49 protein-coding genes, 1 tRNA gene and 2 rRNA genes are annotated in these 50,147 nt (G+C 61.8%); 26 read left to right on the top strand and 26 right to left on the bottom strand.

All coding sequences use genetic code 11. From position 1 onward, the window contains the following. The 8 genes from C515_RS0112305 to rsmI all read right to left on the bottom strand — a co-directional run. A partial coding sequence (locus C515_RS0112305; RefSeq protein WP_028455783.1) for a PriCT-2 domain-containing protein occupies positions 1-680 on the bottom strand: 680 nt, incomplete at its 3' end. Further along, a complete protein-coding gene (locus C515_RS0112300; protein WP_028455782.1) occupies positions 677-1,054 on the bottom strand; it encodes a hypothetical protein in 378 nt (125 codons plus the stop codon). The genes C515_RS0112300 and C515_RS0112305, both read right to left, overlap by 4 nt. A 306-nt stretch (positions 1,055-1,360) precedes the next feature. Continuing rightward, the gene (locus C515_RS20860) at positions 1,361-1,660 is read right to left on the bottom strand and encodes a helix-turn-helix domain-containing protein (RefSeq protein WP_028455781.1); all 300 of its coding nucleotides are present in this window, start codon (positions 1,658-1,660) and stop codon (positions 1,361-1,363) included. Positions 1,661-1,674: 14 nt separating this feature from the next. Next, positions 1,675-1,962, bottom strand: a complete 288-nt coding sequence (locus C515_RS20855; RefSeq protein ID WP_043649322.1) for a helix-turn-helix transcriptional regulator — start codon at positions 1,960-1,962, stop codon at positions 1,675-1,677. A 97-nt stretch (positions 1,963-2,059) separates the two neighbouring features. Continuing rightward, positions 2,060-2,773 (bottom strand): hypothetical protein, encoded by a 714-nt coding sequence (locus C515_RS0112285; RefSeq protein WP_028455780.1) that lies wholly within the window; start codon positions 2,771-2,773, stop codon positions 2,060-2,062. Between the two features lie 97 nt (positions 2,774-2,870). Then, complete coding sequence (locus C515_RS0112280; protein ID WP_158380817.1) at positions 2,871-4,244, bottom strand: tyrosine-type recombinase/integrase; 1,374 nt, start codon at positions 4,242-4,244, stop codon at positions 2,871-2,873. 152 nt (positions 4,245-4,396) lie between these two features. Then, positions 4,397-4,480, bottom strand: a tRNA-Leu gene (locus tag C515_RS0112275). A gap of 47 nt (positions 4,481-4,527) precedes the next feature. Then, entirely contained in the window at positions 4,528-5,355 is an 828-nt protein-coding gene (gene rsmI, locus C515_RS0112270) for a 16S rRNA (cytidine(1402)-2'-O)-methyltransferase (RefSeq protein WP_081686930.1), read from the bottom strand. Between the two features lie 36 nt (positions 5,356-5,391). On the opposite strand from rsmI, the gene C515_RS0112265 reads away from it, so the two are divergent. Genes C515_RS0112265 through C515_RS20850 form a run of 4 tightly spaced genes read left to right on the top strand, consistent with a single transcriptional unit; the run spans position 5,392 to position 8,031 of the window. After that, positions 5,392-6,504 carry a penicillin-binding protein activator gene (locus C515_RS0112265; RefSeq protein ID WP_028455777.1) on the top strand — a complete coding sequence of 371 codons (1,113 nt, stop codon included), beginning with the start codon at positions 5,392-5,394 and terminating at the stop codon, positions 6,502-6,504. After that, positions 6,501-6,845 carry a YraN family protein gene (locus tag C515_RS0112260; RefSeq protein WP_028455776.1) on the top strand — a complete coding sequence of 115 codons (345 nt, stop codon included), beginning with the start codon at positions 6,501-6,503 and terminating at the stop codon, positions 6,843-6,845. Before C515_RS0112265 ends, C515_RS0112260 begins: the two co-directional genes overlap by 4 nt. Before the next feature lie 5 nt (positions 6,846-6,850). Further along, a complete protein-coding gene (locus C515_RS0112255; RefSeq protein ID WP_028455775.1) occupies positions 6,851-7,444 on the top strand; it encodes a phosphoheptose isomerase in 594 nt (197 codons plus the stop codon). Then, positions 7,444-8,031, top strand: a complete 588-nt coding sequence (locus C515_RS20850) for a BON domain-containing protein (protein WP_043649319.1) — start codon at positions 7,444-7,446, stop codon at positions 8,029-8,031. Before C515_RS0112255 ends, C515_RS20850 begins: the two co-directional genes overlap by 1 nt. A gap of 270 nt (positions 8,032-8,301) precedes the next feature. Here C515_RS20850 and C515_RS0112245 read toward each other — a convergent pair whose 3' ends face one another. From C515_RS0112245 to glgB, 6 genes are all read right to left on the bottom strand, one after another. After that, on the bottom strand, positions 8,302-10,758 hold the full coding sequence (locus tag C515_RS0112245; RefSeq protein ID WP_028455774.1) for a glycogen/starch/alpha-glucan phosphorylase: 2,457 nt from the start codon (positions 10,756-10,758) through the stop codon (positions 8,302-8,304). Positions 10,759-10,768: 10 nt separating this feature from the next. Continuing rightward, positions 10,769-12,205, bottom strand: a complete 1,437-nt coding sequence (gene glgA, locus C515_RS0112240; RefSeq protein ID WP_245575030.1) for a glycogen synthase GlgA — start codon at positions 12,203-12,205, stop codon at positions 10,769-10,771. Positions 12,206-12,329: 124 nt separating this feature from the next. Further along, a complete protein-coding gene (gene glgC, locus C515_RS0112235; protein WP_028455772.1) occupies positions 12,330-13,604 on the bottom strand; it encodes a glucose-1-phosphate adenylyltransferase in 1,275 nt (424 codons plus the stop codon). A 391-nt stretch (positions 13,605-13,995) separates the two neighbouring features. Continuing rightward, a complete protein-coding gene (locus C515_RS0112230) occupies positions 13,996-15,624 on the bottom strand; it encodes an alpha-D-glucose phosphate-specific phosphoglucomutase (RefSeq protein WP_028455771.1) in 1,629 nt (542 codons plus the stop codon). A gap of 4 nt (positions 15,625-15,628) precedes the next feature. Beyond that, complete coding sequence (gene glgX / locus C515_RS20845; protein WP_051304893.1) at positions 15,629-17,608, bottom strand: glycogen debranching protein GlgX; 1,980 nt, start codon at positions 17,606-17,608, stop codon at positions 15,629-15,631. Next, the gene (gene glgB, locus C515_RS0112220; RefSeq protein ID WP_051304892.1) at positions 17,601-19,811 is read right to left on the bottom strand and encodes a 1,4-alpha-glucan branching protein GlgB; all 2,211 of its coding nucleotides are present in this window, start codon (positions 19,809-19,811) and stop codon (positions 17,601-17,603) included. Before glgB ends, glgX begins: the two co-directional genes overlap by 8 nt. Before the next feature lie 271 nt (positions 19,812-20,082). Here glgB and malQ point away from each other — a divergent pair, with 271 nt between their 5' ends. From malQ to C515_RS0112200, 5 genes are all read left to right on the top strand, one after another. Continuing rightward, complete coding sequence (gene malQ / locus C515_RS0112215) at positions 20,083-21,693, top strand: 4-alpha-glucanotransferase (RefSeq protein ID WP_028455769.1); 1,611 nt, start codon at positions 20,083-20,085, stop codon at positions 21,691-21,693. A gap of 126 nt (positions 21,694-21,819) precedes the next feature. Continuing rightward, the gene (locus C515_RS22595) at positions 21,820-22,842 is read left to right on the top strand and encodes a hypothetical protein (protein WP_051304891.1); all 1,023 of its coding nucleotides are present in this window, start codon (positions 21,820-21,822) and stop codon (positions 22,840-22,842) included. Between the two features lie 111 nt (positions 22,843-22,953). Continuing rightward, positions 22,954-23,187, top strand: coding sequence for a hypothetical protein (locus C515_RS23575; protein WP_144290444.1), 234 nt, complete (start codon positions 22,954-22,956; stop codon positions 23,185-23,187). A gap of 99 nt (positions 23,188-23,286) precedes the next feature. Then, positions 23,287-23,877 (top strand): DUF6707 family protein, encoded by a 591-nt coding sequence (locus C515_RS0112205; protein WP_028455768.1) that lies wholly within the window; start codon positions 23,287-23,289, stop codon positions 23,875-23,877. A 93-nt stretch (positions 23,878-23,970) separates the two neighbouring features. Further along, positions 23,971-24,516, top strand: coding sequence for a CbrC family protein (locus C515_RS0112200; protein ID WP_028455767.1), 546 nt, complete (start codon positions 23,971-23,973; stop codon positions 24,514-24,516). Between the two features lie 33 nt (positions 24,517-24,549). Here C515_RS0112200 and C515_RS0112195 read toward each other — a convergent pair whose 3' ends face one another. Then, entirely contained in the window at positions 24,550-25,032 is a 483-nt protein-coding gene (locus tag C515_RS0112195; protein WP_028455766.1) for a GNAT family N-acetyltransferase, read from the bottom strand. Positions 25,033-25,148: 116 nt separating this feature from the next. Here C515_RS0112195 and C515_RS0112190 point away from each other — a divergent pair, with 116 nt between their 5' ends. After that, positions 25,149-26,006, top strand: a complete 858-nt coding sequence (locus tag C515_RS0112190; RefSeq protein ID WP_028455765.1) for a hypothetical protein — start codon at positions 25,149-25,151, stop codon at positions 26,004-26,006. A gap of 234 nt (positions 26,007-26,240) precedes the next feature. Here the strand turns inward: C515_RS0112190 and mutY are convergent, their stop codons facing one another. Next, complete coding sequence (gene mutY / locus C515_RS0112185; RefSeq protein WP_028455764.1) at positions 26,241-27,281, bottom strand: A/G-specific adenine glycosylase; 1,041 nt, start codon at positions 27,279-27,281, stop codon at positions 26,241-26,243. Next, positions 27,278-29,521, bottom strand: coding sequence for an AsmA family protein (locus C515_RS0112180; RefSeq protein WP_028455763.1), 2,244 nt, complete (start codon positions 29,519-29,521; stop codon positions 27,278-27,280). The genes mutY and C515_RS0112180 overlap by 4 nt, the downstream gene beginning before the upstream one ends. A gap of 266 nt (positions 29,522-29,787) precedes the next feature. Between C515_RS0112180 and C515_RS20835 the strand changes: the two genes are divergently transcribed. Both C515_RS20835 and C515_RS22590 read left to right on the top strand, forming a co-directional pair. After that, a complete protein-coding gene (locus C515_RS20835) occupies positions 29,788-30,249 on the top strand; it encodes an acyl-CoA thioesterase (RefSeq protein ID WP_081686929.1) in 462 nt (153 codons plus the stop codon). Beyond that, on the top strand, positions 30,243-30,713 hold the full coding sequence (locus tag C515_RS22590; protein ID WP_051304890.1) for an LEA/WHy family protein: 471 nt from the start codon (positions 30,243-30,245) through the stop codon (positions 30,711-30,713). The genes C515_RS20835 and C515_RS22590 overlap by 7 nt, the downstream gene beginning before the upstream one ends. 56 nt (positions 30,714-30,769) lie before the next feature. Here C515_RS22590 and C515_RS0112165 read toward each other — a convergent pair whose 3' ends face one another. Both C515_RS0112165 and C515_RS20825 read right to left on the bottom strand, forming a co-directional pair. Continuing rightward, positions 30,770-31,528, bottom strand: a complete 759-nt coding sequence (locus C515_RS0112165) for a class I SAM-dependent methyltransferase (protein WP_043649347.1) — start codon at positions 31,526-31,528, stop codon at positions 30,770-30,772. After that, complete coding sequence (locus tag C515_RS20825) at positions 31,522-32,355, bottom strand: M90 family metallopeptidase (protein WP_051304889.1); 834 nt, start codon at positions 32,353-32,355, stop codon at positions 31,522-31,524. Before C515_RS20825 ends, C515_RS0112165 begins: the two co-directional genes overlap by 7 nt. 212 nt (positions 32,356-32,567) lie before the next feature. Here C515_RS20825 and C515_RS0112155 point away from each other — a divergent pair, with 212 nt between their 5' ends. The 5 genes from C515_RS0112155 (at position 32,568) to C515_RS0112135 (ending at position 36,128) form a co-directional block, all read left to right on the top strand. Continuing rightward, on the top strand, positions 32,568-33,521 hold the full coding sequence (locus tag C515_RS0112155) for a Nudix family hydrolase (RefSeq protein ID WP_043649330.1): 954 nt from the start codon (positions 32,568-32,570) through the stop codon (positions 33,519-33,521). Continuing rightward, complete coding sequence (locus C515_RS22585) at positions 33,521-33,967, top strand: hypothetical protein (RefSeq protein WP_051304888.1); 447 nt, start codon at positions 33,521-33,523, stop codon at positions 33,965-33,967. Before C515_RS0112155 ends, C515_RS22585 begins: the two co-directional genes overlap by 1 nt. 92 nt (positions 33,968-34,059) lie before the next feature. Continuing rightward, positions 34,060-34,524: a glutaredoxin family protein gene (locus C515_RS22580; protein WP_051304887.1), complete on the top strand. Its 465-nt coding sequence runs from the start codon at positions 34,060-34,062 to the stop codon at positions 34,522-34,524. 56 nt (positions 34,525-34,580) lie between these two features. Then, positions 34,581-35,342, top strand: coding sequence for an exodeoxyribonuclease III (xth, locus tag C515_RS0112140; RefSeq protein WP_028455760.1), 762 nt, complete (start codon positions 34,581-34,583; stop codon positions 35,340-35,342). Positions 35,343-35,459: 117 nt separating this feature from the next. Beyond that, positions 35,460-36,128 (top strand): Crp/Fnr family transcriptional regulator, encoded by a 669-nt coding sequence (locus C515_RS0112135; RefSeq protein ID WP_028455759.1) that lies wholly within the window; start codon positions 35,460-35,462, stop codon positions 36,126-36,128. Between the two features lie 68 nt (positions 36,129-36,196). Here C515_RS0112135 and C515_RS0112130 read toward each other — a convergent pair whose 3' ends face one another. Next, positions 36,197-36,835, bottom strand: a complete 639-nt coding sequence (locus C515_RS0112130; protein WP_028455758.1) for a lytic transglycosylase domain-containing protein — start codon at positions 36,833-36,835, stop codon at positions 36,197-36,199. A gap of 173 nt (positions 36,836-37,008) precedes the next feature. Beyond that, positions 37,009-38,721 (bottom strand): proline--tRNA ligase, encoded by a 1,713-nt coding sequence (locus C515_RS0112125; protein ID WP_028455757.1) that lies wholly within the window; start codon positions 38,719-38,721, stop codon positions 37,009-37,011. 306 nt (positions 38,722-39,027) lie between these two features. Here C515_RS0112125 and C515_RS24805 point away from each other — a divergent pair, with 306 nt between their 5' ends. The 5 genes from C515_RS24805 (at position 39,028) to C515_RS23120 (ending at position 42,997) form a co-directional block, all read left to right on the top strand. Further along, on the top strand, positions 39,028-39,489 hold the full coding sequence (locus C515_RS24805) for a type IV pilin protein (RefSeq protein ID WP_028455756.1): 462 nt from the start codon (positions 39,028-39,030) through the stop codon (positions 39,487-39,489). A gap of 15 nt (positions 39,490-39,504) precedes the next feature. Beyond that, on the top strand, positions 39,505-40,086 hold the full coding sequence (locus C515_RS23125) for a prepilin-type N-terminal cleavage/methylation domain-containing protein (protein ID WP_081686927.1): 582 nt from the start codon (positions 39,505-39,507) through the stop codon (positions 40,084-40,086). 4 nt (positions 40,087-40,090) lie between these two features. Next, a complete protein-coding gene (locus C515_RS0112115) occupies positions 40,091-40,849 on the top strand; it encodes a PilW family protein (RefSeq protein ID WP_028455755.1) in 759 nt (252 codons plus the stop codon). A gap of 82 nt (positions 40,850-40,931) precedes the next feature. Then, positions 40,932-42,221 (top strand): hypothetical protein, encoded by a 1,290-nt coding sequence (locus C515_RS0112110; RefSeq protein WP_043649317.1) that lies wholly within the window; start codon positions 40,932-40,934, stop codon positions 42,219-42,221. Positions 42,222-42,235: 14 nt separating this feature from the next. After that, positions 42,236-42,997, top strand: coding sequence for a type IV pilus modification PilV family protein (locus C515_RS23120; protein ID WP_158380816.1), 762 nt, complete (start codon positions 42,236-42,238; stop codon positions 42,995-42,997). Positions 42,998-43,043: 46 nt separating this feature from the next. Here the strand turns inward: C515_RS23120 and C515_RS0112100 are convergent, their stop codons facing one another. Beyond that, entirely contained in the window at positions 43,044-43,232 is a 189-nt protein-coding gene (locus C515_RS0112100) for a tautomerase family protein (protein WP_028455752.1), read from the bottom strand. A gap of 125 nt (positions 43,233-43,357) precedes the next feature. On the opposite strand from C515_RS0112100, the gene C515_RS0112095 reads away from it, so the two are divergent. Beyond that, complete coding sequence (locus C515_RS0112095; RefSeq protein ID WP_028455751.1) at positions 43,358-44,323, top strand: PhnD/SsuA/transferrin family substrate-binding protein; 966 nt, start codon at positions 43,358-43,360, stop codon at positions 44,321-44,323. 414 nt (positions 44,324-44,737) lie between these two features. Here the strand turns inward: C515_RS0112095 and C515_RS0112090 are convergent, their stop codons facing one another. After that, positions 44,738-45,517 carry a YdcF family protein gene (locus C515_RS0112090; protein WP_043649314.1) on the bottom strand — a complete coding sequence of 260 codons (780 nt, stop codon included), beginning with the start codon at positions 45,515-45,517 and terminating at the stop codon, positions 44,738-44,740. Between the two features lie 195 nt (positions 45,518-45,712). On the opposite strand from C515_RS0112090, the gene C515_RS20810 reads away from it, so the two are divergent. From C515_RS20810 to C515_RS0112075, 3 genes are all read left to right on the top strand, one after another. Beyond that, entirely contained in the window at positions 45,713-47,452 is a 1,740-nt protein-coding gene (locus C515_RS20810) for a vWA domain-containing protein (RefSeq protein ID WP_043649312.1), read from the top strand. 66 nt (positions 47,453-47,518) lie between these two features. After that, the gene (locus C515_RS0112080) at positions 47,519-48,085 is read left to right on the top strand and encodes a sigma-70 family RNA polymerase sigma factor (RefSeq protein WP_028455749.1); all 567 of its coding nucleotides are present in this window, start codon (positions 47,519-47,521) and stop codon (positions 48,083-48,085) included. Continuing rightward, positions 48,072-48,917: a hypothetical protein gene (locus C515_RS0112075; RefSeq protein WP_028455748.1), complete on the top strand. Its 846-nt coding sequence runs from the start codon at positions 48,072-48,074 to the stop codon at positions 48,915-48,917. Before C515_RS0112080 ends, C515_RS0112075 begins: the two co-directional genes overlap by 14 nt. A 9-nt stretch (positions 48,918-48,926) precedes the next feature. On the opposite strand, the gene C515_RS0112070 is transcribed toward C515_RS0112075, so the two are convergent. The 3 genes from C515_RS0112070 to C515_RS0112060 all read right to left on the bottom strand — a co-directional run. Beyond that, positions 48,927-49,355 carry a carbohydrate-binding protein gene (locus tag C515_RS0112070; RefSeq protein ID WP_028455747.1) on the bottom strand — a complete coding sequence of 143 codons (429 nt, stop codon included), beginning with the start codon at positions 49,353-49,355 and terminating at the stop codon, positions 48,927-48,929. 230 nt (positions 49,356-49,585) lie between these two features. Further along, positions 49,586-49,699 (bottom strand): 5S ribosomal RNA (gene rrf, locus C515_RS0112065). Positions 49,700-49,895: 196 nt separating this feature from the next. Further along, positions 49,896-50,147 (bottom strand): 23S ribosomal RNA (locus tag C515_RS0112060); the annotation flags it as partial.

Raw genomic sequence — 50,147 nt, 5'->3', positions numbered from 1 at the left:
ACCGGCAGGCCGGTGGCCTCATGCAGCGTGCAGCCGGTCGCCCAGCCTTCACACAGCAAGACCTCGGTTGCGTCCTTCAGGCTGCCCAGCGTCAGCGCCGTGCCCTTGACTTGCCCACCAGTGAGGAAGCGCTTGCCGCCATCCTCGCCAATCAGTTGCAGGCTGACCAGCTCGCCGCCAGCCCGCAGCGGCAATACCAGCATGCCGCGCAATTGCTTGGCCCCCACCGGCTTGATGCCCTTGGCAATCAGGTAAGGATGGTCAGCCCGGACAGCGCCAGCGGCAGCCCACAGTTTGGCAGCTTTGGCCTTGGCTTCAGCATGCAGGCGCTCCGCTTCCTGTTCGGCCTGCTGTTGTGCCGCCAGTCGGGCGGCCTCGATCTGCTGGCGCTGCTCTGGCGTCGGCGGCGTGTAGGGCTTGCTGGGCCGCCAGCCATGCTGGATGGCCTCGTGAAACAGACTGGCGATGGTGACTTTTCCGGCAGCCGGCAGCCCTTTCCAGACGACGCGGGCAGCCTTGGGCTGGTAATTGTCGGCGCTCTGGCTCCAGTCGTCCCACAAGGTAAAGCCGCCATCGCCCAGCTCGGACTTGACGGCCATCCCCATGCACACCCACAGAGCGCGGTCATGCGCCGGGATGTGCGCCAGTGCGGCGCGGATGTCGTTTGCGGGGTCCGTCATTCATCCCCCTCTGGCTGCTCGAATGCCTGTTCGAGATTGCCCATCAGGCCGATGATGAAACCGCGCAGCAGCTCTTGTTCATGGCTCAGGCCGGCGTGATTGCTCAAGCCCAGTCGTGCCAGCAGTGCGCTTTGGCAATGCCAGATCAGACGCTCGGGCTTGGCTTGTGCAGCACGCACGGCAAACAGGTAAGCGCCCTGGGCTTGCAGCTCGCCCAGCGTCGATGCGCCGAACAGCTCGCCACGCTCGGTAGCACTGTCCACGTCATAGGCTTGCGCCATGCGTTCGGCAGACTGTGCCAGCGGGTGATAGTCCGGCAGCGGGTTGAAGGTAATCGGGGTGGAACTGGCTTGGGTATGAACGTGACTAGACATGGCGTGCGCCTCCTGTGCGGGGATGAACCCGCCTTCCGCTGCTAAACGGAGGGGGCGGGCAAAGGGCAGGGTTAGCAGACCGGCACACAGGAACCGGCAGGCGCAAGGCCTCCCCACCCCTGCCCGCCATCGAAGGCACTGCAAGGGAGACGGACGCGCACGCACGCACACTGCGAACGGGCGTAAAAAAACCGCGCAACGGTAAGGGCTGGCGGTCGTCCGCCTGTGTAATCAGCCTGCTAAAGCTGGCCGCCTGATTGCAGGCAGCGGCGGCATTGTGCCCGACGCGGGAACGGTTGGGAAGGCTCATGCTTTGGCCTCCCGAATCAGCGTGTACTTGGCAACACGGCCGTGCGGCCTGCCGTGGCTGTCCTCTGCGTCGATCAGATCGGTGATGATGGTATGGCCGGCGTCTTTCAGCTCCTTGATGCGCGCGGCGGGCATCATCACATTGCAGCGGTCGCGCAGCTCAAATGTCGTGCAGGAGCCGCTACGCAAGGCAGCCAGTACGCGCAGCCGTTGTGCCGCTGCTTCGGTGGCGGTAATCTGGCCTGGCTGATTGCTGGCGCTGCTTTGGGAAACCGGGTGGCGCTTTTCTTTTTGCATGGCGCGGCCTCCGGTCAGGCGGCTTTGCGCTGGGTGCGGCGAGCGCGTTCACGGCGGGCAGCGGCAGCGGCTTGGCGCTTGGCTGCGTCGGTCAGCTCGGCATCGCGCGCAGCGATACGGGCAGCAATCCATGCATCCACCTCGCTTTCGACAAAGGCGACGGAATGCGCACCGATCTTGATCGGCTTGGGGAAGGTCGGGTCGTGGCGCGGGCTGAGGGGGTTCAGCCAGTCAAGGATGGTGCCGCGTGCTGCGTCCACCTTTTCGGACAGAGCGGGATACCGCAAGAGAGATTCGCTCATGATTTGCCACCTTTGGGCTAGTTGGTCATGACGCGAATTAGAAAGCCCCACGAATGGGGCCGAAACAGCTATACGCAGGCCATGCGCCTAGCGCAAATCATGTGTTCTGCGCAGGCCGCACGCCTTTTTTCAGGTCTAACACAAGCCGCCTCAAGCGGTCATGACTCAAATTGACGACACCTATCAGGATGTTTGCCGCCTTGGGGGCGGATAACCCCGAGTCTATGTGTTTGCGCCAGTGTTCGGCGGCCTGAATCAGCATTTCATCTGTTTCTTTGTGCCTCAATCTTGCCAGCTCTGCCCCGGCGTTTCGCTGGCTCGATCTTCTGCTTATCTCATCGGCCAGCGCCACCCTGAGTTGCTCAATTTCTGCCGTGGCTACTTGCAGTTTCCCCATTGCGTCAACAAGGTCGCCATCTGTGAGGCTCGTCATTACACTCGCGGCAGCCTCTACTTCCGAAATAGCCTTTGACAGTCCTCGTGCCTCTTTCATGTGCAGCATGGCTGCATGGCGCGCTGCGTGCGCCCAAGTCTTCTGTGATAGACGATACGGCCAGTCGCTTTTGTTTGCCCGAATAACCCGGAGAAAAGACTGAAGGGCTACGCGTATCTGGTGATTCCGTCCAATGACTACGGCCACTGGCTTGGGTAGTTGATCGAACTCCCCATGCTCGGCAATGCGCGCAATCAAGCTTCGCTCAACCATCTCCCTGGGAACGCCCTCAGCAATACAAAGCGCTTCAAAGTATTGGAATGTTCGCGCAGCCTCTAAACGCCACCTGGCTGCCTTCGCTCGTTCGCCCTTATCCATCACGCCCCCTATGGCGTCACTCCCTGTAATGATTGCCAGCGCCAGCGGGTCAGGGTGTCCCGTTTTCGCCCCGTCGGGCTAGGCGCGGCAAACTCGGTCAGGCGGCCTTGTGCAGCGTCAGCACTTCCGCCTTGTTCGGATTGAAGTCGCACGGCTCAATGTAGTGGCCAGCGGCTTGCAGTGCATCCAGATAATCCGCCCACCATTGCAGCATCACGCGGCGGGTTTTCCGGTGTTCGGCAAGTCGGGCGTAAATCCCGTGCACCTCCTCGCCTGCTTCTGCGCCGTGCCCGATGTGCACCTTGATTGCGTCATGCGGAAACACGCCCGATTCGCGCAAGCTGGAAACAATCATGCTGCGAAACCCATGCAGGCACACATCGCCGCCGGGCTTGGTGTTGTAGCCCACATCCCGGAGCAGATCGTTTACCGCGTTTTCCGATAGCGGCACATCACGGCGCTGCCCCTGAAAAACGAACACGCTGCGCCCGTTCAGCGCATGCAGTTCGTGCAGCAAGGCGAGCGTCTGCCGCGCCAGATACACCACACGCTCCCGGCTGGCCGTCCCCTGCTTGCCGTTCTTCTCGCCGCGCTTGCTGTACCGCACGCCCTCGACTTCTTCCCGCCCCGCTGGAATCGTCCAGATGCCCTGAATAAGATCAAACTCATCCCAGCGTGCAAAGCGAAACTCGGACGAGCGCGCCCCGGTCAGCAGGGCGAATTGCGCGGCCAGGCGCTTGACGGCCAGGCCCTCATATCCGGCGATGCGTGCCAGCAATTCGGGCAGGCGCGGCAACGACAAGGCAGGCCGATGCACCGTCTTGCCTTTCGGAATAGCCCCTACCAGATCAAGCGCGGGGTTGGTTTCAATGCGGCCTGTCTGTACCGCGTGCCGCATGATGCCGGTGATGTAGCGGCGCAGCCGGTCGGCAAGATCAAGCGTGCCGCGCCGTGCGGCAGCCTGAACAGGCACAAGCAGATCGCGGGTTTTCAGGGAATCGACAGGCAAGCGCCCGATGTAGGGGTACACGTCATCCCGCAAGCGCTGCATCACCCGTGCGGCATGGTCGGGGTTCCATGTGCCGCTGGCCAGCTCTTTGCCGTGCCACTCATCCCCGACAACGGTAAATGTGTTTTCAGCGGTGAATTGTGCGGCCAGCTTTTCCGCTGCGCGTTCGGTGCGGGGATCTTTGCCAGACTTCACCGCGACGGCGGCCTGCTCCAGCTCTTTGCGGGCATCGGCAAGGCTCAGTGTCGGAAAGTAGCCCAGCCAGATTTTGCCGCGCTTGCCATGCAGGACGAATTGATACTGCCAGCGCTTCGCACCGTTCGAGTGAACCACCAGCCACAGGCCGGCCCCATCGTTCAGATAGGTTTCCTTGTCGCTCGCCTCGGCATGCACGCACTGCAAATGCTCAAGGCTTCCCGGCTGAATCTTTTTCGGCATCATCGCCCCCTGCCAACTGGCCATGTACCCCCGTAGCCTAGCAGGGGTACAAGCAGGGGTACATAGATTTTCGGTAGGATTGACCAGCTTCGCACAGCATAGACAACAAAAAAGCCCGGAAACACTGGGTTTGCGGGCTTTATTCATTCAACTTTGAACAGCTTAAAACATATGAGTGGTGCCCGGGGTCGGACTCGAACCGACACGTATTTCTACGGGGGATTTTGAATCCCCTGCGTCTACCATTTCGCCACCCGGGCACAGAAGGCAGGCATTATGCCCGCCAGCCGGGCGTCTGACAAGGCCGTTAGCCTAGCTGCCCGCCCTTGAGCACCAGCGCGCGCTGATAGAGCGCATTGCGCGGCGCGCCGGTGATGCGCATGGCGAGCCCGACAGCCTGCTTGACGGGCAGCTCTTCGACCAGCGGCTGCAGCACGGCATCGTATTCATCATCGGCCGCCTTTTCGGCGGGCGGAGCGGCGTCGATCACCAGCACGCATTCGCCGCGCTGCTGATTGCTGTCGCCCTCGACAAAGGCGTGCAATTCGGTCAGCGAGGCGCGGCGGATGGTTTCAAAGGTTTTGGTCAGCTCGCGGCACAGCACGGCCTGACGCTGACCGCCAAACACGGTGGCAAGATCGGCCAGGCACTCCAGAATGCGGTGTGGCGCTTCGTAGAACACGATCTGGTAGGGCAAGGCGGCCAGTTCGGCCAGCGCGCTCTGGCGCTGGCCCGTCTTGGGCGGCAGAAAGCCGTAAAACAGCGAGTGCGGGGCGGTAAAGCCAGCCGCGGACAGCGCAACGGTCAGGGCGGAAGCACCAGGCACGGGAATGACGGGAATGCCGGCGGCATGCGCCGTGGCGACCAGCACGGCGCCGGGGTCGGAGATGGCTGGCGTACCGGCATCGGAGACCTGGGCGACCGTCTCGCCGGCCTGCATGCGCGCCACCAGTTTTTCGGCCATGCCGCGCTCGTTGTGTTCGCGCAGGCTCAGCATCGGGGTGCCGATGCCGTAGTGCTTGAGCAAAAGTCCGGTGACGCGCGTGTCTTCGGCGGCGATCACATCGGCCTGCCGCAGCACGGCGAGCGCGCGCTCGGTGATGTCGGCACGGTTCCCGATTGGTGTGGCGACCACATATAATGCAGCTCTGCTCACCTTAAAAGTATCGTCATGCACGCCAACTTCCCCTTTCTTCGCACGATCCGGATTGCTGCGGCGGTACTATACGGGGCACTGGCGCTCAGCGCCACCGCCGCCGAGACCGCCTCGGCTGCGGCATCCGCGGCCAGCAAGCCGGCCATTGCCCTCTTGCTGCCGGCCAAGAGCAAGTCGCTGAAAGCCGCGACCGAGCAGATTCGCGCCGGTGTGCTCGCCGCCGAAAGGCAGCTTGGCAATGCCGACATCCCGCCCGTGCGCCTGTATGACACCACCGACACCGAGAGCGATGTGCTGGCCCAGCTGGAACGCGCCCAGCAGGAAGGCGCTGTCGCCATCATCGGCCCGCTGAGCAAGTCGGCGGTGAATTACATTGCCGACAATGGCCAGCTGAGCGTGCCGGTGCTGGCGCTGAACAGCTTTGACAACACCACGCTGCAACGCCCGCAGCTGTTCAGCTTCAGCCTGTCCATCGAGGCCGAGGCCAGCCAGCTGGCGGCCTTGATTCATGAAGGCGGCCTGCGAAGGCCCGTGCTGCTGCAAGGCGATGGCGCACTGGCGCCACGCATGGTGCAGGGCTTCATCGACAGCTGGCTGCGACTGACGGGTGAGCCGCCCATCGTGCTGGATCTGGCCGACCCCGCCAACCCGCCCGCGCAACTGGGCAAGATCATCACCGACGCCAACGCCGACAGCGTGATCCTGGCGACCAGCAACAAGCAGGCCAAGCTGGTGCGCCCCTATCTGGGCAATGAACGCCTGGTGTTCGGCACCAGCCAGATCGACAGCGGCACGCAGAAAGCCAGCATCGACCTGGCCGGCGTACGCTTTCTGGACATGCCCTGGCTGGCCACGCCCGAGCTGGAGGACTACGCCGTCTTCCAGCGCAAGCGTCTCGCCTCGCCCGATCTGGAGCGGCTGTTTGCGCTGGGCCTGGACGCCTGGCGCATTGCCGCGGCGCTGGCCACGGCCAGCGGTGAAAAGGAATTCAGCGGCGTGACCGGCCAGCTGCGCATCGGTGACGATGGCGTTATCAGCCGTGAACTGGTGCTGCGCACCGTTCCCGGTCGGGTGGGCGGTACGCCACCGGCGGCCACGGAACCCGCCACGGCCCCCGCGGTCCCATGAACGACAAGGGCGCGGCGGCCGAAAATGCGGCAGCAGACTACCTGCGCCGTGCCGGCCTCACCATTGTCGAGCGCAACTGGCAATGCCGCCGGGGCGAGATTGACCTGATTGCCCGGGACGGGCAAACGCTGGTATTTGTAGAAGTCAGGGCGCGCGCGTCCAGCCGTTTTGGCGGCGCCGCCGCCAGCATCGGTCCGGCAAAACGCGCTAAACTGCTGACCGCCGCACAAACCTACCTGAGCAGTCTGCGCACCACGCCACCCTGCCGCTTCGACGCAGTCTGTTTCGAGGGCAGCGACATCATCTGGCTGAAGAACTGCCTGGACGCCACTGAAGGATAAACACCATGGATTTGATCACCCGCGTACAGCACCACTTTCTGGAAAGCATCAAGGTCAAGCAGGCCGCTGCCGACGAACTGTCGCCGGCCATTGCCGCCGCGGCCGAGCTGATGGTGCAGGCGCTGATTGCCGACGGCAAGATTCTGGCCTGCGGCAACGGGGGGTCGGCGGCCGACGCCCAGCACTTTGCCGCCGAAATGGTCGGCCGCTTCGAACGCGAGCGCCCGGGTCTGCCCGCCATTGCGCTGACCACCGACACCTCGGCGCTGACCGCGATTGCCAACGATTACGACTTCGACCTGGTCTTCTCCAAGCAGGTGCACGCGCTGGGCCGCGCCGGCGATGTGCTGGTGGCGATCTCCACCTCGGGCAACTCGGCCAACGTCATTTCCGCCATTCACGCCGCGCATGACCGCCAGATGCGCGTGATCGCGCTGACCGGCAAGGGCGGCGGCCAGATCGGCGAACTGCTGACCGGCGATGACGTGCACATCTGTGCGCCGACCTCGCGCACCGCACGCACGCAGGAAGTGCACATTACCGCCATCCACGCCATGTGCGATGCCGTCGACTTCATGCTGCTGGGGGGTGACCAGTAATGCGCCGCGCCCTGCTGCCCGCCCTGCTGGCCAGCCTGATCGGCCTGTCCGGCTGCGTGCCGCTGCTGGTAGTCGGCGGCGTGGCCGTCGGCGCCTGGATCGGCTCGGACCCGCGCAAGACCGTGCAGATCGAACGCGACACCAGCAGCGGCGCCGAAATCAGCGCCCGCATCATCGACACCTTCAAGGAAAAGGCCCACGTCAATGTCACCGTGTATAACGGCATTGCCCTGCTGACCGGCGAAGTGCCCGATGATGCCGCGCGCGGCACGGTCGAGCAGCTGGCGCGCAAGGAGTCGCGCGTGCGTCAGGTCATCAACGAGACGGTGATCGCTCCGCCCTCCTCCGCGGCAGACCGCCTGAACGACAGCCAGCTCACCACCCGCGTGAAGTCGGCCATTCTGGCCGGCGCCGGCGAATCGCAAAGCGTGCACATCCTGGTGGTCACCGAGCGCCGCGTGGTTTACCTGATGGGCCTGTCCACGCCGGAGCTTGGCAACAAGGCCGGCATCCTGGCCAGCAAGGTTGGCGGCGTGCAGCAGGTCGTCAAGCTGCTCGAATACCAGAACGGCCCGACCGGCAAATAACCCCGGCACCGTATTGCCATGCAGCCCTTTCCCTGATTAGGCTGCAGGCACATACCCAGCAAAAAGGCTGACCACATGGTCAGCCTTTTTTGCTGGCTCCTGATTAGCAAGACTCTTCAGCTTTGTTGCCGTCATTCCGGCGAAGGCCGGAATCCAGAAGGGTTAACGAAACGTTTGCAGTCTGGATGCCGGCCTTCGTCGGCATGACGGGCTGTTGGTGAATGCTTGCTGAGACAGTTTTCTAATCAGGTGCTGGCTTGACGCTCCGGACTACAGCTTCACCGCCCGGGTTTTCCAGATGCGCTCCGCGTAATCGGCGATGGTGCGATCCGCCGAGAAGCGCCCCATGCCGGCCACGTTGAGGATGGCTTTCTTCGCCCAGGCATCGGGCTTGGCGTACAGCGCGTCGACACGATCCTGCGCGTCGATATAGCTCTGGTAATCGGCCAGCAGCTGGTAATGGTCGCCCCAGTTCACCAGCACGTCGTAGAGGAAACGGTAGCGCTCGGGCTCGCCTGGGCTGAAGAAGCCACTGGCCAGCTGATTGAGCACCTCGCGCAGCTCGCGGTTGTTCTCGTAGATCTCGCGCGGGTTGTAGCCGTTCTTGCGCCGCGTTTCCACCTCATCGGCGGTCTGGCCGAAGATGAAGATGTTGTCGGCACCCACGGCCTCCTGGATTTCGACGTTGGCGCCATCCAGCGTGCCGATGGTCAGCGCGCCGTTGAGCGCGAACTTCATGTTGCCGGTGCCCGATGCCTCGGTACCGGCCGTGGAAATCTGCTCGGACAGATCGGCCGCCGGGATGATGATTTCGGCCAGGCTCACGCTGTAGTTGGGAATGAACACCACCTTGAGCTTGTCGCCCACGCGCGAGTCGTTGTTGATCTTCAGACCCACATCGTTGATGAGCTGGATGATCAGCTTGGCGGTGCGATAGGCCGAGGCCGCCTTGCCGGCAAAGATCACCACACGCGGCTGGAAGGCTTTTTCCGGGTGCTTGATGATGCGGTTGTAGCGCGTGATCACATGCAGCACGTTCAGGAGCTGACGCTTGTATTCGTGGATGCGCTTCACCTGCACGTCGAACAGCGCGTCCGGGTTGATCACGCCGCCCAGCGTGCGCGCGACGTATTTCGCCAGGCGCTCCTTGTTGGCGTGCTTGGCCTCCTGAAAGGCTTCGACGAACTGCGGGAAATCGGCCTTCTCGCGCAGCTCGGCCAGCTCGTCAAGCCGCACGCGCCAGGTCTTGCCGATGGCGTCGTCGATCAGGCCGGAGAGCTGCGGGTTGGCCAGCGCCAGCCAGCGGCGCGGCGTGATGCCGTTGGTGACGTTGGTAAAACGATCCGGATAGATCGCCGCGAAATCGGCAAAGATCGACGTCTTCATCAGCTCCGAGTGCAGCTCGGACACACCGTTGACGGTATGGCTCGCCACCACCGCCAGATAGCCCATGCGCACCTTGCGCTCGCCGCCCTCCTCGATCAGCGACACGCGGCGCAGCAGGTCGGCATCGTTCGGGAAACGCGCAGCCACTTCCTTCAGGAAGCGCTCGTTGATGTCGAAAATGATGCGCAGATGGCGCGGCAGCAGGCGGCCCAGCATGTCCACCGGCCAGCACTCCAGCGCCTCGCTCATCAGCGTGTGATTGGTGTAGCTGAAAATCTTCGTGGTATAGCCCCAGGCGGTATCCCAATCCATGCCGTACTCGTCATGCAGGAGGCGCATCAGCTCGGGAACGGCCAGCACCGGGTGCGTGTCATTGAGGTGGATGGCGATCTTGTTGGGCAGCTCGTCGAGCGTCTCGTGCGTGAGCTTGTAGCGGTGCAGGATGTCCTGCAGGCTGGCCGAGCAGAAGAAATACTCCTGGCGCAGGCGCAGCTCCTTGCCCGAATAGGTCGAATCGTCCGGGTACAGCACGCGCGACACGTTTTCCGAGACGTTTTTCTGCTCGACCGCCGAGAAATAATCGCCCTCGTTGAACTTGGACAGATTGATTTCGCGCGTCGAGCGCGCCGTCCACAGACGCAGGGTGTTGGTCGCCGTGGTGTCGTAACCCGGAATGATGATGTCGTGTGCCACCGCCAGCACGTCGTGCTGCGTGTCGACCCAGCGCACCTTCTCGCCGTCGAGTTCGAGCCGCCCGCCAAAGCAGACGCGGTAGCACACCTCGTCGCGCGGGAAGTCGAGGATGTTCACCGAGCCCAGCCAGGTATCCGGCGCCTCGACCTGACGGCCTTCGATGATGCGCTGCTTGAACATGCCGAACTGGTAGCGAATGCCGTAACCGAAACCCGGAATGCCCAGCGTCGCCATCGAATCGAGGAAACACGCGGCCAGCCGGCCCAGGCCACCATTGCCCAGCGCGGCATCGGGCTCCTCGGCCAGCAGTTCGTCGAGATTCACACCCATGTCGTCGAGCGCCTGCCGCACCGGCTCCTGCAGGTCCAGCGCCAGCAAGGCGTTGCCCAGCGCGCGGCCGATCAGGAATTCCATCGAGAGGTAATACACGCGCTTCACATCCTGCGAGTACTGCGCGCGCGTGGTTTCCATCCAGCGCTCGACCATGCGGTCGCGCACCGCCAGAAAGACCGCATCCATCCAGTCCTTGCTGTTGGCCGCGTACGGGTCCTTGCCGATGGAGAACATCAGCTTGTTGGAAATCGCGCGTTTCAGCGATTCGACGTCGTTATTCGCGGCTGGGGAATCATAGGTAAACGGGATGCTCATGCGGTTTCCTTCAGGAAATCAACTGTTGATAGAGGGCAAGATAATGCTCGGCCGATGCCTGCCAGCCCACGTCCTGGGCCATCGCACGGCGGCGCACGCTTTTCCACTCGCGCGCACGCGACCACAGGGCAAACACCCGGCGCACCGCACGCAGGCAATCCGCGGCGGACAGATCGTGAAAGACAAAACCGGTGGCGCAATCGTCGGCCAGGTTTTCCAGCGACACATCGCTGACGGTATCGGCCAGACCGCCGACGCGGCGTACCAGCGGCAGGGTGCCGTACTGCAGGCCATACAGCTGGGTGAGCCCGCAGGGCTCGAAGCGGCTGGGCACCATGATGACGTCACCACCGGCAATCAGCCGGTGCGACAGGGCTTCGTTATAGCCAAGTTTCACGGCCACCTGGCGCGGATGGGCATGCGCCAGCTGGCGGAAGGCCTCCTCCAGCCAGGCATCGCCACTGCCAAGTAGCGCGAACTGCCCGCCACGGGCCAGCAGTTCGGGCAGGACGTCCAGCACCAGCGGCAGGCCCTTCTGTTCGGTCAGGCGCGACACCACCACAAAGAGCGGCTGCTCATCCTGCTCATCCAGGCCCAGCTCGTGCTGCAGGGCAGTCTTGCATTTGGCCTTGCCGGCCATTTTCTCGCTGCTGTAGTTGGCCGGCAGCAGCGCATCGGTGGCCGGATGCCAAACCGCCTCGTCCACACCATTGAGGATGCCGCTGAGCTGGCCGCTGCGCGCCTGCAGCAGGCCTTCCAGCCCGCAGCCCTGTTCCGCCGTGGTGATTTCGCGCGCATAGCTCGGGCTGACCGTGGTGATGTGGTCGGCAAAATACAGACCGGCCTTGAGGAAGGAGAGATTGCCGTGAAACTCCACGCCCTCCCGATCAAAGAAGGCGGCCGGCAAGGCCAGCCCGGCAAAGGTTTCGGCACCGAACACGCCCTGATAGGCCAGATTGTGCACGGTGATGACGGACCTGGCCGGGCGGCCGGCCGCCGCCAGATAGGCCGGCGCCAGCCCGGCATGCCAGTCGTGCGCATGCACGACGGCCGGTCGCCAGAAGCCGTCCAGGCCCTGCGCGAGTTGCGCCGCCACCCAGCCCAGCAGGGCAAAGCGCAGGTGATTGTCGGCATAGGCGCGCTGTTCGGCATCATGGTAGGGATTGCCGGGGCGGTCGTAGCACTGCGGCGCATCGATCAGATAGAGCTGAACACCGTCGGCCGTCTTGCCGAACAACAGGCGAGCCGGTCCGGCGAAGCTGTCAAAGCGGGCGACCTCACCCTCGACATTGGTCCCGGCCAGGATGGCCGGAAAGGCCGGCAGCAGCACGCGCACATCGGCGCCGCCGGCGCCCAGCGCCAGCGGCAGTGCGCCGACCACATCGGCCAGCCCACCGGTTTTCAGCAAAGGGAAGAGTTCGGCAGCAACATGCAGAATTCGCATCATTGTTCACTCGTGATGACTTGGGCAGGTTTTACGTAAGGTTCGCGCAGTCTGGACGGTCAGGATGACAGCCGGATTGCACGGACCATGCGCATGACAAAAAACCGACATCGCAAAATCCCGGATTTCAGAGCTTGGCCAGCATGTCGCGGGTAACGAGTACCACGCCGTTTTCGCTGCGGTAGAAGCGGCGCGCATCTTCCTCGGCGTTTTCACCGATCACCATGCCATCCGGAATCTCGCAGCTGCGATCAATTACCACGCGGCGCAGGCGGCAGGAGCGGCCGATGGTCACGTCCGGCAGAATCACCGCCGAATCGATGGTGCAGAAGGAATGCACGCGCACCTTCGAGAACAGCACGGAATTAAGCACCAGCGATCCGGAAACGATGCAGCCGCCGGACACCAGCGAATTGAGCGTCATGCCGTGGCTGCCGTTGCGGTCCTGCACGAACTTGGCTGGCGGCAGCTGTTCCTGATACGAATGAATCGGCCAGTCGCGGTCATACATGTCCAGCTCGGGGGTCACGGATGCCAGATCGAGGTTGGCGGCGTGATAGGCATCCACGGTGCCGACATCGCGCCAGTACGGCGCGCCCGATTCATCGCTCTGCACGCACGACAGGCCGAAGGGGTGCGCATAGGCCTCGCCCTGGCTGACGATCTTCGGAATGAGATCCTTGCCGAAGTCGTGGCTGGAGTCGGGGTTGCGGATGTCGTCTTCCAGCAGTTGCGCCAGATAGTCGGTGTTGAAGATGTAGATGCCCATCGACGCCAGCGAGATGTCCTCATTGCCCGGCATGGCGGGCGGGTCGGCCGGCTTTTCCACGAAGGCGGTAATCTGGCGGTCGGCATTGACTGCCATCACGCCAAAGGCGCTGGCCTCGTTGCGCGGCACCTCGATGCAGGCCACCGTGCACTTGCCGCCTTTTTCGACGTGGTCGAGCAGCATGCGCGAGTAATCCATCTTGTAGATGTGGTCACCCGCGAGGATCACCACATACTCGGACTTGTAGGTGCGCACGATATCGAGGTTCTGGTAGACCGCGTCGGCCGTGCCGCGATACCAGTGCTCCTCGTCCACACGCTGCTGCGCGGGCAGCAGATCGACGAATTCGTTCAGCTCGGCGCGCAGGAACGACCAGCCGCGCTGCATGTGGCGCAACAGTGAATGCGACTTGTATTGCGTGATGACGCCGATGCGGCGAATGCCGGAATTCAGGCAGTTGGACAGCGCGAAGTCGATGATGCGGAACTTGCCGCCGAAATACACGGCCGGCTTGGCACGATGGTCGGTCAGCGCCTTCAGTCGCGAGCCGCGCCCGCCGGCGAGCACCAGCGCGACGGATTTGTTGGGCAGCTGGCGCGCCAGCGTGATCTGGTCCAGGGTTTGCGTCTTCATGGTTGTTCTCCCTTCCTCGTTCTCGATGGGCTTGCCGCCCTATTGGTTTTTCTGATTATTAATCCACCCCTCCAGAAGTTTGCATTTCCGTAGGAGCGAGCTTGCTCGCGAAGCCTTGCTGATCGCGAGCAAGCTCGCTCCTACGAGTGAAAACATCAGAGGGCCCGATCAATAGATAGCTGCCTCAGCAAGCATTCACAAACAGCCCGGCATCCAGACTGCAAACGTTTCGTTAACCCCTCTGGATTCCGGCCTTCGCCGGAATGACGGCAAGAAAGCTGAAGCGATCTTGCCAATCAGCTTGGCTGTTGCAGCAGAAACACACATACATCAACATGTATATGGCCAAAGCCAAATGCGAAGAATGGCTAAGGCCACATACCCAGCAATATCACGTTACAACAGTCGGCTCGGTGCGGCCGGTACGCGCTTCGATCTGCGCCAGCTCGCGCGAGATCGTGATCAGCGCCGCCAGTGCCGACTGGGTGTCCTCACCGTGCCCCGCGGCATCGGCCACATAGCGCTCCAGATACACGCGCAGCGTGGCGCCTTCGGTGCCGGTGCCGGACAGGCGATAGACAATGCGGCTGCCGTCTGCAAACAAAATGCGCACACCCTGCTTTTTCGATACCGAGCCATCAATCGGATCGGTGTAGGCAAAGTCGTCGGCCATCTGCACGGTATGGCCGCGCAGCGTCTGGCCGGCCAGCGTGCCGACGAGCGCGCGCAGATGCTCCATCAGGCCATTGGCCGCTTCGGTATCCAGCCCCTCGAAATCGTGGCGCGAATAGAAGTGCCGCCCGAATCGCGCCCAGTGCGCACTCACCAGTTCGGTCACGCTCTTGCCCGTGGCGGCCAGCAGGTTCAGCCAGAACAGCACCGCCCACACGCCGTCCTTCTCGCGCACGTGGTTGGAGCTGGTGCCATACGACTCTTCGCCGCACAGCGTGGCGCGGTTGGCGTCCAGCAGATTGCCGAAGAATTTCCAGCCGGTAGGGGTTTCGAATGCTTCGATGCCCAGCGCCTTGGCGACGACATCAACCGCCTGCGAAGTCGGCATCGAGCGCGCCACGCCGGCCAGGCCATCCTTGTAGCCCGGGATCAGCGTGGCGTTCGCCGCCATGATGGCCAGCGAGTCGGACGGGGTCACCGCCAGCTTCTTGCCGACGATCATGTTGCGGTCGGCGTCGCCGTCGCTGGCGGCGCCCAGATCCGGCGCATTTTCAGCAAACATCACTTCCATCAGCTCGTGCGCATGAGCCGGGTTCGGATCGGGATGATGGCCGCCGAAGTCTTCCAGCGGCTCGCCGTTGACGACGGTGCCGGCTGGCGCGCCGAGCACGCCCTCGATGATGTGCTTCGCGTACGGGCCGGACACGGCGGACAGGCCGTCGAAACGCATGCGGTGGCCAGCGGCGAACCAGGCGCGAATCGCGGCGAAATCGAACAGGCTGGCCATCAGCTCGCTGTAGTCGAGCACGGAATCGAGCACCACGACCTGCATGCCGGCGAGCTGGCCTTCGCCCAACGTGTCGAGGTTGTAATCCGCTGCGTCGGCCAGCCTGTATTCGGCAATCGTCTGCGTGCGTGCGTAAATGGCTTCGGTTACCGCTTCCGGGGCCGGACCGCCGTTGCCGATGTTGTACTTGATGCCGAAATCGCCATCCGGGCCACCCGGATTGTGCGAGGCCGACAGCACGATGCCGCCGACCGCGCCGTATTTGCGGATTACGCAGCTGGCTGCCGGCGTGGAGAGAATCCCGCCCTTGCCCACCAGCACTTTCGCCACGCCGTTGGCAGCGGCCATTTTCAGGATGGTCTGGATCGCCGTGCGGTTGTAATAGCGGCCGTCGCCGCCGACTACCAGCACGCCGCCATCGAGTTCCGGCACCGAATCAAAAATCGCCTGCACGAAGTTTTCCAGATAGTGCGGCTGCTGGAAGACGGTCACTTTCTTGCGCAGGCCGGAGGTACCGGGGCGCTGGCCGGCAAAGGCCGTGGTGGCAATGGTCTTGCTCATGCGTTCATTCCTGTCCATCAAAGCGGGTGAGTACGGTCACGCTGCGCGCGGCGACGCGGCAGTCGTGCAGTTTGTGTGAAGTCTGGGCATCGCCAGTACTGGCCAGCCTCAGCTGCCAGCCACCGGCCGGCAAATGAAAATGCAACTGGTGCGCCGAGGCATTGAGCAGGATCAGCAAGTCACCCGCCAGCAGGATCATCATTGCGCGCCCGGCCGCGTCTTCCCAGTCGTGCGGGTGCAGCGCATCACCAGAGGGGTTGAGCCACTGCACGTCGGCGGATTCGCCCGCTTCGGCGCCGCGCCACCAGTGATTGCTGGTGAGTGCCGGGCAGCTTTTGCGAATGGCGATCAGTTCAGCAACGTAATCGGCCAGCCCGGACTGGGCGTTCTGCCAGTTGAGCCAGGTGATGTCGTTGTCCTGGCAATAGGCGTTGTTGTTGCCCTGCTGGCTGTGGCCCAGCTCGTCGCCGGCCAGCAGCATCGGCGTGCCCTGGCTGAGCAGCAGCGTCGCCAGCAACGCTTTCTGCGCGCGCTCGCGCAGCGTGTTGATGCCGGCGTCGTCGCTCGGGCCTTCGACGCCACAATTCCACGACAGATTGTGCGAATGGCCGTCGCGGTTGTGTTCCTTGTTGGCGAGGTTGTGCTTGTGGTTGTAGCTGACGAGATCGCGCAGGGTGAAACCGTCGTGCGCGGTCAGGAAATTCACGCTGGCCTGCGGTGCGCGTCCGCCATGCTGGAAACGGTCACTGGAAGCAGCGAAGCGGCGTGCGAACAGGGCGCGATTCACGCCGTCGTGCAGCCAGAACTGGCGCATGGCGTCGCGGTACTGATCGTTCCACTCGCCCCAGCCGGCAGGGAACTGACCAAGCTGGTAGCCGCCCGGGCCGATGTCCCACGGCTCGGCGATCAGCTTGACCCGGGTCAGCAGCGGATCCTGCTGCATCGCCACCAGCAAGGGCGCAAGCGCGCTGAAGCCGCCGTTGACACGCCCCAGAATCGGCGCCAGGTCGAAGCGGAAGCCGTCGACATGGCATTCGCCGACCCAGTAGCGCAGCGCATCCATCACCAGCTGCACCACACGCGGATGCGAGAGGTTCAACACATTGCCGCAGCCGGTCCAGTTCTCATACTCGCCATGACCGTTGAGCACGTAATAGGCAGCGTTATCGATGCCGCGATAGCCCAGCACCGGCCCCGGCGCATCCAGCTCTGCCGTGTGGTTGAACACCACATCGAGTACTACCTCGATGCCGGCGGCGTGCAGCGCCTTCACCGCGTCGCGGAACTCCGACAGCGGCGTGGTGCCGGCCCGGCCCGACCAATAGCGCGATGCCGGCGCAAACCAGGCCAGCGGGTTGTAACCCCAGTAGTTTTTCAGACCGAGATCGATGAGCCGCGGCTCATCCAGAAAGTACTGCACCGGCAGCAGCTCGATGGCGGTGACGCCAAGCTTTTGCAGGTGCGCGATGATCGCCGGGTGCGCCAGCGCCGCGTAGCTGCCGCGCAGCTCGGCCGGAATCTCCGGATGCCGCATGGTCAGGCCGCGCACATGCGCTTCGTAGATCACCGTCTCGCCCCAGGGCGTGCGCGGCGGCGTATCGTCGCCCCAGTCATACGTTTCGGCAGTCACGCGCGCCAGCAGCGGCGTCTTGCCGAATTCGCCGACGACGTCGCGGGCATACGGGTCGAGCAGCAGCAGTTCGGGATTGTGGCGCAGGCCGCGCTCGGGCGCCCACTCGCCACTTACTCTATAGCCGTATACAGCCCCGGCCTTTACACCATCGAGTCTGCCAAACCATACCCCGTTCTCACACTGGGTCAGTGCGTAGCGGGCCTGTTCCTGCGCGCCATTCGCATCGAACAGGCACAGCGTCACGCCGCTGGCCGCGCCGGCATAGAGCGCGAAGTTCACCCCGCGCGCGTCCGGCGTCGCACCCAGCGGATATGGCAGCCCGGTTGATAGGCTCACAGCCTGATCAGCCATCGTCACGCGCCAGATAAATGACCGACAGCGGCGGCAAGGTCAGCGTGATCGACTGCGCGTGGCCATGCAGCGGATGCGCTTCACTGGTCACACCGCCATTGCCGGTATTGCTGCCGGCATAGAAGGTCGAATCGGTATTGAGAATCTCGCGGTAATGCCCCGCATCGGGAACGCCGATGCGATAGCCATGGCGCGGCACCGGCGTGAAGTTGCACACCACGATCACCGGGCGACCATTGTCCGCATAGCGCACAAACGCCAGCGTCGAATGCTCGGCATCATCCGCCACCAGCCACTGGAAGCCGCGCGGGTCGAAATCGATCTCGTGCAGCGCCGGTTCGTGCTGGTAGACGCGGTTCAGGTCGCGCATCAGCGCCTGCACGCCGGCGTGCCACGGGCCCTCGGCAAGCAGATGCCAGTCGAGGCTGCTGTCATGGTTCCACTCGCGCCCCTGGCCGAATTCGCCGCCCATGAACACCAGCTTCTTGCCCGGATGCGCCCACATGAAGGCGTAGTAGGCACGCAGATTGGCAAATTGCTGCCAGCAGTCGCCCGGCATCTTGGCGAGCAGCGAGCCCTTGCCGTGCACCACTTCATCGTGCGACAGCGGCAGCACGAAGTTTTCCGTAAAGGCATACAAGAGCCCGAAGGTCAGCTGGTTGTGATGGTGCTTGCGATGAATCGGCTCTTTCTGGAAATAGCTGAGCGTGTCGTGCATCCAGCCCATATTCCACTTGTAGTGGAAACCCAAGCCGCCCATTTCCGGCGGCCGGCTTACCGCCGGAAACGCCGTCGACTCTTCGGCCATCGTCATCGCCTCGGGGCGCTCGGTGCCAACGGTCGCATTCATCCGGCGCATGAAATCGATGGCTTCCAGATTCTCGCGGCCGCCAAACTGGTTCGGTACCCACTCGCCTTCGCGGCGGGAATAGTCGCGGTACAGCATGGACGCCACCGCGTCGACGCGCAGGCCATCGATGCCGAAGCGCTCGACCCAGTACAGTGCATTGCCGATCAGGTAGTTGCGCACTTCGTTGCGACCGAAGTTGTAGATCAGCGTGTTCCAGTCCTGATGGAAACCTTCCTTCGGATCGGCGTGCTCGTAGATGTGCGTGCCATCGAAGGTCGCCAGGCCATGATCATCGGTCGGGAAGTGGCCAGGCACCCAGTCCAGCAATACGCCGACGCCAGCCGCATGCGCCGCCTCGACGAAATAGCGGAAATCTTCCGGGGTACCGAAGCGCGAGGTAGGCGAATAAAGGCCTAGCGGCTGATACCCCCAGGAACCATCAAAGGGATGCTCGTTGATCGGCAAGAGTTCGATGTGGGTGAAGCCCAGATCGGCCACATAGGGCACCAGTTGTTCGGCCAGTTCGCGGTAGGACAGCCAGCGGTTGCCCTCTTCCGGCACCCGCCGCCAGGAACCCAGATGCACTTCGTAAATCGACACCGGCGCATTGAAACGGTTGGCGCTGCGGCGCGCATCGCTGGGCTCCACCCACGGCGGCAGGAAGGCCACCCGTGACGCGGTGCTCGGGCGCAGCTCGGACGCGAAGCCATAGGGGTCCGACTTCAGGCGGATCTGGCCGTTGGCATCCAGAATTTCGTATTTGTAATTGCTGCCAGCCGGAATATTGGGCAGGAAAATTTCCCACACCCCGCAGCCCACGTGCTTGCGCATCGGATGCCGCCGGCCGTCCCAGCCGTTGAAGTCGCCGACCACCGACACGCGCCGGGCATTCGGCGCCCACACGGCAAACGCCACGCCGCCCACCTCTTCCATCGTGCGCGGGTGGGTACCCAGGCGCTCGTAAGGGCGCAAGTGTGTGCCTTCGGCCAGCAGCCAGACGTCCTGTTCGCCCAGCGTCGGGGCAAAGCGGTACGGGTCTTCCAGATCGAATTCGTGTTCGCCCCAGCGAACCAGCAGTCGATAGGCAAAGGCATTCTTGCGGCGCGGCACGCTGCCGGCAAAGAAACCGCGCTCGTCAATGCGAGCCAGCTCGACCAGCTTGCGGCCGGTTTTGGCATCCAGCACGCTCACCTGATCGGCGCCGGGGAGCCAGGCCCGCACCTGCAGACCGGTGTCGGTCACGTGCATGCCCAACAGGGCAAAGGGATTGTCATGCGTGCCGCTGCAGATGGCCTCGATCGCGGAGGCATCCAGGACTGCGGCTTCGATTTCTGCGCACGGGGGGTTCAGCATATCAATCCTCGCTGGTCATTGTTTTTATTCGGCGCCCGACGCAAGGCTCAGGCGAGCCTTCTATTTGTCAGCTGATACACCATATTCGTAAGCTGGCATTTCCCGGGGGAAACGCTTGCGCTTCCAGCAAAAATGCCACATAACGGGCGATGCAGGCCAGCATTGCCGGCTTGCTGCAGCACAATATGCGACAGGCTGCGCCTTGCTTACCGCGCAGTTTACCGAAATATTACTTACCAAAATATTACAATATTAAATTCAGGGATAGCCCATGACCTTCAGCCGCGCTTCCGGCCTGCTGGCCCACATCACCTCCCTGCCCTCGCCCTACGGCATCGGCGATCTCGGCCCCGCCGCCTACCGCTTTGCCGACTTTCTGCAGACGGCCGGCCAAACGCTGTGGCAAGTGCTGCCGCTGGGCGTGACCAGCTACGGCGACTCGCCCTACCAGTCGTTTTCCACCTTTGCCGGCAACCACTACCTGATCAGCCCCGAGCTGCTGATCGCCGACGGCCTGCTCACTGACGCCGACATCCCGGCGCTCGCGTTTGATGCGCAGCGCATCGATTACGGCAGCGTCATCCCGTGGAAAATGACCGTGCTGCGTGCGGCATGGCGCAACTATCAGGTCAGCCCGCCTGCCGCCTTGAAAAAGGAGTTCGCAACCTTCTGCAAGCAGCACGCCTGGCTGGATGACTATGCGCTGTTTGTCGCCTGCAAATTCCACTTCATCGCCGCACGGCAGAACGATTACGAAACGCCCGAGTACCAGAGCTACTACCAGCGCCTGGCCGGGCGATTGAGCGACAACCAGATCAAGGACTGCTACTACGGCGCGGTATGGAATTCCTGGCCCAAGGAGCTAGCCGCACGCACTCCCAAGGCATTGAGCCACTGGCGCAAGACGCTGGCCGATGACGTGCCCTTTTATCAGTTCCTGCAGTTCCTGTTCTTCCGCCAGTGGGCGCAACTCAAGACCTACGCCAATGAGCGCGGAATCCGGCTGATCGGTGATATTCCGATTTTCGTCGCCTTCGATTCGGCTGACGTGTGGGCAAACCAATCCCTCTTCTGCCTCGATGCCGCCGGCGACCCGAATGAAGTCGCCGGCGTACCGCCCGATTATTTTTCCGCCACCGGCCAGCTCTGGGGCAACCCGCTGTACGACTGGCCCAGGCATCAGGAGCAGGACTTTGCCTGGTGGATAGACCGCATCGCCGCACTGCTCGCCACCACCGACATCGTGCGCATCGACCACTTCCGCGCCTTTGCCGCTTACTGGGCGGTGCCGTTCGGCGAAGCCACGGCGGTGAACGGCCAGTGGAAAAAATCGCCGGGCAAGGCGCTGTTTGCGGCCATCGAAAAGGCACTGGGCAAAAACCTGCCCATCATCGCCGAAGACCTCGGCATCATCACGCCGGACGTCACCGCCTTGCGCGAAAAGCTGGGCCTGCCCGGCATGAAGGTGCTGCAGTTTGCCTTCGATGCCGACGCGGCCAGCGACCACCTGCCGCACAACTATCCGGACAGCCGCACGGTGGTCTACACCGGCACACACGACAACGACACCACGCTGGGCTGGTATGGCGTGGCCAATGACAAGGCGCGCGACTACTTCCGCCGCTATCTGAACACCTCGGGCGAAGCCGCAGGCTGGGATCTGATCCGGCTGGCGTGGTCCACCAGCGCCCTCTTCGCCATCGCACCGGTGCAGGACGTACTCGGCCAGGGCACGAGCGCCCGGATGAATAAGCCGGGCAAGGCCAGCGGCAACTGGCAGTACCGCTTCAGCGCCGACGCGCTCACCAGCGGACAGGCCGAAGGGCTGAAGTACCTGAGCCAGCTGTACGGGCGCAATGGGCTGACGCTACCACAGGCATAAAACCATGGGTATTGCCATGTAGCCATTCATTTTAAAGGAATGCAGGGCAATACCCATAAAAATACAGACAAGGCAGAATAACACCGAGCACAACTGCGAAATTTCGAGCACGCAAGGAGTATTAATTTGAAATTCAAGTGGGACGCAAGCACCCTCCACATCCCCCTCAGCATCCTGATTTTCTTGTCTTGCCTGCTCCTGCCTGCGGTTTACACCAGCGGTGATTTCGATTCAGTCCCAGCTCTGCTTTATTTGATATCTGGCTGGATAGGCCCTTTCGATGGCCACTTCTCATGGTTTGCTAATCCACTATTTCTGGCCGCACTGATTTATAAAAATCAGATCAGGAAATCCTGCCTTCTTGGATTAAGTGCCCTTGCGCTGGCACTCTCATTCCTGCTTTACAAAGAGATGGCGAATGGAAACTCGCACTCCCCGATCACATCCTACGGCTGGGGGTATACCCTGTGGGTCACATCACTTGCTGTATTTTCGGCCGGGCAATTGCTACGAATACTTGGCAGCAAAGACTGGCTAGTCATAGCGGCCTCTACGTCAATCGGTATCGCATTGCTTACCGCATATACAGGCTACTACCTTACGTCAGAAAACTCCATTTACATCGTAAACAAAGAACGGGCTAAAGAATTCCAGCGAAGATGCGCCTCATCAGGCGAGCAGATATTCAAACGTACGAGTGATGTGAGTGGTATTTTTTATGACCCAGCCTGGGAACGAGAAATAATTACCGCCCCGAAAAATTTTACTCACACAAACAGTGTTGGAACTCTGGGAGACGGCAGCATAAATAGTGGCCTGCTACTTTTTTATGAAACAAGGGATGAGGAAAATCCTGGTAAATACTTGAAATATACCCTTGAAAATCGCCGGGGCATCCCGACCGAGAAATTAGAGAGTGAGTACGAAGTCAAAACCGTTTTTTACAACACCTCCGATCGGCTCAGCATTTACGGCGCCACAGTGACCATCAAAGACTTGCGCGACAATTCAATCCTTGCCACATCCACACATTTCGTGGAAAACAAAAACGGGAAATTTTGCGGAAATAGTCGAGGGGGTTTTTCAACCAGCCGGTTCATAGATGAGGTACTCAATTTGAAACGCCAATACCCCTCTACCTACCATTAATTAGAGTAGCCCGCGTAGATTCAAATATTGTAAACATGTTCATCTTGATCAAAAACACCCAACGCCGAAACTGATACATGACCAGTCGGATGATTAAACGATTGAATAAACATGAAACTCGAAATCGATCAGCGAAATCACAGCGGGCTTTGCAGACTACCCATGGAAATCACTATGAAAATCTCGAATAGCATCATTGCCAGCCACGCATTTCTGCAGCCGATGTATGCAGATGCCTACTTCCCGAACTTTAGTGCCGACGCGCTTACCTCCGGACAGGCCGAGGGGCTGAAGTACTTGAGCCAGCTGTACGGGCGCAATGGGCTGACACTGCCGCAGGAATAAGCCCAAGGGTATTGCACCACAGCCCTTTGCCATAAAGTCTCGCAAGGCAATACCCATAAGCCGTCTCTGATACCCCTCTCGATCTTAAGACATGAAACCATGAACACCCCGATTGCAATCATCCTGCAAGGCTGCGCCGCAGCAGCCAGCCAGCTCAATCCACGCGACGCCGAAAGCATTGAGCGCGCGGCAAAAGCGCTGCTCTATGCCTATGTCTTCGAGCTGGCCGAGCCCAGCCGGCAGCTGAGCGAGCAACTGGCGGCCTGCCCTCCCGGAAACATGGCGAACTGGGAGTCCACCAAACTCGGCCATGTCGTGCCGGCAGCCCGGCTTGGCGGTACAAGCAATGCGCAGCAGATCGCGTTGCGTCAAAAAGAGGAGGCCATGGTTGCCGAAAGTGACGACCCGGAGATCAGCGCCAGGGTCATCGCGCGGCGCTTGCGCGGCTCGATGATCAAGACGGACAAGATCGATCAGGCCTTGAGCAACGGCGACGTCGACATTGCAGTGATGCGCCGCATCACGCAGATTGGCGAACTACTGTTCATCGCCGCCATGGGCGGCTCGGAAGCCTTCCCCGCCAGCCAGGCCATGACGCTGATTGCCGAGCATGCACAACACATCAGACAGGACAGCGAGCGAGTCGATCTGCGCGGCATCTATCCGTTTGATGAATTGCTTGCAGCTTGATCAGCCCGCGCAGGTACGAATAGCGCAGCGTATTCGTACGCATGGAACATAAAACTCAGCCCGCAGCGAGAGCACACTTTCAAGGATTACAGCATGGCCCTCCCCACCTTCAAATATCACCCCGATCCGCTCGCCACTGGCGCCATCATTGCCGCTGACGACGAATGCGCCTGCTGCAGCCAGAGCCGCGGTTACATCTATACCGGCCCCGTGTACTCCGAAGAAGAACTGGACAACGCCCTGTGCCCCTGGTGCATCGCGGACGGCTCGGCGCATGCGCAATTCGACGCCAGCTTCACCGATGAAGCCGGCATTGGCGGCGGCGGGGAGTGGGACGACGTAGCCGACGCCGTACGGGAAGAAATCGCCTATCGCACTCCCGGTTTTGCAGGCTGGCAACAGGAACGCTGGTGGAGCCATTGCCAAGGCGCGGCGGCATTTATCGGCCGCGCGGGCAAGAGTGAACTGCAAGCGCTGGGACAGGAGGCCATTCTCGCCATCCAGAATGACGCCGGCCTGGACGACGGCCCCGACTGGGATGAGTTTTTCAACGCGCTCGACAAGGACGGCTCGCCAACGGCCTACCTCTTTCGCTGCACCTGCTGTGGCACGCTGGGCGGCTATCAGGACTGCGATTGAGATCCGCAATGAGCAACGTCCCCCTGCTACAGGTCAGTCCAGCTGCCGCCGCATACGGGCATTGTCGAACCACTGCCCGCGACAGTGCACGCGCTGCACCGCTTCGACCGCAAAACCGTGGCGCAGGAAGAAAGGCTGAGCCGTCAGGCTGATCTCCCCATATACGCTTGAGAGCTTCATTCCGGAAGCCTTTTCCAGCAAAGCCCTCAGCAACATACCCCCATAGCCCCTGCCCTGCAGCTGACCGTGCACGTAGAAACAGTCGATAAGGCCATCGTGCTGCACATCGGCGAATGCCACGACTTCGCCGGCTACGTCGATCACCAGCGGCTGCAAGGCCAGAATGCGTGAATGCCAGTCCGGTGCATCCAGTGTTGCCGGCGCCCAGGCCGCGCACTGTGCGGGCGTGTAGTCGCGGCTGCACACCTGGTGTATGGCGGAGTGGAATACGGCGAACAGCGCCGGGCCGTCTTGCTGAACGGCCTCACGTAAAAACGCGCCAGCCTTGCTGCTCATTGGCCTGCCTCCGGGCTGAACCCTCCCGGACCAGGCGGGCAAGGATCCATTTGATCAAGAAATCGGCAAGATGGCCGATTAGTCAGCATATCGTCAACAACACATCAGAACTAGCGATGACCACCATTTTGCCGTTCCGCTCTGCGCCGCACTGGCCAGACGTGTTGCGCAAGGCAGACAACAACCCACAAGACGCCGAACAGCCGCCAGCCGGGGCGACACCTCGTCCAGCTGGCGGCAGCGGCCTGTTCGACAGCCTGAACCGGATGAATGAGGAGACAGCTCGCAGTCGCAAGGATGCGGCAAAGGCGCGCATGGCCCAACTGAAGGCGCAGCTGGACAACCTGCTGAAATTTGCCGGCATCGGCAAGGGCAATCCCCGGCTCGTGGCACAACTGGCCAGGGAGTTGAAAGCGCTGGTGAGCCAGTATGGCGGTGCTGCCGGCTCGCCAGCCGCACAGTCGGGCACGCCGCAGGGTGCAGCCCAAAGCATGGTCGGCGCGCAGGCCGCACCGGCCAACAGCGCGCAAAGCGGCCAGCAGGCCAGCGAAACCGCAGATTCAGCGAGCCTGGTTACCTCGGCCGCCCAGACTGCCGGCACCAGCCCGGCAGGCGGTACCGACAAGGCTGGCGAGGATGCCGGCCAGCCAGCGGATGCCCCGCTGGCAACGGGTGGCCAGGCACAGCGCAACGGCGGACTGAGTGGTGAAGATCAAGCCTTTCTGGACGAGGCACGCGAGCTGGCCCAGAAAATCAAGGCCTTGCTGGCGCAGGAAATCCGCAAGAAACAGGCCGAAACGTCAGACAGGGACGAGCGCGATGCACGCGCGGCCATTGCCGACATGGAGCAGACGATCAAGGACAGCGAGACCGCGCTGGCCGGCAGCGGCATGGCCAGCGTCGCCAGCGCCGGCTATGACGCCAGCGGCGGGCTGACGATCAGCGTGCAGGCCAGCTTCTCGGCCAGCGCCTGAGCGCATACACAGATACCTATTTCCACCAAGGCAAATAACCAAAATGGCTACAGGGGCATACCCCCCTTGCAAGCCATCTCGCATCAAACCATCCCGCATTACGTCATGGCGGCGCAACCATGGCAGCGAAACGGGACGCAGCTCCAGCGGGGTCATCACACAGGCCTTGCCACTGGCCGCAGCCTGCGGCCGCGTGCTGCTCAGAGCATCCGCAGTACGATCACCCGGATCACTTCAAGCCTCAAGCAAACTGCGCAAGGGCTTGGGGATGCCGGCGGCCAGCGCGTCGCTGACCGCAAACCACTGCAGCCCGCTTTCGCGCGCCTGCGGGATTTCGCGCAGCAGGGTCGCGTATTGCGGGGTGATGGTCAGGCGGTAGTGGCTGAACACGTGGACGAAATCCTCGCCGGTTTCATCCAGTTCGATTTCGCAGCCCAGCTGCTTGCGCGCCACGGCTTCGGCAGCCAGCGTGCTTGGCGCTTCCGGCAGGCACCACAGCCCGCCCCAGATGCCGGTGGGCGGGCGCTGCTGCAAGAGGATGCGGCCAGCACCATCGCGAATCAGCAGCATGACGGTGGCCCTGGCGGGGATGGTTTTCTTCGGCTTTGGGGTCGGCAGTTCCAGTTGCCGGCCGTCGCGCCTGGCCACGCAATCATCCTGCAGCGGGCAGGCGAGGCAGGCCGGCTTTTTCGGCGTGCACACGGTAGCGCCCAGATCCATCTGCGCCTGCGTATAGGCCGGCATGTCGGGACTATCGGGCAACAGCGAATCCGCCAGCGCCCACAACTGTTTCTCGACCGCCTTCTGCGCCACCATCCCCTCGATGCCGGCCCAGCGCGCCAGCACGCGCTTGACGTTGCCATCCAGAATCGCGGCGCGGGTGTTGAAGCTGAAAGCGGCAATCGCGGCGGCCGTCGAGGCGCCAATACCGGGCAGAGCGCTGATTTCAGCTGGGCTGCGCGGAAACACGCCGCCATGCTTATCCATGACGACCTGCGCGGCCTTGTGCAGATTGCGCGCGCGCGTGTAGTAACCAAGGCCGCTCCACAGCGCCAGCACGTCGTCTACCGGCGCGGCGGCCAGGCTGGCGATGTCGGGGAAACGCTCCAGAAAGCGCTGGTAATAGGGAATGACGGTAATCACCTGCGTCTGCTGCAGCATGATTTCCGACAGCCACACGCGGTAGGGGTCGCTCACCTGCCAGGGCAGGTCGTGGCGGCCGTGCGTGGCGTGCCAGCCCAGCAGCCGCCGGGCGAAGGGAATTGCGGTGCTCATCGGCGGGCGGGGGCAACGGCGCGGGGCTGGACCTTGGGCTGGCTGGCCTGCCGCGTCTCGATCTGCTCGCGCAGGCTGGCGTAATCGACCTCGTACAGCGGCTTTTCCAGCGGGCCGCGCACGTGCACCGGCACGTTCAGCCCCTGCAGGCCGGCCAGCTCGGGAACCCTGGGATTGGCGCGGGCGAGGATGCTGTAATCCATCGTCCCGGCAGCGAAATCGACGACGCCGCGTCCCTGCAGGGCCAGCACGCCGGCATCCAGCGCCAGGTCGTTGTTGGTGGCCACGCCGTGCCGCAGCGAGAAATCGGCCTGCAATTCGGTAAATGGCGTGCGGGCATTGATGTCGCCCAGCTTGATTTCCTCGCCATTGAGCACCTTGATCTGCTGGTTCACCACGCGCAAGAGCGCGGCAAAGTCGAGACCGCGGATCGCCCCTTTGGACAGGGCCAGACGCACGCTGCCGCCAGCGGTACGCCGGAAATCACTCATGCGATCGCCCACGGCCGCCACATCAAGAATCACCGAACCAAAACCTTCGAAGCGATCGGTATCGAGCACATCGACCAGCAGGCTGTTGATGTTCATCTTGCTGAGCCGCTGCTGCAGCCGCACGCGCGCCTCCGGCTTGCTGCCGTCGAGCTCGAAGCGCCCGGACAGCTGCCCGTCATACAGCCGCGCCGACAGGGGGTCGAGCACCAGCTTGCGATCCTGCGCGGCCAGCCGGAAGGCCAGCTCGTTGATGTGCATTTTCTGCAGCACCAGCTCGCCGATGCGCACCTGCCCCGAGGCGTTCAGCCGCTCCAGCCACCACAGGTCAAAGGGCTGGTCGGGATTGACGTCCCGCGCGCCCTCGCTCACCACCGGCAGATAGGGGGTCAGATCCAGCTTGGCCAGATCGAAATCAACCTGATAACTGGGATTGACGAAGTTCTCGATGGCAATGCTGGCGCGCAGCGGCGAATTGTCGAGTACGCCGTTGTTGTCAAAGCTCAGCGTTTCATTGCGCAAATCCAGGCTGCCGCTGCCTTCCAGCGCCAGCTGGATGGCGCCGCGCGGCAGCGCGCGATTGCTGTAATTGCCCTGCAGGCGGTATTGCGGCAGACGGAACAGCGAGCCGCGATGCACTTCCAGCGGGCTGGAAAAATTGAGCGCCAGCTGCTGGCGCGGGCTGGTCAGCTCGACCTGGATGCGCGCGGAATCGGTGCGCAGCACGCCCTGGCGCGTTCCCGCCAGCGTCGGCACCTCCAGCGAGGTGGCCAGCTGCCCGGACGGGCTTTTCATCGTTACCCCGAGCTTGAGGCGGTGCAGCGCCAGCATGCCATCGGCAAAGCGGATTTCCGGAATGTCGAGCTCGGATTGCCAGCGCTGTCCGGCGCGCAGGCCCGTGGCGCTGAGCTTGAGCTGGCCGCCGACAAAGCGCAGCGGATTCCAGCTGAAATCGAGATTGCCGATGGCCTTGATGCTGCCCTTGCTGAGCTGCAGCTGCGGCGCGCTGTCGCCCAGCTGATCGATGGTGAGCTGCAGCTCGGCGATGCGCAGCCGGCGCTCCTTTTCGGCGTAGCGCATGGCGGCCATCGCGTTCAGCTCGCCCTGCCAGTAGCGGGTTTTTTCGTCCGGGCCGAACTGCACGACGCCGCTCGCGCTGAGCTGGCCGTTTTTCGGGTCGGACAGGTTTTCCAGGCTGACATCCAGCGCGCTGGAGCGCAGCGACTGGCCGAGGAACTGGTCATCAAAACGCAGGCGCGCATCGTCAAAGTGCACGGCCGTCAGGGCCACGCGGATGCCCGAGCCCTCCACGCGCAGCAGATCGTCGAAATTGAAGCTGCCATCGTCACGGCGCACCACGCGCAACTCGGGCCGCTTGATTTCCAGCTCGCGCAGTTTGGGTCGCCCGCGCAGCAGCGACCAGAGCTCCAGTCTTGCCGTCAGCGCATCGGCCAGCGCAAATGATTGCTCGGGCTGGCCCGGCTCGCTCAGCGATACCTGTTCGAGCAGGATGGCCGGGCGCGGCAGCAGCACGGCGCGCGCGCGGCCGTCGATGCGCAGCGTGCGGCCCGTGTCGGCGCTCACCGAGGCGGCCAGGAACTGCTTGAGGGAATCAAAGGAGAGGAAATAGGGAACGATGCCGACCAGCAGCAGCACGCCCAGGAATCCCAGCAGCCAGGCGCGAAACTTGCGCGCGTGCCGCCACTCGAGGTGCACATGGTGCTGCCAGTGCCGCGGGTTATGCCAGTCCATGCCGGCCGTCGAATTTGCTGAGCATGCGCGCGATTATGTCCAACACCCGGCGGAATTTCAAAGCCAAGCTGCCGTTAAAATGTCGCGCGGAGATGGATGCGGCTCGCGACGGCGGCAAAAATGCAGACGTTTGCCATTAAAAATCAACACCATAAGCGCATTACGCGCCAGACCATGGCCAGAGCCGAGGACGGAAAAGCCGGCCTGCACGCATGGCGTCCTGCTAGAATCCTTCCGCCTTTTCACCCTTCCCGGCTGCCCGGCTCATGAGTCATGTCTCCACGCTGAAAGTGCACGGCTTTCATCTCGATCTCTACGGTCATGTCAACAATGCGCGCTATCTGGAGTTCCTTGAAGAAGCGCGCTGGAATTTCCTCGATGATGCCGGCAGCCTGCCCTGGTTCATGGCGCACGGCTATCTGCTGGTGGTGAGCCGCATCGCCATCGATTACCTGCGCCCCGCCGGCATGGGCGACGTGCTGCGCATCGAAACCCGGCTGGCCGGGCTGGAGCGCCGCAGCGGGCGCATTGCCCAAACCATCCGCCGCGCCGACAACAACAAGGTCGTTGTCAGCGCCGAAATCACCTTTGCCGTGCTGCACCCGCAGCAGCGCGGGGCCCTGCCCATCGAGGGCGAGATCGCCGAGCACCTGCTGCGCGGCGCCGCCACGCCCGATCATCCGGACCATGGGCGCCCGGCAACCGCCCATGGAGAAACCGCATGCTGAACACCCTGCGCACGCTGCTTGTTGTGCTGAGCGCCTTCCTGCTCGGCGCCTGCTCGACCACCACCGGCCCGCTGCAAAAGCCGCAGGTCAATATCGCCGGCCTCAGTCTTGAAGAGCTGGGCTTGTTCGAGCAGCGCTTCGAATTGCGCCTGCGCATCAGCAATCCCAACAGCTTCGCGCTGCCAATGGAAGGCCTCAAGGCACAGCTGGAGATCAACGGCCAGCCCTTTGCCGAAGGGCTCAGCAATGAAAAGGTCAGCCTCAGGGGCCTGGCCGATACCGAAGTGAAGGTCAGGGTCACCACCAATCTGGGCAGCGCGCTGAAAACCCTGAACAAGCTGCTGGCCAGCCGCACGCCGCTGCAGTACCGCACGGCCGGCACGCTCTACCTGCCGCTGGTGCCGGGTGGCCTGCCCTTCGAACGCAAGGGCGAGCTGACGCTGAGCGACGCCAGAAACAAATAGGGTATTGGCCTGCAGCCATTTACCCTGAATGGTAGCAGAGCAATACCCTTGATTATTCAGGCGGGCAGGTAGCCATCGAACCGCGTGCTCTCGCCGGGAAACTGGAAATTCGGTTTCACGCCCGCCAGAAACGGCGCGAGTTTGGGGCGCTTGACCACGACCCGCTTGCCGGCCACTGCCCTGGCCGGCGCCAGCAGGGCATCGGCATCCGCATCGCCGCCGATCAGCGTCTGGAAGGCGGCCATTTCTTTCTTGGCGCGGGCGCGCCTGTCCGGCTCGGGAAACATCGGGTCGACAAAGACCACATCCCACTTTTGCCCCGCTGCCTGCGCCTGCAGCAGAAAACCCAGCGCATCGGCATGCTGCAGCGTCATGCGTGCAGCAATCGCCTGCACCGCCGCGTCATCGCACGCCGCCGCACGCGCCAGACCATCGGCCAGCAGCGCGGCGGCAACCGGATGGCGCTCGACGAGCGTCACCGTGCAGCCCAGGCTGGCGAGCACAAAGGCATCCCGCCCCTGCCCGGCGGTCACATCCAGCACAGCCGGGCGCTGCTCGCCCTTCACGCCGACGGCGCGCGCCACCGGCTGGCCGGCGCCGCCACCGAACTTGCGGCGGTGCGCCGCCGCACCACCGGCAAAATCGACGCAGACCACGCCTTTTTCACCGCGCTGGTGCAGGTTCAGCCTGCCGTCCTGCCAGACCAGCGCACAGGGCGCGTCCTCCGGCCAGTCCGGCCACAGCGGCAGGGCAAAACGCGCGGCCAGCGCCAGCGCTTCGGCACTGGCGCCCTCCTGCAACAAACCGGCTACCACCACAGCATGTTCTCCGTCTTCTGCGCATCGTCAGGCAGCGCACGATAGCGGATATCGGGCAGGCGCGCAGCCGGATCCTGCCGGTAGAACAGCTGCAGCTGCTCGTACACCGCCGGGTATTCACGCTTGAGCGTGTGCGGCCACTCGAAGAAATATTCGCTGAACACGGCAAAGCACTCGGCCGGCGTCTCGGCGGCATACGGGTCGATGCTGGTGTAATGCCCCAAATCGGCGCGCTGCTGCAGATGGCCATAGGCCTGACTGAACACCTGCTGCCAGCGCCGGGCATCCATGCCGGCATGCAGCGGCGGATTGCCATTCGGATAGCCGCTGCGCATGTCGAGCTTGTGCGCCAGTTCGTGAATCACCACATTCCAGGCGTCCAGCTCGACCGCGTGCTGCGCATCCTGCCAGGACAGCACCAGCGCGCCGCCCTGATGCGCCATGCCGGCGTAGGTTTCCTCGTACTCGTGCACGACGCCGATGGGGTCGGCATAGCGCATGGGACCACGAAACTGGCCCGGGTAGAGCACGACTTCGCGCCAGTCGTCGTAGGCGTCCTGCCCCAGATTGAGAATCGGCAAGGCCGCCTGCGCGGCCAGCCGCGCCAGCCCTGCCGCATCGGGCTGCAGGCCATCAAGCGGGGTAATCACCTTGCTGGCCAGAAAGTGGTCGGCAATCCGGCGCAAGCGTGCCAGCTCGTCCTGATTCAGGCCGCGAAACAGCGGCGCGCTGCTGGCGTGCTGCCAGAGCGCGTCGTCCAGCTGCAGGGCGGGCCGTGCGGGGCTGGCGCCCAAACCCAGAGTGCGTTTCAGAAATGACAGCATGGTGATCCCGTGAATGTGAGCGGTACGATTCTGGGCCGCCGCTCCGGCCAACCGGATCAGGTCACGCTGAAACCGCGGTATTTCTGGCGCCAGCGCGGGCTGGCGGGAGACGAGGCTTCCAGGACCCTGTTACCGCCAGATAGGGCCGGATCGGCGAACTGCAAGCAGGCATGCGCTACAATCGCGCTTTTGTTGCGTGCCCGCCCACTGCCATGACCCAGCCCCTGCATCCCCGCATTACCCGCGTTGCCGCCGGCATCCTGCTGCGTGACGGCCAGTTCCTGCTGGCCAGCCGCCCGGCCGGCAAGGCCTACGCCGGTTACTGGGAGTTTCCCGGCGGCAAGCTGGAAGACGGTGAAACGCCGCATGACGCACTCTGCCGCGAGCTGCACGAGGAAATGGGCATTACCGTGACTGCCGCCACGCCCTGGCTGGTGCAGCGCTTCGTTTACCCACACGCGCATGTCGAGCTGCACTTTTTCCGCGTTACCGGCTGGGAAGGCATGCCGCAACCGCAGGAAGGCCAGCAGTTCGCCTGGCAGTCGGCCGGCGCGCTGACGGTGTCACCCATCCTGCCCGCCAACGGCCCCCTGCTGCGCGGCCTGGCCATGCCGGATCATCTGGTGATCTCGAACGCGGCAGAACTGGGCGATGCCTTTCTGCCGGCGCTGCAGCGCCGCCAGGCTGCCGGCCTGCGCTGGCTGATCCTGCGCGAACCGCAACTCGCCAGTGCCGATTACCGGGCGCTGGCCAGCGAGGTGCTGGCGCTGGCACGCCCAACGCAGTGCCGGGTGCTGCTGCATCGCGAGATCGAGCTGGCGCAGGAGCTGGGCGCCGCTGGCGTGCATCTGCCCGCAGCGCAATTGCTGACGCTGACCGAGCGCCCGCGCGGGCTGGACTGGGTGGGCGCGTCGACACACAACACCAGCGAGCTCGCCGCCGCACAGGCGCTCGGACTGGATTACGCGCTGCTGGGCCATGTAGCGGCAACGGCGAGCCATCCGGGCGAGGCCCCGCTGGGCTGGGAAGGCTTTGCCGCCTGCATGGCTCCCGGCTGGTCGCTGCCGGTCTACGCGCTGGGCGGCATGACGACGGATGCGCTGCCCACGGCGCTCGCGCACGGCGCACAAGGCATCGCCACGCTGCGCGCCGGCTGGGCAGACTGATGCCACGGCCGCTGCCAGCCCTTCTCTTTATCGCTGCCTGCATCCTGCTGGGTGTGGCATGGCTGAACGCCGACCGCCTGCGCCAGCTGGCCGAACCGCAGGGCGCCATCGCCCACAGCCTCGACTGCCCGCAGTTGCAGGCTGGCTGCACCTTCGAGCTGGCCGGCCGCGCCTTTCATCTGAAAACGGCTGAGCAGCCACAGCCTGGCCAGCCCTTCGAGTTGCGGTTGCGCGGCACGGCGCGGACGGTGAGCGCCTCCTGGCGTATGGAGGGCATGGACATGGGACCAAACCGCTATCGCCTGCTGGCAAGCGACGGCCAGCAATGGTCTGCGCGTACCGCCCTGCCGCTGTGCACGGCCGCGCGCGACGACTGGCAGCTGTGGCTCAGCATTGATGAGCGCCTTGTGGTGGTGCGCACCACGATCGCGCACGGCAAAAACTGACAAAACCAGCAATTTTTACGTCATCGCAGCCATCTTGCAGAAATGGGCCGGCGCTGTAGATTAAGAATTGATCTCACAGCCTCAAGCCCGCCATGCGCCAGCCTTTCCTGCCCGCCGCACTGCTCGCCATCGCCTGCCTGCCCCTGCCAGCCACCGCCGCGGTTTATCAGTGGCGCGACGCCAACGGCCAGGTGCATTACACCGACAAGCCACCGCCGGTCGACACCGTGCGCCAGCGCAAGATTCGCGACAACATCGTCGAAACGGCGAGCCGGCCGCAAAACGCCAGCGCCCCCAGCACCACCGGCAAGGTCACGCTATGGATCGCTCCAGGCTGCGGCCAGCCCTGCGAAGAAGCGCTGGCGCTTCTGGATCGGCGCAAGGTGATTTACGACGTGAAGAACATCACCAGCTCCGAAAAACTGACCATCGAATTCTTTGCCGTCACCGGCAGCATGCAAAGCCGGCCACCAGTGCTGCAAATCGGTGGTAACGTCGTGCAGAACTGGGACCCGCTGATCTGGAGCGCGGCCCTGAGTTCCGCCGGCTATCGCTAGACCAGCGCGCATTCCGTACAATCCGGCCTTTGCCCGCATGCACGCAAGGAAGCCGGATGCAACTCGCCACCTGGAATGTCAACTCCCTGAAAATCCGCCTGCCGCAAGTGCTGGACTGGCTGGCCGCCAATCCGGGCATCAGCGCCTTGTGCCTGCAGGAAACCAAGATGGACGACCCGGTGTTTCCGCAGGCCGAGATCGAGGCGGCCGGTTACCAGGTCGCCTTCGCCGGCCAGAAAACCTACAACGGTGTGGCCATCATCGCGCGTGGCGCGCTGGACGAGGTCATCATCAATATTCCCGGCTTTGCCGATGAGCAAAAACGCGTGCTCAGCGCCACGCTGGATGGCGTGCGGCTCGTCTGCGCCTATATTCCGAACGGACAGGCGCTGGATTCGGACAAATACCAGTACAAGCTCGCCTGGCTGGATGCGCTGGGCAACTGGCTGGCGCAGGAACGGGAGCGCTTCCCGCAACTGGCCCTGCTGGGCGACTACAACATCGCTCCGGAAGACCGCGACGTGCACGCGAAGTGGACCGATCCGCTACTGGTGTCACCGCCAGAGCGTGCGGCCTTCCAGCGCCTGATCGAGCTGGGCTTCTGCGATGTCTTCCGGCGCTTCGAACAGCCGGAAAAGGCCTTCAGCTGGTGGGACTACCGGGGATTTTCCTTCAAGAAAAACGCCGGTCTGCGCATTGACCACATCCTCGCAACACCGGCGCTGGCCGAGCGCTGCACCGCCTGCGTGATCGATGTCGAACCGCGCCGGCACGAGCGGCCATCCGATCACACGCCGGTGGTGGCCACCTTCGCCTGACGGGCGGTGCGCTGCGTCCTGCGGGACGCCTCGGCCGGCATGCCAGCGGAATGCCTTTCCATCACCGGGGGGCTGGGGCACAATGCCCGCTTGCCACCAGCCCTTTTCCACCCCGCCATGGATAAAGCACGACTCCTTTCCGGCAGCGCGCTCTTCTGCGACCTGAGCAGCGACGAACTGTCGCGCCTTGCCAGCCATGCCGAACCGCGCCAGATCGGCGCCCGCCAGACGATTCTCGAACAGGACAGCATCGGCCACGAAATGTACGCACTGGTGCGTGGCCGCCTGCGCGTCTTGCGCCGCCACGACGATGGCCGCGAAATCACACTGAGCCTGCTGGAGGCTGGCGATGTATTCGGCGAGGTCGCCATGCTCGATGGCGGCCCGCGCACGGCCAGCATCGAAACCCTGGAACCCTGTGAACTGCTGGTACTCCGCCGCGAGGTGGTGCTCGATTATCTGGAAAATCACCCCATGGTCATGCGCCAGGTGATTGCTGCACTGTGTCAGCGCCTGCGCACCGCCGACGAACTGGTGCAGGACACGCTGTTCCTGCCGCTGCCGCAACGGCTCGGCAAATGCCTGCGCACGCTGGCCGAACACAGTGGCAGCGCAGCGGATGGCTGGATTGCCATCGATCTCAAGTTCACCCAGCAGGAGCTCGCCAATCTGGTCGGCGCCAGTCGCGAAAGCGTGAACAAGCAGATCAACGCCTGGATCGAACAGGACAAGATGCAAATGAGCAGTGGCCACATTCGCATTCGTCAGGGCGCAGAGCTGGGATAGGTAGCGCCGTATCGCCCTGCAAGCCATCAAGAAAAAGCCCTTGAGCTTGATACCCAAGGGCTTTTTTATCAGCGCTGCGCCAGATTGCCGGGCGGCGGCGACCAGTCGAAATGGCGCTTCCAGGCCGCATAGACAAGATTGGGATACTCGGCCTTGCCCAGGCTGCCGTTATAGCGGCCCAGCGCCCGGAACAGGTCACCCTTTTCGATATCCAGATAATGCCGCAGGATGGTGCAGCCATAGCGCAGATTGGTGTTCACATCGAACAGGTTCTGTTCGGGGCTGCCGATGCTGCGCTGCCAGAAGGGCATCACCTGCATCAGTCCGCGCGCGCCCACCACGCTGATGGCATAACGGTTGAAGCCGCTCTCGACATGGATAAGCCCCAGCACCAGCTGCGGATCAAGACCGGCACGCGTGGCCTCGTAATGAATGGCGGTAAGCAGCCGGCGCCGCACGAAGCCGTCGGTATCGTCCTTGAAGCGCGGCAGCCGCCCCAGACGCACGGTCATTTCCGCCACCCACTGCTCGGCCAGCGCCGGATTGTCGAAAACCAGCTTCGGCTCCATGCGGTCGGCAATCGAGCGCTGCAGCGCGGTGCGCACATTGTCGGCCAGCGTTTCCTCGCGCTGCGCGCCAGCCTGCACCAGCGGCGACACCGCCAGCGCACAGGCAAATACCAACAGGTATCGAGCTACGGCCTTCATTTCATCTAACCCACAACGATATACCCGGCACAAGGGAAGCGTTCGCATCCAGTTTGTCATGCGGGCACAGGCCGGCATGCAGACTGCAAACACTCCCTTGCCTCTTCTGGATTTCGGCCCAGTGTGTCATCCAGGACGGGCAGGATCGCTGGAAGCCCCTGCCCATCCAGCGCTTATGCCACGACGGTCTTCACAAATGCGGCCACTTCTGTCAGGGCAATCTTCTGCACATCGCCGCCGACGCGTGCGACATACTCGACCACGCCATCGGCCAGCCCCTTGTCGCCGATGGTAACGCGATGCGGAATGCCGATCAGCTCCATGTCGGCGAACATCACGCCGGGACGCTCATTACGATCATCCAGCAGGACATCGATACCGGCCGCCTGCAATTCGGCATACAGCTGATCGGCGGCGGCCTTGACGGCCTCGCTCTTGTGATAGCCGACGCCCACGATGGCCACGGCAAAGGGCGCAATGCCCTTGGTCCAGATGATGCCGCGCTCGTCGTAATTCTGCTCGATGGCCGCGCCGACAATACGCGACACGCCAATGCCGTAGCAGCCCATTTCCATGACCTGCTGCTGGTTGTTTTCATTGACGAACACGCAGTTCATCGCTTCGGAATACTTGCTGCGCAGCTGGAAGATGTGACCAACTTCAATCCCTCGACACAATTCCAGCGTGCCCTTGCCATCCGGCGACGGATCGCCGGCCACCACGTTGCGGATGTCGGCCACCACGGCCGGCTCCGGCAGGTCGCGGCCAAAGTTTACCCCAGCCAGGTGGAATTTCGGCTTGTTGGCACCGCAGACAAAATCGCTCATCGCGGCCACGGTACGATCAGCAATCACCTTCACATTCGCGGCTACGCCGACCGGGCCGATGAACCCCGGCGGGCAGTTGAGGTGCGCGCGGATTTCTTCATCCGTGGCAAAGCGGAAGTCGCCCAGACCATCGAGCTTGCTGACCTTCACTTCGTTCAGGTTGTGGTCGCCCCGCAAGAGCGCCAGCACGAACTGCCCGTCCACGGTCATCAGCGCGCAAGCCTTCACTGTTTTTTTGATACCCACGCCCAGCAGCCTGGCGACGTCTTCGCACAGTGTCTGCTTCGGCGTATCAACATCACGCATGGCCTCCGTTGCTGCCGCACGCGGAGTGGCTGGCGCCAATGCCTCGGCCAGCTCGACGTTGGCGGCGTATTCGGAATCCGGGCAGTAAGCGAGCAGGTCTTCGCCGGCATCGGCCAGCACATGGAACTCGTGCGAACCGGAGCCGCCAATCGCACCGGTATCGGCCGCGACGGCACGGAATTTCAGGCCCAGACGCGTAAACACGCTGGAGTACGTCTTGTACATCACGTCATACGTGGCCTGCAGCGACTCGAAATTCGCGTGGAAGGAATACGCGTCCTTCATCACGAATTCACGCGCGCGCATCACGCCGAAACGCGGGCGGATCTCGTCGCGGAATTTGGTCTGGATCTGGTAGAAATTCACCGGCAACTGCTTGTAGCTGCGCAATTCGCTGCGCGCGATATCGGTGATGACTTCCTCGTGCGTCGGGCCGAAGCAGAAATCGCGCTCGTGACGGTCCTTGATCTTCAGCATCTGCGGGCCGAATACCGCCCAGCGGCCGGTTTCCTGCCACAGCTCGGCCGGCTGCACCGCCGGCATCAGCAGCTCCTGCGCACCGGCCTTGTTCATTTCCTCGCGCACCACCGCCTCGACCTTGCGCAGCACACGCAGGCCCAGCGGCATCCAGGTATACAAACCCGAGCCCAGCTTCTTGATCAGCCCGGCACGCAGCATCAGTTTGTGCGACAGGAGTTCGGCCTCGGAGGGCGCTTCTTTCAGGGTGGAGAGGTAGAGCTGGCTGGTACGCATGGCTGGATGAGGAATCGACTAAGATGACAGAATGGCCGACGATTATAGCCGCCGATCAAGGGCTTGCCCACGCCGCCATGAGTTAAACCCGACGCAAGCCACAAAGCCACACCCCCGCGTCCGCCGTCTGCATGTATCAATTTCAGGAGCAGCACCATGTCCACCCTGCACACCACTCAGACCCCAAAAAACACCGCCTGTCAGCGCTGGTCTTTTTTGACCAACAAGGATGAGACCAGCTATTGCCTGCTGTCCTACAGGCTCCTAGAATCCTCTTACTGCAAAATTAAGCACACAAGACAATACATGAAAACACTCAGCCACTCCCGCGGTTTTACCCTGATCGAGCTGATGATCGTGGTCGCCATCATCGGCATCCTCGCTGCCATCGCCATCCCGGCGTTTAGTGAGTATCTGAAGAAAAGCCGCCGCACCGATGCGCAAGCGGCCGTCTCGGCAGTACAGCAAGCCCAAGAGCGGTGGCGGGCAAATAACACTAGCTACACGAGCAGCTTCACCGATCTCTCGATTGCTGGAGGAGGTACTTGTACTGTAGGTGCTGCAACAGGGATTCTCAGCGACGAAAATTACTACTGCATGACCCTAAGTGGCAACAGTGGCACAGGTTATATCGTGACCGCCACAGCACGTGGAAAACAATCGGGCGACACCGATTGTGGCGCTCTTGTCCTCACCGTAACCAATGGCAACGCAGCCCGCAGCTCGACAAAATCAGGCGGCGGCGCCTCAGTTGGTAAATGCTGGTAAAGGTAGATTCAATTTATGAAAAGAACTGAGGGTTTCACACTAATCGAGCTAATGATCGTCGTTACAATACTTGGAATTGTTTTAGCTATTGCAATCCCCAACTTCACCGAATGGCTGCGCAGAACTCAACTAGCTGGCGCAGCAACAGAATTTGCAACAGTAATTCAAACCGCAAAAAACGAATCTCAGCGCCAGCAAAAGCGTATTTTCTTAATTGCCACCCGCACAGACGCCACAAGTTGGTTCATATTGGCTAGTAGCGATCCAGCATGCCGCGAAACAAGCAGTGATCTGGATGCAAAAAAACCTAACCAGCCATGCGACCTGAAGATTGCATACTCCCAAAATCATTCCAACACTGAATTGCTTAGCCTAGACACAGGGATAACTTCAACGGGCACATCTGACACCAGCAATCCGTTCTTCAATCCAATCGATACGTTCTTCAAACCACTGGGTGGCTCCGGCGACCAGCAGGCAACACTCCAAACAAAAGACGGAAAATATCAACTCGTTGTCAAACTATCACAGACTGGCCATACTCTGCTGTGCACCCCCACAGGTAAACCCATTTTCTCCGACTTCAAGCAATGCTAACGCCATGATAAAACAAAGCGGCCTTACCATTATCGAACTCCTTGTTGCCACAGCCATTGCTTCAATTTTATTGCTTACCGCCGCGTCAATCGGCTTCAGCAATATCAACGCTAGCAAATCCAGTATCAAATTGGGCAACCAGCAAAACAGCTCTGAAAACATGCTCGGGAGCTTAAGCAATGAACTGATGCGTGCAGGATATAACAAGAACGCAGAAGACCCGAAAGCCCCGCTGTTTCGCAAAATCTGGCTCTTCGGAGGCAGCGATGCCACTAATCGTGAATGCGTGATTTTCCGTTACGACCGCTACGATGCCAGTGGTGAAGACATATTCACCACCCCCATACCCGACCTTCCACCTGGCGATGGTAGCCTGGTCAAGGAAGAAATTCGCGGTATTCGTTTCGATAGAGCCACGCGGCAGGTGCAATTTCTAACTGCTGCAGAGAATGTTGCAGTGGCTGATTGTAATTACAGCACCATCGCAGAAAAAGCCCGCTGGTCACCAGTAAACAATGCTGAAACCATCAGGCTTGCATCGTTCAAAATTAACGTCAAGTCGTCTTTTGCCCGCGATGGCTCCGGCTGGTACGCCGAATCGGCCGAACTGTATACCAAGTCCCCGATTGACAAGAGCGTCGACATTCGCCTTTGCAATGATATCAGCCAGGCTCAGGATGCCGCAGACCTGGATGACATAGACAGCAAATGCCGCATAGCCAAGCGCACCATCGAGTTGCGCAATCGCCCCTATATTCAATAAGCACCGAGCAAATACCATGTCGCCACTACGACAGCACTCTCTCCATCGCCAGCAAGGCATTGCCGCTTTGGCTGTGACTCTCATGATTGCCATGATCGCAAGCGTTGCGGTCATTTATGCCAATCGCAGCGGCCAGGCTTTTCAGGCCAATTCGGTGAGCGCCTACCAGCATGCCATGGCGCAACAGGCGGCGGAAACCGGCTTGACCAACTTCGTTCGCAGAGTAGAACTGGACATAGTCGCCATGGATGGAGGTGCAGCAGCGGGAACCATTCTGGCCAAAGCGGCCCCATCTGGCGGCGCAGCTGCTTGCGTCCCCAACACCAGCATCTTTCCTTATGAATTCACGGGAACCTACTCGGCAAGCAAAACCAGTTTTGATGCCGGTAAATACTATACGGGTGCAGTAACTCTTCTTGCGAAGCCCGCAGAGGTTCCGACCTCTACGTCAATCGACCCCAAGTTGGCATGGCGCGTCAAGGGACGAATCGACGGCAGCTATCTGCACATCACTGCAGAAGGCTGCGCCGGCAACACGCAAACCGGTCATGACATCTGCAAAGATGCAACAACCAAGGCAGTGGCGCGGCGCAGCATGAAAATTGCTGGCAAGTTTTCGGCTGGCGGCAGTGCGATTACCCTTGGAAAATATGCTGATGCTAATGCGACGCTGGATGTAACCGCCACTGCACTTACAAATTTGCCAGAATGCGCGGTCACATATGGCGAGTCATTCAACAAAATCGCTTCTGCTGATCATAAATACCGCTGTGCCGGCCAACCCGGCGGCTTTGCCTCTGGCACCCCAGGCTGTCCGCCAAGCGCAGACTCATCGCTGCAAACTGACATGTTCCAGCGTTTTTTTGGCGGCTCGGTAAAAGCTGATGTGGTTGCCTTGGCCAATAAAGTCGCCAATAGCTGCACTGGTAACCTTAACATCGCAGCCCTCCCAACGGTACGCCCTGTCGCCACTGGAAAAAGCCCGATCATCGTTATCAACGGTGACCTGAATAGCTGCAATATCGTTAACGGGCCTGCCAACGCCATTTACATCCATCAGGGCAATGTCAACGGCTCCGTTAATGTCATGTCTGGCGGTTTTTTCTATACAAACAATGTTTTACAGAATGGGGCTATTTACATTGTTGATGGGATGCTTGCCGTTGAAGGCGTTTGGGATAGCGCAACTGGTGCAGCAAGCACCAACACACCAGGAAGCAACGACAAAAGTGACGCAACATCGGGCACTGCAGATGCGACGAATCATGCTGCATTTGGCGCACTCACTATCGTCTATAAAAATGGCATCAACTTCAACCCAGAGCTTCCCAATAGCAGTGGTAGCAACAACGGCTCTTGGATTGACTTTTAATGAGGGCGCCAATAATGAAAAAAATGCAGGGCTTCAGCCTTATTGAAATTCTGGTAACAGTGCTCATTTTGAGCATTGTAGCGGTCGCTTTAGCTCGCTATAGCGCGGTCAGCAGCCAGGGAATCAACAATGCGGCAGAGCGCAATGATGCCAAAAAAATTGCTGAAAGCATCATGGATGCGATTCGCCAACGCTTATACAGTAAATCGCCACTGGATAACGACCCAGCATTAGCGAATATCGATCTTGCGGGCATTACCATCAACAGCTCAACCTACAAGGGCTCTGTTATTGGCAAGACCAATACGTTTAATGTCGAGGTCAAATTTGGTGGAACGGTAGACGCTTGGACAGGAACCAATGCGGGAAATACTCCCACGCAAGTCTGGATTTTCTGGACGAACCAGCTAAACCAGCAGCAAAATGTGGTGCTTAATAGCACTATTTACTACCCGGCCAGTCTTAGTGATTCAGATCGGCCGGCCCCTTCCCGACCCAATCAGATTTGTAAATGGGATAATAGCCCAGCTACATATCCCCAAGGAACTTGGATTGTCGAAGAAGGCAATAATGGCGGACGAGGACCCGCTGGCAGTGGCTTTGAGCACGTTTATTATTGCGGCAAAAGCGCAGGCTGCCCCAAAGACAGTAGCAATCAACCAAGCCAGCGAGCAGAAGTCTGGACGTATGCGGGGAAACTCCCTTACAGTACTGGTGATGTACGCAACGGTGGAGCCTGCAACCCACCCAACCCTGATGGCAGTCCAAGATCTTGATTTATCAGATTTATCTGAAAAATGCCCCGATTGACCGGGGCATTTTTCACTCCAACTCATCCAGCAACACCCCACCCCAGCCCCAGTTTTCCTCCCTGGTTTCCTCGATATTCACAATCACGTACTCGCGCGGCTTGCCGGCCACGCGCGCCATGGTTGCGGTAAATTCATCAACGATCTGCTGCTTCTGCTCGCGGCTGAGGGTGCCTGCGAGGCGCAGGTGGATATAGGGCATGGTGATTTTTCCGTTCGGGCAGCCGTTCTGGCCGCACGGGCCAGAAGACTGCATATTGTTTTCACGCGCACGTAATACGGCGCCGCTATGCTTCGCCGCGACTGAACTGCTGCGAGGACTTGCCGATGCTACGCCTGCTGACCGCCATTTTGCTAGCCCTGCCGCCTGCCCTGGCGCAGGCCGACGTCGTTTTCGGCTTTGTGGCGCCGCGCGGCATCGAGCAGGGCCTGGAAGACTGGCAACCGATTGCCGACGACATGAGCCGCGTACTGGGCCAGCGCGTGCGCCTGCTGGCCGCGCGCGATGAAAAGGAACTGAGCGAGCGCTTTGCCCGCAACGAAATCCAGATTGCGCGCGCCAGCTCGCAGGCGGCGCTGGACATGGTCGAACACGGGAAAGGCGAAGTGTTTTCCCGCCTTGTGCTCACCGGCGGCAAGAGCGAATACCGCGCGCTGCTGCTGAGCCGCAAGGGCACCCTGCCCACGCTGGATGCCGTACTCGCGCAACCGAAAAAACTGCGCTATGCCAGCGGGCACAGCGGCAATACCGCCAGCTACCTCATTCCGCAATACCTGGCCTTCGCCAAGGGCAATGTGCTGGCCGAGCAGCATTTCAAAACCGTGCAATACGGCAACAGCCTGGACAATTTCCGGGCGCTGGCCGACGGCAGGGTTGACGTGGCGGCACTGAGCAATGACGAATTGCTCAAGCTGCAGGAACGCTTCCCGCGTGACGCGGAAAAACTGCAGGTCATCTGGCAATCAACACCGTTTGCCTACGATCCGCTGCTGCTGCGCCGCGACCTGCCTGCCGCACAACGCCAGAAGATCACCAGCTTTTTTGCCCAGTACGGCAAGGTGGGCCCCAATGCCACTCGCGAGCAGGAAAAACTGTACTACGCCGATCAGCTGGCGGGATTTCTGCCCTCGAGCAACCGCCAGCTGCGCGAAGTCACCGACCTGCAGCTGTTTCATGCCCTGTTCCGTCTGACCCTGAACAACCAGCTTGCCGGCGACGCCCGCAAGAACCAGGAACGCGCCTTGTATCGTCGCTATGACCAGCTGGTTGGCATTCTTGGAGGTGCGTACTGAAAAGAACACGACACACTGTTTTATCCTGACACGTACTTGTTCGGGCCGCATTTGCGGCCCGTTTTTTTTTTGGCTATGCACCAGAACTTTGTTGTGGTCTTGAATTTGCCATTCCGGCGCAGGCCGGAATCCAGTGGTTCCGGTTAAAAATGCAGTCTGGATACCGGTTTTGACCGTAGGGAATCTCCGTGGGACGCCGGTGTGACGAAGTGGTTGCTCATGTTTCTGTGACACAACATGGTTCTGGGCCATAACTTTTTTTGCCGCTTGCCCCAAGCCCACCACCCGGCTCGCCCGAGCCTGCCGGCATACCCACACAAGGATATCTCCGTACCCAATTGGCAAAAATGGCTGCAGCCCCATACCCAGCCACAACACGAAGTCATGGCGTTTGTGCAAGCCCCCCCTAGACGTTCACAACTCCCCCAGCAGCCAGGAGCTGAGCCAGGCCAGATATTCCCTCAGCCAAGCGTTGTAACGCACGGGCAGCGGCGTGGGTGCACCGATGGCCGCCACCTCGCCATAGCCTGCCGCGCGCGCGATGCGCTGCGCCCGCAGCACATGGAAATCGCTGGTCACCAGCCAGACCGGCTGCTGGCTCACCAGCACGCCAGCCGACTGCAGGACCCGGGCACTATAAAGCAGGTTTTCCTCGGTGCTGGTGCTGCGGTCCTCCTGGCGGATGCGCGCGGCCGCGACACCGTGGCGCAGCAGATAAGCCTGCATGGCCTCGGCCTCGCTGATTTCCTCGCTCCAGCCCTGCCCGCCCGAGACGATCAGCAGGCTGTGGGGATGCTGCTGCGCCAGCTGCCTGGCACGGTCAAGGCGGGCGCGCAACAGTGGCGCCGGTTCCCGCCCTTCCAGCCCGGAACCAAGCACCACGATGGCCAGGGGAGCCGGTGTGGCCGGCTCGCTGCCGCCGTGCCGGGCCAGCTGCAGCATGAATGCCAGCAGTCCCGCCAGCCAGACGGCGAACAGCAAAAGAACCAAACGCCAGCACCAGCGCCGCCAGCGTGCTTGCGCAAGCCAGCCCTGCCAGCGCCGCCGAAACAGCAGCCACGCCGCCAGTCCGACACCCAGTCCCAGCGGCAACAAGGTGCCGGCATTGACCTTGCCCAGCACCATCCAGACCGCGCCATTGAGCATCAGCAAAACGGCCAGCATGGCGGTCAGGATGTTCAGCATTCGCAACATTGGCACCCTGCCCATTCACCGTTCATTCGATCAGCCCACATATACACCACCATGTACCAACCTCCAAACCAATACAAAAAAAGGCTACAGACACATACCCATCGCAAAACAATTCGGTACATTTTCTTGCCTGCTTTTAACCCGCTTTCGGCCGACGCTGCGTTTAATCAGCACCCGCAACGCAAGGAGCCCATCATGAACACCTTTACCCGCCTGTCTGCCCTGCTCGTCCTGTCGCTCGCCGCCTGCTCGGTGAGCAAGAAAGAAGCGCCCCCCATGGAAGCCGATACCGCTAAGGAGCAAGGTCGCGGCAAACCGCAACCGGCCCAGGAACGCCAAACCGCCGCGGAAAGCAAAACGGTGACCACCGGCCTCAAGGGCATGCAGGACAGCACGGCCCCCGCCACCACCGCCGCCGTCCCGCTGGCCAAACGCAGCGCCGAACTGCTCGCACGCCCGGCTCCGGCGCCGGTTTATCATTACCCGCCGCAGGACGAAAACCGCGAGAATTATGCCAAGGTCAACGAACAGCCGGTGAAGGATACACGCCAGGAGCCGGTGTCGACCTTCAGCATCGATGTCGACACCGCCAGCTACGCCAATGTGCGGCGCCTGCTCAAGAGCGGCCAGCTGCCGCCGCAGGATGCCGTGCGCGTCGAGGAGCTGCTCAACTATTTCCCCTACGATTATCCGCGCAGCAACAGCAGCCACCCTTTCACCGTCAGCACCGAAATCGCCCCGGCGCCGTGGGGACGCGACAAGCAGCTGATCCGCATCGGCATCAAGGCGCAGGAAGTGCGCCCGGCGGCGATGCCGGCGGCCAATCTGGTGTTTCTGGTCGATGTATCGGGATCGATGAATAGCCCAGCCAAGTTGCCGCTGCTGCAAGCGTCGCTGAAGTTGCTGGTTGATCGCCTGCGCCCGCAGGACCGCGTGTCGCTGGTGATCTATGCCTCGGGCACCGGTGTAATCCTCGAGCCGACCAGCGACCGTGAGCGCATCCGCATGGCGATTAGCCAGCTGCGCGCCGGCGGTTCGACGGCCGGTGAAGCCGGCATCAAGCTCGCCTACCAGATGGCGCGCCAGGCCTATATTCCTGGCGGCATCAACCGCATCCTGCTGGCCACCGATGGTGATTTCAACGTTGGCATCAGCAATATCGACCAGCTCAAGCAACTGGTCGAGCGCGAGCGCGAGGCCGGCATTTCGCTGACCACACTGGGCTTTGGCACCGGCAACTACAACGACGCACTGATGGAACAGATCGCCGACATTGGCAACGGCAATCATCATTACATCGATACGCTCAACGAAGGGCAGAAGGTACTGGTCGAGGAAATGACCTCGACGCTGGCTACCGTCGCCAAGGACGTGAAGATCCAGGTCGAGTTCAATCCGGAACAGGTCAGCGAATACCGGCTGATCGGCTACGACAACCGCATGCTGCGCCGCGAGGACTTCAGCAACGACAAGATCGACGCGGGCGAAATCGGTGCTGGCCACACCGTCACCGCGCTTTACGAGGTCACGTTCACTGGTCATGCCGGCTATCTCGAACCGTCACGCTACGCCAAACCGAAGGCGGGCAAGAGCAAGGGCCTGGCCCGCAACGATGAGCTGGCCTTCCTGCGCCTGCGCTACAAGCAGCCGGAAGGCAGCCAGAGCACCCTGCTGGAAGTGCCGCTGACCCGCAACCAGGTGAAACCAAGCTTTGCCCAGGCCAGCCAGGAATTCCGCTTTGCCACGGCCGTCGCCGGCTTTGGCGAACTGCTGCGCGGCGGCAAATATCTGCCGGGCATGGACTATGCAGGGGTGCAGCGGATTGCCAGCTCGGCGCGCGGCGCCGACCCCTTCGGCTATCGCGGCGAATTTGTACAGCTCGTGCAACTGGCCGGCAGCCTGACGCCCGGCGCCCCCGCCGACACACAGGAATGACACAGCTAGACGGACTCGGCACGCAGCAGACTGGCAGGCCGCACGCCCAGCCATTACAGTCAGGCCATGCACAATACCGGCGCAAGCGATGAAACCCTGATGCTGAGCTGGTGCCGGGACAACCGGCACCAGGCCTTTGTCGAGCTGTATGAACGACATCGCGCACGCCTGCTGCGCTTTCTGGTGCATCAAACCGGCAATGCCAGTGCTGGCGAGGAAGTGTTTCAGGAGGTTTGGCTGACACTGATACGCCAGCGCGAGCACTATCAGCCACTGGCGCGCTTCAGCACCTTCCTGCTTGGCATCGCACATAGCCGGCTGGTGGACTGGTTCAGGCGCAATGCACGCCATCGCTGGGATACCGACCTGGACTGTGCCGCCGAGCTCCCCGCACATTGCCCTTTGCCCGAGGATGTCAGCGGCAATCGGCAGCTGCAGGCGGCACTCCTGGCCTGCCTGCGCGCGTTGCCACCCGAACAGCGCGAAGCCTTTCTGCTGAAGGAAGAACATGGCCTGGGTCTGGCAGAGATTGCTGCCTCGACTGATAGCGCCGCAGAAACCGTCAAGAGCCGCATCCGTTATGCCTTGCGCAAACTGCGCGATTGCCTGGGGAACCAGCATGACCACGCATGAAGAGGGCGATGTCCCCGCCGACCCGGAGATTTCCGCGCTGTATCACAGCCTGCCTGCGCTGGCCCCCGGCAAGGCGAGCGAAGCGCGCATTTTGGCTGCCGCATTGGCTGCTACAGCAAAATCAAAGCGTCGCAACAGACTAAATCGCGCCAGGCAAGCGCTCTCGTGGCTGATCCATCCCCAGCAGCTGGGCATTGCAGCCAGCGTGCTGGTCATCGGCTTTCTGGGCCTGCTTGCGGTGCAGCGACCGTTACCGCACCAGAAAAACGAAGCGCCTGTCGAGGAACAAACGCCGCCCGCAGCACAGGAAGCAGCGCAGAGCGCCCCCGCAGTCAAGCCAATTGGGCAGAGCAGCAGCGATGACGTACCCAGGCCTCCGCAGGCACCAGCTGCGCAGCCCCCCCAGCCTCGCAGCCCAGAGGACGCACACACAACAGTTGCTCATCGGGCAGCCGATGCGCAACGACATTCTTCGAAAGTGCAGGACACGGGCTTGCAGGCATTGCCAGAGGAGGCGCCGGCTGAAGTGGCTGTTGAGCCTGCAGCACCAGCGCCGCGCCTTGGCGCCAAAGCTGAACGCAAAGCGGCAGCACCCGCAGTGCAGGCCGATGCGGTCTTGCCCAATGCCTCGACAGAAGCAGACGCGGCAAAAAACATCACCCAACCGGCCCCAGTGTTGATTGAAGCCATCCGCCGGGCTCTGGCCAAAGGCGATGAAACAGAGGCGCGCCGGTTGTATGGCACGCTGCAAACCCACTACCCGCGGGTGGAACTACCCGGCGATCTGCGCAGGCATTTCCACGCAAGCGGGGCAGCTTCGGCGGCAGAATGAGTGGGGGTGCTATTTTCCCAAAGCCGGTCTTGGCGAGATGCCGGGACGATCAGCCGGCACATACTCCCACAGACTGGCAGCCTGCTCGGGATTCCAGCCAGCACCGGGCTGGGCATCATGCTCCTGGCGGGCGACATACACTTTGCCACGATAGCTGACCCGATCGCCGCGGCGGTAATGTCGTCCCTCCCGCCAGGCCGAACCGCCCGCAGCGGCATGTTGCGGGGCCAATTGCCAGAGACTGGGAGCCTGTGCGGGTGTCCAGCCAGCCCCTTTTACCGCCTCATGACCCTGAATGGCAACATACTCCCGCCCGTCAAAGAAGACCCGGTCGCCTTGCCGGTAGACCACACCTTCCCGCCAGCTACCCGCGGCCATGACCACGCCAGTCACACCCAGCAATAAGCCCATCACCTGCAGCCTGATCGATGCCATCATTTCTACCTGCTTTGATTCAAAAGAGTGTGCAGAAATAACACAGATTAGCTGAACGGACACTGACTTATCGGGCACAGCTTAAGTATCAGGCGGCAAGTCAACACAGTATTGGTCGGCAGGGCATTACCCAAGCAAGTATGAGCCAAACCCTCGCTGAGCCTACCCCGCGCATCCCGCGCGCATAAAGCAAAAGCCCCGATCTCTTTCGAAACCGGGGCTTTTCATGGGGAGTCTGGCGATGTCCTACTTTCACACAGGCAATCTGCACTATCATCGGCGCTGAGGCGTTTCACCGTCCTGTTCGGGATGGGAAGGGGTGGGACCACCTCGCTAAGGTCACCAGACATTAACTTGTCAGGAGTGAGGTGTGAGGGGTGAGGTGTACAACACGCTCATTCTCAGCACAGCACTCCAAATTCGATAGAAGAAGTTAGTCATGTTTCAGTGGCAGGTGACTTTGGCTTGGCTCTTACACCTCACCCCTCACACTTCTCACCTCACACGTTGATTGTATCGCGTCGTTCACGCGTCTCAGGTTATAGGATCAAGCCGCACGGGCTATTAGTATCGGTTAGCTTAACGCATTACTGCGCTTCCACACCCGACCTATCAACGTCCTGGTCTCGAACGATCCTTTAGGGGCCTTAAAGGCCCAGGGAAGTCTCATCTTGAGGCTAGTTTCGCACTTAGATGCTTTCAGCGCTTATCTATTCCCGACTTAGCTACCCGGCAATGCCACTGGCGTGACAACCGGTACACCAGAGGTCAGTCCACTCCGGTCCTCTCGTACTA

This window comes from Chitinilyticum litopenaei DSM 21440, from assembly GCF_000428145.1.
GTDB classification, from domain to species: domain Bacteria; phylum Pseudomonadota; class Gammaproteobacteria; order Burkholderiales; family Chitinibacteraceae; genus Chitinilyticum; species Chitinilyticum litopenaei.
This window is presented reverse-complemented; position numbering and strand designations above follow the sequence as displayed.

Coding starts and splice junctions, on each gene's coding strand:
- C515_RS0112300 (WP_028455782.1), bottom strand. CDS start 1,054: ATGTCTAGTCACGTTCATACCCAAGCCAGTTCCACCCCGATTACCTTC.
- C515_RS20860 (WP_028455781.1), bottom strand. CDS start 1,660: ATGCAAAAAGAAAAGCGCCACCCGGTTTCCCAAAGCAGCGCCAGCAAT.
- C515_RS20855 (WP_043649322.1), bottom strand. CDS start 1,962: ATGAGCGAATCTCTCTTGCGGTATCCCGCTCTGTCCGAAAAGGTGGAC.
- C515_RS0112285 (WP_028455780.1), bottom strand. CDS start 2,773: ATGGATAAGGGCGAACGAGCGAAGGCAGCCAGGTGGCGTTTAGAGGCT.
- C515_RS0112280 (WP_158380817.1), bottom strand. CDS start 4,244: ATGGCCAGTTGGCAGGGGGCGATGATGCCGAAAAAGATTCAGCCGGGA.
- C515_RS0112265 (WP_028455777.1), top strand. CDS start 5,392: ATGCACGCCAACTTCCCCTTTCTTCGCACGATCCGGATTGCTGCGGCG.
- C515_RS0112260 (WP_028455776.1), top strand. CDS start 6,501: ATGAACGACAAGGGCGCGGCGGCCGAAAATGCGGCAGCAGACTACCTG.
- C515_RS0112255 (WP_028455775.1), top strand. CDS start 6,851: ATGGATTTGATCACCCGCGTACAGCACCACTTTCTGGAAAGCATCAAG.
- C515_RS20850 (WP_043649319.1), top strand. CDS start 7,444: ATGCGCCGCGCCCTGCTGCCCGCCCTGCTGGCCAGCCTGATCGGCCTG.
- C515_RS0112245 (WP_028455774.1), bottom strand. CDS start 10,758: ATGAGCATCCCGTTTACCTATGATTCCCCAGCCGCGAATAACGACGTC.
- glgA (WP_245575030.1), bottom strand. CDS start 12,205: ATGATGCGAATTCTGCATGTTGCTGCCGAACTCTTCCCTTTGCTGAAA.
- glgC (WP_028455772.1), bottom strand. CDS start 13,604: ATGAAGACGCAAACCCTGGACCAGATCACGCTGGCGCGCCAGCTGCCC.
- C515_RS0112230 (WP_028455771.1), bottom strand. CDS start 15,624: ATGAGCAAGACCATTGCCACCACGGCCTTTGCCGGCCAGCGCCCCGGT.
- glgX (WP_051304893.1), bottom strand. CDS start 17,608: ATGGCTGATCAGGCTGTGAGCCTATCAACCGGGCTGCCATATCCGCTG.
- glgB (WP_051304892.1), bottom strand. CDS start 19,811: ATGCTGAACCCCCCGTGCGCAGAAATCGAAGCCGCAGTCCTGGATGCC.
- malQ (WP_028455769.1), top strand. CDS start 20,083: ATGACCTTCAGCCGCGCTTCCGGCCTGCTGGCCCACATCACCTCCCTG.
- C515_RS23575 (WP_144290444.1), top strand. CDS start 22,954: ATGAAACTCGAAATCGATCAGCGAAATCACAGCGGGCTTTGCAGACTA.
- C515_RS0112205 (WP_028455768.1), top strand. CDS start 23,287: ATGAACACCCCGATTGCAATCATCCTGCAAGGCTGCGCCGCAGCAGCC.
- C515_RS0112200 (WP_028455767.1), top strand. CDS start 23,971: ATGGCCCTCCCCACCTTCAAATATCACCCCGATCCGCTCGCCACTGGC.
- C515_RS0112195 (WP_028455766.1), bottom strand. CDS start 25,032: ATGAGCAGCAAGGCTGGCGCGTTTTTACGTGAGGCCGTTCAGCAAGAC.
- C515_RS0112190 (WP_028455765.1), top strand. CDS start 25,149: ATGACCACCATTTTGCCGTTCCGCTCTGCGCCGCACTGGCCAGACGTG.
- mutY (WP_028455764.1), bottom strand. CDS start 27,281: ATGAGCACCGCAATTCCCTTCGCCCGGCGGCTGCTGGGCTGGCACGCC.
- C515_RS0112180 (WP_028455763.1), bottom strand. CDS start 29,521: ATGGACTGGCATAACCCGCGGCACTGGCAGCACCATGTGCACCTCGAG.
- C515_RS20835 (WP_081686929.1), top strand. CDS start 29,788: ATGAGTCATGTCTCCACGCTGAAAGTGCACGGCTTTCATCTCGATCTC.
- C515_RS22590 (WP_051304890.1), top strand. CDS start 30,243: ATGCTGAACACCCTGCGCACGCTGCTTGTTGTGCTGAGCGCCTTCCTG.
- C515_RS20825 (WP_051304889.1), bottom strand. CDS start 32,355: ATGCTGTCATTTCTGAAACGCACTCTGGGTTTGGGCGCCAGCCCCGCA.
- C515_RS0112155 (WP_043649330.1), top strand. CDS start 32,568: ATGACCCAGCCCCTGCATCCCCGCATTACCCGCGTTGCCGCCGGCATC.
- C515_RS22585 (WP_051304888.1), top strand. CDS start 33,521: ATGCCACGGCCGCTGCCAGCCCTTCTCTTTATCGCTGCCTGCATCCTG.
- C515_RS22580 (WP_051304887.1), top strand. CDS start 34,060: ATGCGCCAGCCTTTCCTGCCCGCCGCACTGCTCGCCATCGCCTGCCTG.
- xth (WP_028455760.1), top strand. CDS start 34,581: ATGCAACTCGCCACCTGGAATGTCAACTCCCTGAAAATCCGCCTGCCG.
- C515_RS0112135 (WP_028455759.1), top strand. CDS start 35,460: ATGGATAAAGCACGACTCCTTTCCGGCAGCGCGCTCTTCTGCGACCTG.
- C515_RS0112130 (WP_028455758.1), bottom strand. CDS start 36,835: ATGAAGGCCGTAGCTCGATACCTGTTGGTATTTGCCTGTGCGCTGGCG.
- C515_RS0112125 (WP_028455757.1), bottom strand. CDS start 38,721: ATGCGTACCAGCCAGCTCTACCTCTCCACCCTGAAAGAAGCGCCCTCC.
- C515_RS24805 (WP_028455756.1), top strand. CDS start 39,028: ATGAAAACACTCAGCCACTCCCGCGGTTTTACCCTGATCGAGCTGATG.
- C515_RS23125 (WP_081686927.1), top strand. CDS start 39,505: ATGAAAAGAACTGAGGGTTTCACACTAATCGAGCTAATGATCGTCGTT.
- C515_RS0112115 (WP_028455755.1), top strand. CDS start 40,091: ATGATAAAACAAAGCGGCCTTACCATTATCGAACTCCTTGTTGCCACA.
- C515_RS0112110 (WP_043649317.1), top strand. CDS start 40,932: ATGATTGCCATGATCGCAAGCGTTGCGGTCATTTATGCCAATCGCAGC.
- C515_RS23120 (WP_158380816.1), top strand. CDS start 42,236: ATGAAAAAAATGCAGGGCTTCAGCCTTATTGAAATTCTGGTAACAGTG.
- C515_RS0112100 (WP_028455752.1), bottom strand. CDS start 43,232: ATGCCCTATATCCACCTGCGCCTCGCAGGCACCCTCAGCCGCGAGCAG.
- C515_RS0112095 (WP_028455751.1), top strand. CDS start 43,358: ATGCTACGCCTGCTGACCGCCATTTTGCTAGCCCTGCCGCCTGCCCTG.
- C515_RS0112090 (WP_043649314.1), bottom strand. CDS start 45,517: ATGTTGCGAATGCTGAACATCCTGACCGCCATGCTGGCCGTTTTGCTG.
- C515_RS20810 (WP_043649312.1), top strand. CDS start 45,713: ATGAACACCTTTACCCGCCTGTCTGCCCTGCTCGTCCTGTCGCTCGCC.
- C515_RS0112080 (WP_028455749.1), top strand. CDS start 47,519: ATGCACAATACCGGCGCAAGCGATGAAACCCTGATGCTGAGCTGGTGC.
- C515_RS0112075 (WP_028455748.1), top strand. CDS start 48,072: ATGACCACGCATGAAGAGGGCGATGTCCCCGCCGACCCGGAGATTTCC.
- C515_RS0112070 (WP_028455747.1), bottom strand. CDS start 49,355: ATGATGGCATCGATCAGGCTGCAGGTGATGGGCTTATTGCTGGGTGTG.